The sequence below is a fragment of the Pseudomonas sp. RA_5y_Pfl1_P24 genome, from assembly GCF_963970945.1.
GTDB classification, from domain to species: Bacteria; Pseudomonadota; Gammaproteobacteria; order Pseudomonadales; family Pseudomonadaceae; genus Aquipseudomonas; species Aquipseudomonas tritici.
The window spans coordinates 114,886-171,803 of record NZ_CAXAOJ010000004.1 but is presented as its reverse complement, the minus strand read 5'-3'; the positions used below and the strand labels follow the sequence as shown (position 1 = coordinate 171,803).

The following is a 56,918-nucleotide window of genomic DNA, read 5'->3' as shown; positions in this document are numbered from 1 at the left end:
CGCTTGAGGCGGAAGATATTCAGCGTCTCCACATCACGGTACTGCTCGATCCTGTCGAAGCCCGGATTGGTCATGCCCAACTCTTCGCCCTGGTACACGAACGGCGTGCCCTGGAGGAAGTGCAGCGCGGTGGCGAGCATCTTGGCCGAGACCACGCGGTGCTCGCCGTCATCGCCAAAACGCGAGACCACCCGTGGCTGGTCGTGGTTACACCAGAACAGCGCGTTCCAGCCGCCACCGGCTTGCATGCCCATTTGCCAGTCGGAGAGGATCTGCTTGAGTTGCAGTAAATCGAAGTCAGCTTTCACCCACTTCTGCAGGTTCGGGTAGTCCACTTTCAGGTGATGAAAGTTAAAGGTCATCGACAGCTCTTTCGACTCCGGCCGCGAGTAGCGAATGCAGTGTTCGAGGCTGGTGGATGACATCTCGCCGACATTGATCAGGTCATGCCCTTCGAAGACTTCGCGGTGCATTTCCTGCAGGTATTCGTGCACATTCGGGCCGTCGGTGTAGAAACGGCGGCCGTCGCTGTTGTCTTCGGGAAAGTCGGCGGGCTTGGAGATCAGGTTGATCACGTCCAGGCGGAAACCGCCCACGCCCTTGTCGCGCCAGAAGCGCATCAGCTTGAACACTTCGGCGCGCACCTGGGGGTTGTCCCAATTGAGGTCGGCCTGGGTGTGGTCGAACAGGTGCAGGAAGTACTGGCCGGTTTGCGCCTCGTATTCCCAGGCCGAGCCGCCGAACTTGGATTCCCAGTTGTTCGGCTGGTCGCGCCAGATGTAGAAGTCGCGGTACGGGTTGTCGAGGCTGCTGCGCGCCTGCTGGAACCACTCGTGCTCGATGGAGGTGTGGTTGACCACGATATCCAGCATCAGCTTGATGCCACGTTTGGCCGCTTCGCCGATCAGCAGGTCGCAGTCGGCCATGGTCCCGTAGCTCGGGTCGATGGCGTAGTAGTCGCTGATGTCATAGCCGTTGTCCCGTTGCGGCGAGCGCAAGAACGGGGTAATCCACAGGCAGTCCACGCCCAGCCATTTCAGGTAATCGAGTTTGTCCACGATGCCCAGCAGGTCACCGGTGGCGTTACCCGCGTGGCTGTGGAAGCTTTTGGGGTAGATCTGGTAGATCACCGAGTGTTGCCAGTTTTGCATGGTGGGTTCCTTCAGTAGAGTTGTGTGCTGGCGAAGGCGCCAGATCAGGCGACCCTGTATCCGGGCCGAACAATCTTCATGCTCAATGCACAGGTCAAAACAAACGGCACCACCATCGCGATGACCATGCCGATCACAAACACCGCGATGGATTGCGGCACGATCGAGATAAATCCAGGCAAGCCCCCCACCCCAATGGCCGAGGCCTGCACCTTGTTCAGCGCGAGGAAAATGCTGCCCAGCGCCGAGCCAACAAGGGCCGCATAAAACGGAAACTTGAAGCGCAAATTCACCCCGAACATCGCCGGTTCAGTGATGCCGAAATACGCCGAAATTGCCGAAGTCGAAGCCATGCTTTTGTCCCGCGCATTGCGGCTCATGTAGAACACCGCGAGCGCGGCGCTGCCCTGGGCCAGGTTGGACATGACGATCATCGGCCAGATAAAGGTGCCGCCCTGGGTGGAGATCAGTTGCAGGTCCACGGCAAGGAACATGTGGTGCATGCCGGTGATCACCAGCGGCGCATACAGCAGGCCGAAAATCGCCCCGCCGACCATCGGCGCCAGGTCAAACAGGGTGACCACGCCTTCGGTGATCAGGATGCCGAGGTGACGGGTCACCGGGCCGATAATCGCCAGGGCCAGCACACCGGTAACGACGATGGTGGTGATCGGCACGACGAGCAGTTGAATCGCATTGGGCACCCGCGCCCGCAACCATTTCTCGATCACGCTCATCACATACGCCGCCATCAGGATCGGCAGGATCTGCCCCTGGTAGCCGACTTTTTCGATCTGGAACCAGCCGAAAATATCGAAGTACGGCAGGCTCTGGCCGTCGAGCCCGGCCACGGCTTTGCCGTAGTTCCAAGCGTTGAGCAGGTCCGGGTGCACCAGCATCAGGCCCAGCACGATGCCAAGGATTTCACTGCCGCCGAAGCGCTTGGCCGCCGACCAGCCGACCAGCGCCGGCAGGAACACGAACGAGGTGTTGGCCATCAGGTTGATCAGGCTCCACAGCCCATCCAGGTTTGGATAGGCCTCGAGCAGCGTCTCGCCCTCGATGAACATGCCCTTGGCGCCCATCAGGTTGTTCACGCCCATCAACAGGCCGGCGATGATCAGCGCGGGCAGGATCGGCATGAACACATCGGAAAACACCCGCACCAGGCGCTGCATAGCGTTGGTCTTGTCGGCGCCCTTCTTCTTCACATCGGCGATGGTGGCGGCGGCGAGACCGGTCTGTTCGCGCAGGGCGGCGTAGACCTTTTCCACTTCGCCGGGACCGATCACCACTTGGAACAGGCCGCCGGTGAAGAACGAACCCTTGACCAGATCGACCTGGCTCAGCGCGCTGCCATTGACCAGGCTCGGGTCCTTGAGCGCCAGGCGCAGGCGCGTAACGCAGTGGGCAGCTTGCTCAAGGTTGTCGCGGCCCCCGAGGTTTTCGAGGATCTCGCGGGCAATGTTCGAATAGTCGTGGCTCATGCTTGTTTTCCACTTTGATTTTTTTATTTGAGGGGCAGTCATTGGCAGCACGCCGAGGGCAAAAGTACTCGTCTGTACGAGTTAAAGCAACAGCTCGTCTGTACGAGTTTAATTTTGTTTATTTCCTGTAGGCCGCCGCATCGCTGCAAGCCGCATAAATCCAAGGGCCTAATGGACAAACCCCCTCTCTGCCACTAAGGTTCCTGCCTTGACCGCAACCCCGGCAAAGAGCCATCCCCATGAGCAAATACAACCAGATCTACACGGATCTGCTTGCCAGCATCACCACCGAACGCCTGCAGCGCGGCACGCGCCTTCCCTCCGAAACCGAACTGATGGACAGCTACCAGGCCAGCCGAGGCACCGTGCGTCGCGCCATCGAGCAGTTGCAGGAGCGTGGGTTCGCGCAAAAAATCCATGGCAAGGGCACGTTCGTGTTGTCGCCCAACCCGATTGAGTTCCAACTCGGCGGCATCGTCAGCTTCCACGAAACCCACGCCGACCTGGGCGACGACGTACACACTGAAGTGGTCGAGTTCACCCAATGCCCACTGGAGGGTTCACTGCTGCAGCACATCGAAGCAGAGCCCGGTACGCTGATCACCCGCATCAAGCGGGTAAGGCGCATCGGCGGTAAACGCGTGATCCTCGACATCAACCACTTCGTCGCTGATGTGATCCCGGGTTTGCACCGCGACATCGCCGAACAGTCGATCTACGCGTTCATTGAACAGACCTTGCAACTGCAGATCGCCTACGCCCAACGCACTATCGAAGCCCTGCCACGCGGCAAGGACGACCAGGCACACCTCGACCTCGAAGGGCAGAGCCATGTGATCGTGGTGAGCAACCAGACGTTTTTGCAGGACGGGCGGCAGTTCGAGTACACCGAGTCGCGGCATACGTTGGACAAGTTTTACTTTTCGGATATTGCGCGCAGGTAAGCATCAACCGGGAAGATCATTGCACTGCGATACTTTTTGCCAGCCCCGCCGTCCATGCAGCAGTCATCTTCTCTCCTACCGCCGCGAACTCTGGGTGAATGCTTCACCGGATTACAAACGATCCCTTTGACTAATCATGGAAGCTTACTGATTTAAATTCATCGAGGGTTTTGCGCCGACGTTTTGGTATGGCGGTCAATTCGTACCCCAAGCCCTCGAGGATCGCTGCGACTTTGCGAATTCCCACTTCGGAGATCGTGTTGTTCTCGCCCCCCGACATGGTGGAGCGGCTCATGCCATAAACACAAAACCCCGGCACATGGCCGGGGTTTTGTTGTTCAGCATTCACCTGCTAAAGCAGGATCATTCCCGCTCTATTATCAACTAGAAAATTCCACCCTTTAAATAAAGGCCATAATAAAAAACAGCAAAACCATGGAAAATACTATGATTGATAGATAAACAACCTAAGTTTTCTTTGTTATCGCTGATGCGAATTGCCCCTACTGCCGACTTGGCGTTGCGCCATAAGTACTCAGTCCAAAGTCAGACCGGCTAACGCTTTACGAAGTAGAAGCCTGGGTCAGCGAAATGTGGGCAGCTCTATCAATTCTGCATTGCCGTTGACAGCCACCGGTCGCCTAATCACTCAAAATATCATGTAGCGCCTCAACTACCGGGCTTGGCTGCCGCTATTAACTAAAGCCAACCCTAATTTTGTGGAGTTACAGCATGTCGCTACTTCCCAACCGCATCGCAGGGCGAATGACTCTGGGGATCCTGACGCTGCTGGTTCTCACGGCATTGGCGATTTACTCAGTCATGACCTTGGGCGGCAAGCCTCAGTTAGTGGCAGCAGGAACCGAGGCAGCGGAACAATCGGCCCGTGCGATTACACGCCAGTTAGCCCTGCAAGTGAATCGCATTGAAGGCACCGCTACAGCGATGGCGCACCTGGCTGAAACCCTGCCCCACGACGAAAACCTGCTCAAGGCTAATCTGCCTAATGTAATCGACAGCCAAGGCGATGCAGCCATTGCAGGCGGCGGTCTGTGGCCAGAGCCCAACAGTTTTACTGCCGGTACTGATCGCCGAAGTTTTTTCTGGGCACGCAACGTCAGCAATGGGTTGGATTACTCGGACGAGTACAACGCCGCGCAAACCCCGCCGTATCAGGCTGAGTCCTGGTACACGGGAGCGAAATCCGCGCCATCGGGACGTTGCGTCTGGTCAGATGCTTACCAGGACCCGGTCAGTGGCGTGGCAATGACGACCTGTAGCGTGCCCTACCTCGCAAAGGGCGCGTTTGCCGGTGTCGCCACTATCGACCTCAAGCTTGACGGCCTCGCAGCGTTTCTCAAGGCCAAGGGCAATGTCACCGGCGGCTACGCTTTTGCGGTCGATCCTTCAGGGAACCTGCTGTTTTTCCCCGATGCAAAGAGCACCAAGGGCCTGCCGACCATTGCCGGGTTGAGCCAGGAACAAACGTGGTTGAAGCCGGTCGCCGAAAGCCTGTCGAGCAAGCCGGCCGGCACGACAACGCTGTATCTGGATACACGATGCGCGCTTGGATGGACCGGCTTACATCACATTGGAAACCATGGAAGGCACCGGCTGGCGCATTGGGCTGGTCACGCCAGAGGCCCGCGTGGTCGGACTCGCGAACAAGCTGACCGGGCAGATCTTGCTGTTCTTGCTACCGCTGTTGGGCATCCTGCTGGGGCTGGCATGGCTGGCCGGCAAACGGCTGCTCACTCAGCTTGAGGAAACCACTGCGCAAATCGAACGTCTGGGCCAAGGCGGTCAGGCAGGCGCTCAGCTAGAGATTCTGCGGTCAGATGAACTCGGCGCGTTGCGCATTGCGGTCAACCATTACGCTGGCTCTCTGCAGGCCATGCTGCGACGCATTGCCGATGAGTCGGTGTCACTGGAAACCCAGGCCAACGAACTGGCGCAACTGTCCAATGGCCTGGCTGAACGGGCAGAGACTCAACGCATGGACAACACCCTGCTCGCCACCGCCATTACTGAAATGTCGGCCAGCGCCAACGAGGTCGCACGCAACACCACAGACTGCTCGGACACGGCCCGCAGCTCACTGGTAGAAGCGCAAAAGAGTCAGGACCAAGTCAACCGCAACGGTGAATCCATCGAAAGCCTGGCGACTGACATCTCAGGCGCGGCCACCGCCATGACTCAGTTAGGTGAAGACATCGAGCGAGTTGGCAGCGTGCTGGAGGTAATCAAATCGATCTCTCAGCAGACGAATCTATTGGCGCTCAACGCTGCTATCGAGGCCGCTAGAGCCGGTGAGCAAGGACGTGGCTTTGCGGTGGTGGCAGATGAAGTGCGCACACTCGCAGGCCGCACACAAACGTCTGCCAACGAAATTCAGGAGATGATCACCCAGCTGCGCCAGGCATCAAATTCTGCCGTCACAACCATGCAAAACGGCGCTCAACGCACTCGCGAATCAGTGCAACAGGCAGTCGGCGTGTCCGCCACATTGGGCACTACGGTGGGCAGTTTCGATGACATCGTCCAGCGCGCCCAGCAGATCGCCGTTGCCGCCCAAGAGCAGAGCCACGTGACTCAGGAAATCAACGAGCTGGCGGTACGTATCCATGCGGCCAGCGAAGAAGGCGCGCGAGATGCGAGCACCCTTCGGGAACTGGGCAAAGGCATGCAGTCGATCTCAACCCGTCTGGGTGGGTTGAGCCGCGGCGCCCAATAGCCACGCTGGGGAAAACCGGCATCAGTTTAACGAAGCTGATGCCAGTTAGCCTTTGCGGCTAAGCGTGGACAGACTATCAGTGGTCCAGCGCGCAGCGACGGCAATGCTCCAGATACCCTTGCTCGTAACAACCGACCAGGAGCACAACACCGGACCATAGCCAGGACGGTGTAAACAGCAATGCAGAGTTGACCCAGTTGCCGAAATTTCGCTGACCCACGCATCTAAATGATGCGAAATTAATAGCGTCTGGACGTCATTACAAGTTAAGCGGGCCGAAAAAGGTGGTTGGCGGTAAGGAGTCCTGAATGATGGATGGACTCAAGGAAGTTTTAAATGGGTCGATAGCTAAAGATGAGAACCCTAAAATGATGACATTTCCATGGCCGACCGTTTATTACGTCGCTTCTTGAGACTCCACCAAGCGTGGTTAGACTTCATCGTCGTCGCCTGTTTGGGCACTTGCGTGCTTTGGGCTGGCCTTCACCTTGACCTTTATGAAGCACTTACTCGCTTCAATATCCGGCACGAGAGCTGGCAGGCAGACGAGTTCTTTTTAGGCCTCATCGTCATGGGCTGGTGTGGCTTTGCCTTTGGTATTCGAAGGGTCTACGAGCTTCGCAAGGAAATTGTCGGTCGACGTCTGGCTGAAAAAGCGGCCATCGATATGGCCATCCATGACACCTTGACGCGGTTGCCCAACCGTAGAGGGCTGGACTTGGAGTTCCATTCACGCAGACTGTGTCCTAATGATCCGTTCTTTCTTGTACTGTTTGACTTAGATGGCTTTAAATCAGTAAACGATGTTTATGGTCATAGCTATGGCGATCGGCTGTTGCGGGAATTGGCAAGCCGTATCAGTACAAGCCTACCAGATGGTGATTTCGCCTGCCGTCTGGGCGGAGATGAGTTTGCGCTCATCATTCGGTCTGCAAAAACAGCCGAGTCAGCTCGTCTTTTCCTAGATCAACTCGCCTCTTTGATTTCAAGCCCTATGGTATTTGACTCCGTATGTCTCTGCACAGCGGGCACCTATGGTGTTGCACAGTTTCCACAAGACGGGAGGGACCTTAGCAGCTTGCTGCGGCGGGCCGATCTTGCGCTGTACCAAGGTAAGCATGACGGCAAGAATACAGTTCGGTTTTTCGATCCGAGTCGGGATGTGCATCTGGAAAAGCAATCCCAAGTAGTGCAGTTGCTGCGCGAAGCACTCGATAATGGCTATCTGAGCTTGGCATATCAGCCAATTGTTGCTCTGGAGGATGAGCGTATTGTTGGCTTCGAGGCCTTGGCCCGCCTGAACCATCCCTTGCATGGGCCGATTTCCCCCTTACATTTCATCCCTGCTGCTGAGCGATCCGGCCTGATGCGCGAGCTCACCACGTTATTGCTGGAACGAGCCTGCCGGGAGGCAGCAGTTTGGCCTGAGCACCTATTGCTAGCATTCAACCTGAGCGCATTGGACCTTCGTGACGAAAATCTCGTCAACCGAGTGAAGGGTGCATTACAGCGAACCGGCTTCCCACCGAATAGGCTTGAATTGGAAGTGACCGAAACCTCCGTAGTGAGCGATTTTGGAATGGCAAGCAAGCACATAGAAGCGCTGCATGAAATGGGCATCCGTATCGCCATGGACGATTTTGGGACAGGCTACTCCAGCTTGGCTCAACTGGCTCAGTTCAATTTTGACAAACTTAAAATAGATCGCACTTTCATCAGCACGGTTCTTGAAAACGACAAGAATGCCCGCATCGTCCGAGCCGTCCTTTCTCTAAGTAAAGGACTGAGCCTGACAACTCTTGCGGAGGGGGTTGAAACGCGCTGCCAAGCGCAATGGCTGAGTGAAGCAGGCTGTGCCATGGCACAAGGGTTTCTGTTCAGTGAACCGCTTTCGGAAACGCGCCTAAGGGAAATGCTGGGATCGTTATCAAAATCTGGTAATGAAACGGCATAACTGAACCGCCCGTGGTTTTCTAGTTAGCGTGGCCGCTACTTTTTGGCCGGTAGTCGCAATTAACCGAATGTCAGCTTTTGGCTAATTCTGTTGAAAATGTCGATTTCTCAGGAAACGTGACGCTGAGCTTGGCCTGTTGCCACTGATGCAGAGTTGACCCAACTGCCGAAACTTCGCTGCCCCATGCTTCTACTTCGTAAAGCGTTAGCCGATCTGACTTTGGGCTTAATACTTATGGGGCAACGCCAAGTCGGCAGCAGGGTCAACTCTGCATCAGCGGCAACAACCCGTGGCAGAGGGGCCAGCTCACCGACGCCGAGGGAACGACTGGCGTCGATGAAACTGCGGTTTTGTTAAGTACGAGGGCAGCGGCCCCGCCTTTGAATGGCACCAGCTCGCAACCAACAACAGAAGCTGCTGACCTGCGCCGGTACGCGTCAGACTGTCCTAGGAAGCCATGCACCTGGAAATCAATCTAACGCTTTACGCCAAGTCGTCAGGGCCTAGCGGACCTTGTACAGCACCGCAGCCCCTGGCTTGGCTTCAAAAGCCGGCACGGTACGCTGCTCGAGGCTACCCTCGGCGTCCCACACCAGGGTGTCAGATGGGTAATCGTCCTTACGGGTCATGGCGTCGATCTGATTGACGATCACCGCCGAGCCTGCCGATACTTCGGGGTTCCATTCAAAAACGCCGACTCTGCCGTAGAACACGGCCGGCGCGTCGGCATCGAGGCGCCGATCGGGGCACATGACCAGGCCACGATCGAGCATGACCCGCAACGCGCCGACGGGCACCGCCTTCACGGTGGGCGTGGTGCGCTCGGTACTGTGGCCCGGGCAGACATTGGCCGAGCGGGTCACCATGTCCTCGACCACTTGACGATCGGATTGAGCCTGCGCCGAAAAAGCGGCGGCAGACAGGGCGAGCAGTGCGAAACTTGACTTCCTGAGCACGCAAAACCTCCTACTGGACGAAATACTCAAACATTATGAACCGCCCATACGCAGGAACGGTCCGTTCCCAGGGGCACGCGGATACTAGCATGACAATAATTGGCCAATTGCAGCATCCGGTGCACCGGCTTTGCAGCATTCGACTTACCAGCGCAGCGCAGGTGCCAGGTTACTCCGGGGGATGATCAGTGCCCCCAGTACAGGAGCCGCCCAAGGCGACTTGCAACTGGACGCTGGTCACCAACTGCGTAGACACCCAGACTGAGCAAGGTCTGGCGCTCACTCAGGCTAGTGGACTGGGTAGTGGCAACATCGAGGTAGTCGATGGCCCCGGCTTCATATTGGTCGCGGCTGACCGACGCCGACTCTTCCGCCGATTGCGCAGAATTACGCCGCGCTTCCAATTCCGACTGCAAGGTGCGCAGCTCCACCAGGTAATCCTCGACTGTTGCCGCTCAACATGCTGTAACCACTCGGCTGCCCGGCCTTAGCTCGCAATTCCATGCCTTCGCCCAAGTGATCCCGGGCGTCCGAGCTAGCAATGATCCTGTGGTTGGCGTCGATTATCATCACTCGGCTTCGCGCGCGTTCTTCGTCGCTCAGACGCACGCTGCTGATGACCGACTCGGCGTGATTTTTCCAGTCGAAAAAATTCCGACTACGCCAATTACCGCCGTCTGCTTTTCGGCCTTGGCCCGTACGGCAGCGCTGAATACACAGCCGGCCAAGGCTTCCGGGCGCAGAGTTACTTTAAGTGGAGACTGGCAAACAGTTACTGCTGACATCTGCGCAGCCAAGCGTTCTCGATACCATGTCGGCATTCCTTATCCAGGCCATGGTATCGATGTAGCTCTCTCACATGCGTACGATGCGCGCCATTAAGAACGCCATTGACGTCGTAGCAAACATCGCTTTCTGTTTTTATTTTTTTAGATAAAAATCATATAGTTGCGAATCAACCCTACTCCCACTCGATTATCAATAAGAACGAAAAACCCTTTAAAAACAGATAACTAAAACACAAAAGAAATGGCATGCCATGAAAAGAACCATCCCAAGCGACGTTCTCGATGCTCGGTCCTCTTGCCTCGACCTTAAAGTGTCCATTCAAGTTTTTGACTTGGCTTGGCCAGATAGGCTTCCAAGCCTATTGTCAAACGTCTTGCGCGGCAGCTTTAGGAGCTTGGCGGCTTCCGTTTTGTTGTTCGAAGCTCTCCGCAAGGCAGCTTGATACCAGGCCATTTCATGGACCTCCAGCCTTGCTCGGACATCGACAGGCAACTGTGCCGTTAGGGACGCAAGGTCAATCTCACCTTCACGTGAGCCATGCCGCACTGGCAGCGCCGATCTTGCTTCGCTCAATACCTCATCTTGGTCACATCCGGCGGCTAGGGCTGCCAACAGGTGATAGGCAACACGTTGCAAATCGCGAAAGTTGCCGGGTAGGGTGTGCTCCTGCAACTGCCGCACCAAGGCTGTGTGATTGGAGTAATGACGCCAGCCGTCCACAGAAAGACCAGCCGATTTGACCGCATTTTCTAGAGTTTTAGCCCAGAAGTGAGGAATGTCTTCCACACACTCTCTCAGCGGTGGTACTCGCAATATGAAGGTGCCGATTCGGTCGAAAAAATCCGGGTCCAGCAGTTCGTTTTGCAGTCGACTCAAGCTGCAATTAGTCGCACAAATCAGGCGGAAGTTGGAGTATTGCGTTTGCGGTCCGCCGATGCGTTGAAAGCCTCGTCCCTCCAGAGCAGCCATGAGTATGCGTTGAGTGTCACGATCAAGGTCGGCAATTTCGTCGAAGAAAAGAGAATCGCCGTCAGCCTGTTCAAGAAGCCCCTTGTGCAACTGCTCTGCACCCGTGAAAGCACCTTTTTCGTAGCCGAACAGCTTGGCTTGAGCCAATTGCGGATTGACCCGAAACTGACCGCAGACAACTGAGGGCCAATCTTTGACATCTTCCTTCTGAAACTGGCTCAGGGCTCGCAATAGGTTGGCCAGCGTGGTCTTTCCAGTACCGCGCTCGCCCAGCAGCAACACTGGGACGCGCAAAGGCGCCCAGCGTTTAAGTAATTTCATCGTTTCGCAAAGAGCCGGGCTTTGTGCCTGCAAAGGCTCGATGTTGTGCCCGGCATCATCACTGCCCGCGTGATCGGGCTGCGCCCGGCGGTAGCGCTGAAGCCACGTGTCGAGTTTGAAGGTCGTCACCTGGACCAGCGATTCGTGTTTCTGCGCCTGGTCCTCCCTGCGAGTCTGAATCAACTGCAGAGGGCCTTCTACAGCACCGGTCGATACCAGCGCCAGCCAGACAGCGTGACTGGCAGGGGTACCCGGAGAAAGATGCAGGGTAATCATCGCCTCGGGATGTTCTGTACGGACCTGCCACATTGCTTTCAGCGCGAAATCGTAAATGGCGTCATGGTCGGTAGGCGAAGCTTGGGTGTCCCACTGGATGTCTTTGATGTTGAGGCCCTTGGGGAAAACCTTTTCGATGTCACGCCGGGTTCTCTCAAACGCTTCTTTGCCTGAGCCATCGTCTGGTGCGTTGCGCCAGCACAGGTATACACAGTCGAAGCGTTGAGAGAGAGGCCATAACGAGCGAGGCCACGAGGAGTGCCGTAACGCCGTGACGATCGGCGCTCCACCGTGGTTCATGCTGATCCAACTGAGCAGTACTTGAGGGAGCTTACGTACAGGCCGGCTCATGCGCGCTCCAGTACCAGGCGTGCACCTAGTTTTTGCGCGAGATCACGGACCTGTTCTTGCTCTTGTGTGGGATCCACAACAATGTACTTGGTGCCTTTAAACTGGTAGACCGGGACGGCGACGGGCTGTGTTGTCAGATCCAGTGGCTTCGACTCCCCCTTGTGCTGGGGCAGCTTGATCTCAGTGGCGCCCTGCGGGAGGCGGGGCGCTGTGATGCTCCAGAGCTGGGTTACTTTTTGCGCCAGTTCGCCGGGGGCATCTACAGGTTGAACTTGAGGACCGGGTGTACTTTCCAGGCTGAGAGCATCATGGGCTTCGACGTCTGCCAATTTCTGTTCACAGTACTGTACGACGCGCACAACTCCGTCGCGCAGACCTTTGTCGGCAGGGCAGAAGTCACCGAGGTGTTCTCCACGGGTAGCGTTGGCCCTGTACATCCAAGGGAAGCAATCCATCCACTCACGCAGGCTTTGCTCCACGGCTGCTGCGGGCTCGGGCGCAAGTTTGATCCCGACCTCAAAGCCCTCGTCCAGACCAAAGGCATCGAAGTTGGCGGTCATGACCAAGGCCTCCCCGTCGGCAACTAACGCCTTGGCGTGCAGCTTGTCATGGGCCAGCACTTGGATGCCAGCAGCAGCCAGCTTTGCCACTGCGTTGGCAACAGCTGGACGTGGGCGCGTCAACAAACACACGCGTACACCGCGTTTTGCTGCCAGCATCAGTTCGTTAATCACAGCGTGGTCGGCATCGAGCCCATAGCTACTGGCCAGGATTTCGTAGTGAGCACTGCGAATCATGGCGATAACAGCGTCCCGTAGGTCGTAGCTACCCTGCAGAGTCGCAAGGACCTGATCGTGGTCCGGGCGCCGGGGCGCCACTGGCGGCCCCTTGATTTCCACCAGTCGGTTGGCGCCGTGCAGTTCGCGCCGGGCTTCGCACCAGAATGCCCAGTTGAAGCATTCGGCCAGGGCGCGTGCGTTGTTTTCCTCTAACTGCACGCCCAGTTCGATGCTCTCTTGCAGGGCTTTGTTGAGATTGGCGGTGGACAGCCATGCCCGGGGCGTCTTGTGGGCAAGGGCGTCGATCACTAGGAATTTGGCATGAACATGTTCCGCCGAGCGTAGGCGTACTTTGCCGGCAAGCCGGGCGAGCAGCGCTTTATGTTGCTCGACCATGCGTTTGCCGAAGTCATCTTGGTCATGAATCAGGCTGTCCAGTCGCTGCTCGGAAGCAGTGATGATGTAGACGCGCACACCCCGCTCAGACGATCGGATCAACGCATCTGCCAGCGGTGTGTCAGCAAGCAGGAATGAGCACAGCAGTACGTGTTCGCTCGCCTCGTCGATGGCTTGAACCAGAGTGTCGCGAAACTGCAGGTTTGCACCGGTACGCCAGACATGGGATGACACCTGCTCGCGTTGCTCCGCAAGAGTGGGGGCACGGCGCAGCCAGCCCGGACCAAGAGGTTCATGGGTACGGTCGACGACGGTCTGGCAGGGATGGGTATTGATGATCATGGTTTAGCTCCAGAGTCCGAGGTCATAGGGGGCAAGCAGGTAATGGCTACGAGCATCGCGTTTGCCATGGAGCGCCTTGGCAAGGAGCTCATTGGGCGTGGCTAAGTGCGGGTCGTGGTAGAGGAACTGCGAGCGTATGTCATCCCCCATCTGATCCAGATGCGTAGGGGTGACATCGTCCTGGATCGCATCCCATTGCAGCCATTTTGCCCATTCATTGGCGTCGGTATCGGATGCCGGGACGAGTGGAACAGCACTGAGTACTGTGGAATTGAAGGTGCCGATGTAGCCACGTTTCCACTCAGGTATAGCCAACTCGCGGATGAACTGCTTGCGTTCAATAGGGCTCAAATCTGCCAGCGTTGCCGGAAGGATGAGACTGCCAGTGTACTCATGCCACTGATCCAGCTCTGTGATGTCCACCTGGCTTGCAAATGCCGCCAGTAGCTTCCACAAATGCTCGTAGCTGTCGGCAACTTTCATTGAGGGAGGCAATGAGGCGTCGATCTGCTGTTTGTCTTTCTTGCCTATACCTTTCAATTCCCCTGTCAGCTTGACCAGAGGTGGACCGTTAGGCGTCCATTCGTAAGAGAGCTCAAGTGTGCAGTCACGTACGCTGATCCCAAGAGGGGGCAGTTCCCGGATTTGTTGCAACTGACCGTCGACAATTGAGGGAGATGCTGTGCTGCTTTTGCAGGACTTGAGCAGGTCAGGCAGCGAGGAGGCTCGCTGCGATCCGGGCTTTTCCGCGTTCTTGCGGTTGTCGTCACGTGATCTGTGAGCGCTGTCAGTTTCCAGGCGATGTACGTGCAGCAAGCGATGAGGCAGGAGCCGATCATTTGCTAGGTAAAAACGCCAGACGCCTTCCTCGGGTACCAGCACCTGGCCTACTTGCAGCGCCTGTTCTCCCGCGCTGGAAAGTTGGGCATAGCCCTCCTGTTCCACGCTTTCGAGCAGCCCCAGATCGACGCTACGTTTATGGACCTGACGAACCATAGCTTCTGGGCAATTACGCAGCAGTTCATGGTGAATGTCTTGCGCATTGATCGGCCGCCCGAAGTCGGCCGCCAGTTGTGCGATCGCGAGGAATTCAGGGCGTTGGCGACCCACCGCCACCGTGGCTTGGGATTCGAAGCATTTCACACTGATTGAACGTTTGAGTTGGATCATGGTGTGTCCCATCCGAGATTCTTGGCGTAGCGGGTCGATGCAGCCAGATTGCGCAGCAGTCCAGAACGGCAGCTTTTGGAGTTCATCCAGAAGCGATGGCCGATCAGTACCACTTGGTAACGGGCGCGCGTGAGAGCAACATTCAGGCGATTGGGGCTATTGAGAAAACCGGCGGAGCCGGATTTCACAAAGGAGAGCAGCACCAGATCGGCTTCGTGCCCTTGAAAGCGGTCGACAGTACACAGAGAGACTTCGATCCGACCTTTTCCCAAACTGAACTGTCGGGTATTGGCGCGCTGTTTACTCATGGCTTGCAGGCGCACACGTAACTCGTGTTCCTGCCCTTTGTAGAAAGTGAGGGCAGCCACCTTCCAGGGTTTCCCGGCGTATTTTCCGGTGCGTGGTTCGTGCTCGGCCCACTGGATGAATTGGTGCAGTTCGTTGATGAGATGGTCTGCCTCAGCCGGGTTGCGATTGCCCTGGGCGCGTCCACCTTTTTTCTGCTGGCGGGGCGCGATGTCCAGCCATACGGCACGACGCTTGTAGTGCTTGTAGTTCCAGTCGCGTTCAAGGCTGCTGGAGTCGTTGAGCAAATTGTCCTCCGCATAAAATTGGTCACGTGGGAACGCGGAGATCTCTGGATGCATGCGGTGTTGGAACGTCAGCGATACACTGCGTTGCTCAAGTGCTTGTGACGGTAAGCCATGAGTCAATACTGTCTGCTGATCCCAGTCAGGCATGCAACCGGCGCCTACCTGAAGAATCTCCAGAATCGACGTCATGGCCACACGACGCATCTGTTTGAGGTTCTCACCCAGGTTCGGAGTTCCTTGCTGTGCCGTTGTCCCTTTCGGCAGTAAGGCATCGATTTCGTCGAGCAGATGTTGTTGCTCGTCAGGGTTCTGGCGAAGCTCATAGGCCCGGATCTGGCGCCAGGCGATTTCATCAGCCCAGATGAAGGCTTCTTGCGATTTCTCAGGCACCTGCGAGTAACTACTACGATGGGCTTCCCAGTCAGGCAGCGGCGGCAGTAAGTCGTTGCTTGGGACCAGATCACCAGGCAGCCGATGTTCCCACGCTTGCAGCGTTTTGCCGCTAGCACATACGAGGTGGGCGCCGGCCAGCTCGAAGCATGGCAATGATAGGTCGTGGGTATCAAGATCGACCGCTGGCACGTCGCGCGCATCGGCTTCTTCGACCATCAACTTTCGTTGCTCTGGCGATTCGAGGAGCATCAACGCACTGCCGCTTTTTTTGCTGATTGATGCCGATGCACGAAAGCCATACATCGCAGCATTTGCCACATCCTGAGAAAGCAGGTTGCGCACGTTCACCGCCAAGCCTGTTTCGTCGACGAAGGGGGAGAGTTGACGGCGGTCGCCCACGACCACCCAGCGACGTGCATAGAGCGCAGGCACCAGAAACTCGCTGAAAGTGGTTTTCGACGCCTCATCCAGAATGAGGTAGTCGAAAGGTTCCAGACCAAGCTTCTGCTTGAGGCTTGGATGCTGCAGGATCCCAATGGTGGTCGAGCAGACCAGATTGGAAGATTCCAGCATCATGTTGGCCAGCATTGACTCTTTTTCACTGCGCAGGGCTTGGCCAAGCAGGACGCGGCTGTTTACGCCACGGTGTGAGCCTGCCCCTGGCTCGTCCAGGAAGTCGAGAATCTCTCCCTTACAAGTACGTACCAGCCGATTCAAGGCCCACGGCCGAACAGCTGTCGATGCGATGTTGTCCTCATCGCCAATGCGCAGGGGCATGACCCACTTCTGATCCGCCTCGTCTTGCCATTCAATAAGACTCTCAAGCACATTATCGACGGCGACATGGGTGGATGCGACCAATAGCACCCGCTTGCCTTCACGCGTAAGTTGCAGAATCAGCTCGCAGATAGCCGTGGTCTTCCCTGAGCCCGGTGGGCCTTCTAGTACCGCGTAGTCTGGAGTCGCAAGGGCGCGCTTGACGAAGATGCGTTGTTCCGCAGTGCCGTCGCGCAGAGTGCCATCCTCCTTGGGACGTAGGAAAAACCATTGACCCTCGGCCAGCTCGCGGGGGATAGGACTTTCCCAGTCCGCCCGGGTAGAGGCTAAACGCACAAGAGCCCCCAAGCGCGGGGACGGGTAGCTTTCCAGATGCTCCAGGGCATTCTTCTGACAAACCAAAGGCCATGTATTAGCTTTGAGGTAAATGAGTGCCTGAGCCGGCTCGTCACCATTCTCGAGTGGGCGAGGAAGGCGTTCGACATGAAGGGCCTGTTGCTCATGGATTCGACCCAGCACAGCGATCTTGTTGCGCTTATCCCAGATCAGTTCCCGCCGGCGCCGTTGGGGCTCGCGCTCGTGAATTTCCCGGGCATCGAGAAAGGCGTCATAGGTAGAGTCCGGTTCCTCTTCAAAACCTGGACGAGACTCTAGGATGATCCATTCACCGATGTGACTGTCGCTGTATTCGACACGATCACGGCGCCGCTTGGACTTATTTTGGAAGGCCGGTCGTTTAACGGTGCGTTGCTTGATTGCGTCGAACTCTTCTGCGCTGGGCAAGCGCCAGGCAAGGATGGGCGAGCGTTGTTCGGCGGCATTGATAGCCGTGGCGATGTAGCGACGGTAAGGGGTCCACTGGGCCAGTGTTTGTTTAAGTGCGCTGTCCCATTTTCCTATACCAGAGAGTGACATGTAGCAATGATTGGCCATGAGGCAACTCCTTTAGTGAGGCAAATCTTCCTTAGCGTCTCTCGTGCCAAAAAACGGGATATCTATAACATACTGATTTAATAGTAGTTTTTAATTATAACCAAAAACATGATGGCCAAATATGACCATAAAACGGCCATATTTGGCCATTTATTGATGTAAATTTCGCCTCTAACCAATTGTGAGAGCTCCTCGACTGGGCTGTAAGCGCATTGGAGTAAGTCAGCTTGGCACCCAATGGCTCGGTAACAGAGACTCAGTGCCAGTTCGGTTACGCAGGATAATCATGCATGGCGTGAGGCCACCTAAGGACGCCTTTGTGTTTGCGATTCAAATGAAGACCCAAGAACACTATGAAAAGCGCTGCCTTGCCCGGAATGATGGCCATAAGCTACTCTCTGGATGACAGCATACTCTTCTGGAGGCTGAGGTCGCTTCGAGCCTCTCGTCAACCTGCCCCATCCCAATTACGTCTAAGGATTGACATGGCCACCGCAAAAATCTCCGCCCCTATCTCTGGAAACAAGCTTTATCAGGAGCGGGCGCGAGCAGCACTGCCGATTCTTGCCCGTCAAGCTAAAGCGGGAAGCACCCTTTTCTACTCTGACCTTGCGCAAGAGCTGGGGATGCCGAATCCACGCAACCTTAACTACGTCCTAGGCAGCATCGGCCAGACGCTTGAACATCTTTCAAAGCAATGGAAGACAAAAGTCCCGCCCATCCAAGCGCTGGTAGTCAATAAACACACTGGACTACCTGGTGAGGGTATCGGCTGGTTTTTAGTTAAGGAAGAAGAGTTCGCTACTCTGCCCCGTAATCAGAAACAGGCAATTGTCAAAGCTGAGCTTAACCACGTTTTTACTTTTCCACAGTGGGACAAGGTCCTAGAAGCTTTAGACCTTGAGCCGGCCGAAGCCGATTTCTCGCACACCATTGAGTTGGCTTGTCAAATGTCCGGACGTGGTGAAAGCGAGCACCATAAGACATTGAAGGATTTCGTAGCACGCAACCCCATCTCAATCGGCCTGAGTTTAACTACACCACGCGGGTTAACTGAAAAGCGACTGCCGTCGGGTGACAGCCTCGACGTATCTTTTACTACCAAATCGGCATGGATAGCTGCCGAAGTCAAATCCTCAGTCTCTTCGGTCCCCGATATCACTAGAGGCCTGTTCCAGTGCGTAAAATATCAGGCTGTGATGGAGGCAGTACTACTTGCGCAGTCGCAGACAAAGGACGTCCGCACAGTACTAGTATTGGAGTCTAAATTTCCTGCATCCCTACTGCCGTTAAAAAACCTCCTTGGTGTGGAAGTCATCGACCTCGTCACCCCAGAATAACCACCAATAAACCATGAACATCTCATCGCATGACGAGCGCCTGTAGAGGGGGCTAGAAAACAGCGCACGTTTACAGGGCACATGTGACTACGTCGCGATCAAGCCCTGCAGATAAGCGTTCATGACTCCAGTAACCAGGCACTCACACCGGTTTAGGCGAACCAAAACCAAGCTAACGTTGGGCATATCTCACAATAACGGGAATACTCGTTTCACTACCGGCTTGCAAAAATAAGGCCCGCGATTCGCGGGCCTTATATACATCAGAAAATGATTACGTTCGCATATGCCAACTTTAGGGTCACTCCCACTCAATCGTCGCCGGCGGCTTGCTCGACACGTCATACGTAACGCGCGAAATACCTTCGATCTCATTGATGATACGGCCGCTGACAGTCTCCAGCAGTTCGTACGGCAGGTGCGCCCAACGGGCGGTCATGAAGTCGATGGTTTCTACGGCACGCAGCGCAACTACCCATGCGTAACGACGGCCATCGCCTACCACACCAACCGACTTAACTGGCTGGAACACCACGAAGGCCTGGCTGACTTTGTGGTACCAGTCGGCCTTGCGCAGTTCTTCGATGAAGATGTGGTCGGCGCGACGCAGCAGGTCGGCGTATTCCTTTTTCACTTCACCCAGGATACGCACGCCCAGGCCCGGGCCTGGGAATGGGTGGCGGTAGACCATGTCGTACGGCAGGCCGAGTTCCAGGCCCAGACGGCGGACTTCGTCCTTGAACAGTTCGCGCAGAGGTTCTACGAGCTTGAGGTTCATTTCCTCAGGCAGCCCACCCACGTTGTGGTGGGACTTGATCACGTGGGCCTTGCCGCTCTTGGCGCCGGCCGACTCGATCACGTCGGGGTAGATGGTGCCCTGGGCGAGGTACTTGATGTTGTCCAGGTGTTTGGCCTGGGCATCGAAGACGTCGATGAAGGTGCGACCGATGATCTTGCGCTTTTTCTCTGGATCGGACTCGCCGGCCAGGTTGTTGAGGAACTGCTCCTCGGCGTTGGCACGAATAACTTTGACGCCCATGTTCTCGGCGAACATGGCCATCACTTGCTCGCCCTCGTGCAATCGCAGCAGGCCGTTGTCGACGAAGACGCAGGTCAGTTGGTCGCCGATGGCTTTGTGCAGCAGCGCAGCAACCACAGAGGAGTCAACGCCACCGGACAGGCCGAGCAGCACGTTGTCGGTGCCGACTTGGGCACGCACGTTGGCGATGGCGTCTTCAGCGATCTTCGACGGCGTCCACAGGGCTTCACACTCGCAGATGTCGAGGATGAAACGCGACAGGATGCGGCCGCCTTGTTTGGTGTGGGTCACTTCCGGGTGGAACTGCACGCCGTAGTAACGGCGCTCGTCGCTGAACATGCCGGCGACCGGGCAGCTCGGGGTGCTGGCCAGGATGTGGAAGTCTTCCGGCATCTTGGTGACTTTGTCACCGTGGCTCATCCACACGTCGAGGCCGAACAGGCCGTCGGCGTCGATGTGGTCTTCGATACCGTCCAGCAGGCGGCTCTTGCCGACCACGTCGACACGGGCATAACCGAATTCACGCAACTCGGAACCTTCAACCTTGCCGCCCAGTTGCTCGGCCATGGTCTGCATGCCGTAGCAAATACCGAAGACCGGCACGCCCAGATCGAATACGGCCTGCGGGCAACGCGGGCTGTTGGCTTCGTGCACGGACTCGGGGCCACCGGCGAGGATGACGCCTTTAGGTGCGAATTCGCGGATCGCTTCGTTGTCCATGTCGAACGGATGCAGTTCGCAGTACACGCCGATTTCACGCACGCGGCGGGCGATCAGCTGGGTGTACTGGGAACCGAAGTCGAGGATCAGGATGCGGTGGGCGTGAATGTCGAGGGCCATGAAGTCAGTCTCGTCTAATGAATCAGAAACAACTCGGGGCTGAAAGAACAGCCCCGGTTACTTAACATTTTGCTGGAAGCATCAACCTACGCGGTAGTTTGGCGCTTCCTTGGTGATCTGCACGTCGTGGACATGGGATTCAGCCATGCCGGCGCCGGTGATCCGCACGAACTCTGGTTTGGTGCGCATTTCTTCGATGTCGGCGCTGCCGGTGTAGCCCATCGAAGAACGCAGGCCGCCCATCAGTTGATGGATGATCGCGCTCAGTGTGCCTTTGTACGGCACACGGCCTTCGATGCCTTCCGGGACGAGTTTCTCGGCGCCTGCCGAGGAGTCCTGGAAGTAACGGTCGGAAGAACCTTGCGCCTGGGACATGGCGCCCAGCGAACCCATGCCGCGGTAAGCCTTGTAGGAACGGCCCTGGAACAGTTCGATCTCACCTGGCGCTTCTTCAGTGCCGGCGAACATCGAGCCCATCATCACGCAGGAAGCACCGGCAACGATGGCCTTGGACAGGTCACCGGAGAAACGGATGCCGCCGTCGGCGATCAACGGAACGCCGGTGCCTTCAAGGGCGGCGGCGACGTTGGCGATGGCGCTGATTTGCGGCACGCCCACACCGGCAACGATACGGGTGGTGCAGATCGAGCCAGGGCCGATACCGACCTTGACTGCATCGGCGCCCGCTTCAGCCAGGGCCTTGGCCGCTGCGCCGGTGGCGATGTTGCCGCCGATCACTTGCACATCAGGGAAGTTCTGTTTGACCCAACGCACGCGGTCGATCACGCCTTTGGAGTGACCGTGGGCGGTGTCGACCACCACCACGTCAACGCCGGCAGCGACCAAGGCCGAAACGCGGTCACCGGTGTCTTTACCGGTACCGACGGCGGCGCCAACGCGCAGACGACCTTGATCATCCTTGCTGGCCAGCGGGTAAGCCTTGGCTTTTTCGATGTCGTTGACGGTCATCATGCCCTTAAGGGCGAATTTGTCGTCGACGATCAGCACGCGCTCGATGCGGTTTTTATGCAGCAGTTCGCGCACATCATTCTTGTCGGCACCTTCGCGGACAGTGACCAGGCGCTCTTTAGGCGTCATCACGTCGCGGACGGTGACTTCCATGCGGTTTTCAAAACGCACGTCGCGGGAAGTGACGATGCCGACCAGGTCGCCATCGTGCAACACCGGAACGCCGGAGATGTTGTGCAGGCGGGTCAGTTCGAACAGTTCACGCACGGTAGCGTCGGCTTCGATGGTAATGGGATCTTTCACCACACCGGCTTCGTAACGCTTGACCTTGCGCACTTCGGCAGCTTGCTGCTCGATGGTCATGTTCTTGTGGATGATGCCGATGCCGCCTTCCTGAGCCATGGCGATTGCCAAACGGGCTTCAGTGACGGTGTCCATGGCAGCGGAAACCAGGGGAATATTCAGCTCGATGCCACGGGTTAGGCGGGTCTTGAGACTGACTTCGTTAGGAAGTACCTCGGAATAACCGGGCACTAGGAGAATGTCGTCGAATGTCAGAGCTTCTTGGCTGATACGCAGCATCGCGGGGGCTCCCGAGCGGGAAAATGGAAGCGCGCCATTATATACATGCACCCTGTCGGGCTCAATGTAAAACTCTGACAAACTTGGTAATACTGATAGAAGGGTTAAAGCTCGACTTTGACCCAACTCATCTTCTGGTCCAACCAATCGGCAAATTCGTCGATAAAGCTCTGCTTGAACCCCGCCTCCGCCCAGTTGTTGAAAATGAACCCCAGGTTGGAAAACCCGCATTCCTGTAGGAACAGGAACCCATTGATGTCGTCTTCATGCCCACACAGCGGGCAGGTGAAGTTATCGGTGTGACCGGGCATCCAGTCTTCCAGGCTGTCAAACAATGCTTCGCCGACTTCCTTGCGGCATTCCGGGCAGCCGACTTCTTCGAGAAAGCCCTTGGCCGGCGTGTAGATGCAGCGCTTGTAGATGATTTCCAGGCCGTTGATCGGCTCGTTGAACGGCAGCGCCTGGGGGTGCAGCACCACGGCGCGGGCACCATCGGCCAGGGCGTAGGCCATGCGGTTGCCGGTGCGGCCACAGGTGGTCAGCTCTTCCTTGATAATGTTCTTGCGCACCAGCCAGCGCACGATCGCCCGGGCGCGGGGTTCGTGGACGGGCAAGGTGGAGATTTTGGGGACAAGGATGCTTTGGGAGTTCATGAGACCTGAGAGTCCTGCGGTGTGGCTACTGGCGCCATTGCGGGCAAGCCCGGCTCCCACATTGGAACGCGATCAACTGTGGGAGCCGGGCTTGCCCGCGATGAGGCCCTGAAGGCTGGCAGCTTAATCCCTGCCCCACTCAGGTCAAGTACTCAAGTACCGCCCAATCAACGCCATCCCACTCGCCAGCACCAGCCAGGTGACCAACCGCACAAACGCCTCACGGGACATGCGCATGGTCAGCCTGCGCCCACACCACAGCCCCAGGGCCATCGCTGGCAGCAGGCACACCGCCAACATCAACAACGGCAAATCTGCATACACCCCGGCGACCAGGAACAGGCTCAAGCGCACCACCGTGCTGCAACTGATCAACGCACTTTGCGTGGCGCGCGCCGCGTCTTTGGGCAGGCGGCTGTTCAGATAGATTGCGTAGAGAAAGCCGCCACTGCCGAACAGCGCACCAAATAACCCGCCCACGGTGCCCATCGGAATCGACCACCCTGCCGCCAGTTGAGTCGGACGCGCCCTTACCGCCAGGCTGTAGATCGCGTAGGCGCTGATAAACAGGCCTATCAACAACAGCAATAGGTCGGAATGCAAGTTGAGCAAAAACACCACGCCAAGCGTGCAACCTATCGCCATGCACGGCAGCAACCGCAGCAGTTCCGGCTTGTTCACATCACGCCGCGCTTGCAGCAGGTTGCCAAAGGCCGCGACAAAATCCAGCAGCACCAGCAGCGGAATGATTTTCGACAGTGGCATAAACAGGATCAGCAGTGGCCCCGCCACCAACGCCGTTCCAAAGCCGGCGATGCCAAACACGATATAGGCCACAACGATGCCCAGGCCGATGACCAGCCAATCCACACCAACAAACGACCACTGGTTCATCAGCTCAACCGGGCTCATGGAAAATTCCTTACGAGAGAGAGATCACTTTAGCCATCGGTGAGCAATGCGCCTATCGAACTGGCGCAATTGAAGGACGAAGCGTTTATCTCGATCCCCCATCCCCAACGCGGCGGCCTGAGTTATCTGTCAGCCGAGTTGTGCATGCGTGCGGGATTTTTCCCCAAGGCCGCGCGGGTGATGTCCCGCAAGACCACCCAGTTGCAGCTGATCCAGGCCGGCTTCGGTATTGCCTTGTTACCAAAATCCATGCAGGACATCGCCCCGGCTAACCTGCACTTTCTGCCCCTGACCGACCCGGACTGCCTCAGCACCGTGGCCCTCGCCTGCGCGCAGGCGCCAAGTGCGCTGGTGGAGCAATTCTGTCAAACACTGCGCGAATGCCTATAAACTGACGCCCATGATTAAAGATCCTTTTGCCCGACTGGGCCTGGACCGCGAAGTCCTGACTGTCAGCCAGCTCAACGGCCGCGCGCGGGTGTTGCTGGAAGACGTGTTCACCAATATCTGGGTCGAAGGCGAGATCTCCAACCTCGCCCGCCCGGCCTCCGGCCATGTGTATTTCACCCTCAAGGACAGCGGCGCCCAGGTGCGTTGCGCGCTGTTTCGCAATAACGCCGCGCGGGTTCGCCAGGCGCTGAAGGATGGCCTGGCGGTGAAAGTGCGCGGCAAGGTCTCGCTGTTCGAAGGCCGGGGTGATTACCAACTGATCCTCGATACCGTGGAACCGGCCGGTGATGGCGCGCTGCGCCTGGCGTTCGATGCGCTGAAAGAAAAGCTCAGCGCCGAAGGTCTATTCAGCGCTGAACGTAAAGTGCCGCTGCCGGCGCATCCTCGGCGCATCGGCATTATCAGCTCGCCAACCGGCGCGGTGATCCGCGACATCATCAGCGTGTTCCGCCGCAGGGCTCCGAACGTTGAGCTGACATTGATCCCGACAGCCGTGCAAGGCCGCGAAGCCATCCCGCAGATCGTACGTGCGCTGAAATTAGCCGACGCCCGGGGCTTTGATGCGCTGATCCTGGCGCGTGGTGGCGGTTCGCTGGAAGACCTCTGGTGCTTTAACGAAGAGGCCGTAGCACGCGCGGTAGACGCCTGCGTCACACCAATCGTCAGCGCCGTTGGCCATGAGACCGATGTGTCCATCAGCGATTTCGTCGCCGATGTCCGCGCCCCTACCCCATCCGCTGCGGCGGAATTGCTCGCGCCGGACGCCAGCCACCTGGTACGCCAAGTCGAAAACCTACACCGTCGCCTGGTGATGCTGATGCGCAATCGCCTGAGCCATGACCGCCTGCGCCTGGAAAGCATGGCCCGACGTCTGCGTCACCCTGGCGAGCGTCTGCGCCAACAGGCCCAGCGCCTGGATGACCTGGACATGCGCCTGCGCCGTGCGTTCGAGCGCAGCCTCAATACCCGGCGCGAACGCCTGATCCGCCTGGAAACCCGTCTTGCCGGCCAACACCCCGGCCGGCAACTGGCCCTGCTGCGTCAGCGCGTGGACAGCCTTGCCGAACGCCTGCCCCGCGCCATGCGAGAAGGCCTCAAGGCTCGGCGCATGCAACTGCAAAGCCAGGTGCAGACGCTGCAGGTGGTCAGCCCGCTGGCGACCCTGGGCCGTGGTTACAGCATCCTGCTGGACGAACGCGGCCAGGCCATTCGCGACGCCGCTCAAACCCACACCGGCCAGCGCCTCACCGCGCGTCTCGGTGAAGGCAAATTGCAAGTGCGGGTGGAAGACAACCACCTGACACCCGTCACCCTTTCGTTATTGGATTGATTAATGCCACGTCTCTTTAGCCTGTTGATGCTGCTGTGCCTCGCCGTTAATGCCCATGCCGACAGCTATATAACACGCACCCTGAACAAACCCGTGCCGGGCGGCGTTGCAGTCGTAGAACTCGGCCCCTCGGCGGCAGCACCGAAAGCCACCTACCAAGGGAAACCGGTGCTGGTGGTGAAGGAGGCGGACAACTGGCTGGCGATTGTCGGCATCCCATTGACCGTTAAACCCGGCAACGAGCGCCTCAGCAGCGGCGGGCGCAGCCTGCCGTTTATCGTCGGTTACAAGAAGTACCCAGAACAGCGCATCACCCTGAAAAACAAAAGCCAGGTAAACCCTAAGCCGGCGCAACTCAAGCGCATCGAAGGCGAACTGGCGGTGCAGCTCAAGGCCTACCGCAGTTTCAGCCCGAACCTGCCGAGCAACCTGGTGCTGGATAAACCGGTGAACGGGCCGCTGTCGAGCAAGTTTGGCGTACGCCGCTTCTTCAACGGTGAAGAACGCAATCCGCATTCGGGCCTGGATTTCGCCGTGCCCGCGGGCACGCCGATCAAGACCCCGGCGAACGGCAAGGTGATTCTCATCGGTAACTACTTTTTCAACGGCAACACGGTGTTCGTCGACCACGGCCAGGGCTTTATCAGCATGTTCTGCCACATGTCGAAGATCGACGTAAAAGTGGGCGATCAACTCAAGCGCGGCGCAGTGGTCGGCAAGGTCGGTTCAACGGGCCGTGCGACCGGACCGCACATGCACTGGAATGTCAGCCTTAACGATGCAAGGGTAGACCCGGCGATCTTTATCGGCGCGTTCCAACCCTGAAACGTCCGATTGCGCGCTCGATAATGGGCGCGCAATTAAAACCAGCCTTCATCTTGTAAACAAGCATAAAATCTCGCTTCCTACGCAGATAACAGAACTTATCTCAATTTTTCTCGACTGCTTGCCATCTTTCACCCCGGCGGTTAGGGTTGAGCTTATGAAAACCTCTCACACCCTCATTCAGCTCCGCCAGCACCGCAGTTTGTGCCTCGTCAGCGCACGACTGCCAAGCTGAATCGATCTGCCTCGTCTATACGTTTTATCCCTAAAAACAGTTCTACGGCAGGCCGCCTTTTCTCGGCCCCTACTACAAAGGATTTCCCGATGAGCATGCTCAAAGACCCGTCTTCGAAGTACCGCGCGTTTCCAACCATCGATATCCCGGACCGCACCTGGCCATCGAAGACCATCACCGAAGCGCCGATCTGGTGCAGCTCGGACCTGCGTGATGGCAACCAGTCGCTGATCGAGCCAATGGACGCCGCAAAAAAGCTGCGCTTCTGGAAGACCCTGGTAGCGGTAGGCGTTAAAGAAATCGAAGCCTCGTTCCCGGCTGCGTCGCAAACCGACTTCGACTTCGTACGCACCCTGATCGAAGACAACCACATCCCCGAGGACACCACCATCCAGGTGCTGACCCAGGGCCGTGAAGACTTGATCGCGCGTACGTTCGAATCCCTGCGCGGCGCCAAGAAAGCCATCGTGCACTTGTACAACGCCACGTCGCCGTCGTTCCGCCGCATCGTGTTCAACCAGGACAAGGACGGCATCAAGGCAATCGCGGTCAACGCGGCCAAGCTGTTCGTCAAATACGCCGCGCAGCAGCCGGAGACCCAGTGGACGTTCGAATACTCCCCGGAGACCTTCAGCGCGACTGAGCTGGAGTTCGCCAAGGAAGTGTGTGACGCGGTGATCGAAGTGTGGAACCCGACGCCTGAGCACAAGATGATCCTCAACCTGCCGGCCACCGTGGAATGCGCCACGCCAAACATTTATGCCGACCAGATCGAGTGGTTCGGTCGCCATATCAACCGTCGTGACAGCGTGATCATCAGCCTGCACACCCACAACGACCGTGGCACTGGCGTAGCCGCCACTGAGCTGGGCCTGATGGCCGGCGCCGATCGTGTCGAAGGCTGCCTGTTCGGCAACGGCGAGCGTACCGGTAACGTCGACCTCGTCACCGTGGCACTGAACATGTACACCCAGGGCCTCGACCCGCAGCTGGATTTCTCCGACATCGATGGCGTGCGCAAAGTCGTCGAAGAGTGCAACCAGATCCAGGTGCACCCACGTCACCCGTACGTTGGCGACCTGGTGCACACCGCGTTCTCAGGCTCTCACCAGGATGCGATCCGCAAAGGTTTCTCCCAGCAGAAAGACGATGCGCTGTGGGAAGTGCCGTATTTGCCGATCGACCCAGCGGACATTGGCCGCAGCTACGAAGCGGTGATCCGTGTAAACAGCCAGTCGGGCAAAGGCGGCATCGCCTACTTGCTGGAGCAGGAATACGACATCAGCTTGCCGCGCCGCATGCAGATCGAGTTCAGCCAAGTGGTACAGGCCGAGACCGACCGCGTCGGCCTCGAGATGACTGCACCGCAGATCTACGCGTTGCTGCAGCGTGAATACCTGCAAGCCAACACCCCGTACGCGCTGGTCAGCCATCGCCTGCAGGAAGAGAACGGCAACAGCTATGTCGAGGTGGAAGTCTCGGGCAAGGGCCAGGGTGAAACCAACCTGCACTGGAAAGGCAAGGGCAACGGTGCGCTGGAAGCACTGGTAGCCGGCCTGCCGATTGCCGTGGAAATCATGGACTACAACGAACATGCAATCGGTGCAGGAACCAATGCCAAGGCGGCGGCCTACATCGAGCTGCGTGTGAACGGTGAGCGTCCGGTACATGGTGTGGGTATTGATGAAAACATCACCACTGCGAGCTTCAAGGCGTTGTTCAGTGCGTTGAACCGCTCGTTGAGTCAGATGGAAGCTAAAGCGGCGTAAGTTTTATCGCTGCAATACAAAAGGCCCTTGGATGAGAATCCAGGGGCCTTTTTGTTAGGCTTCAGATTTGTGGTGTCGGTGAGGACCTCTTCGCGAGCAAGCCCGTTCCCACATTGAACCGCGTGTTTCCTGTAGGAATGCGCTCGAAATGTGTGCGGGCTTGCTCGCGAATACAATCTCCCAGGCACGGCAAACCCGTCAGACAAACTGAAAGCTATCGGCATCCAGGTTCGCCGGAAACCGGGTGCGATACGCCGCCAGCTCAGCCGCCTCGAGGCACACCTGAAACACCCCATCCGCCTCCCCCGCACTCAGCAAGGTCTCACCCTGGAAGTCCAACACCTGACTATCACCGGTGTAGGCAAACCCCTTCCCGTCCGTCCCCACCCGATTCACGGCCGCCACATAGCACAGGTTTTCAATCGCCCGCGCCGGCAGCAGCCGATTCCAATGCTGGCGCCGAGCGCCCGGCCAGTTGGCCGTGTACAGCAGCAGGTCGGTGTCCTGAGCATCGCGGCTCCACACCGGAAAGCGCAGGTCGTAGCAAATCAACGGGCGAATACGCCAGCCCTTCAACTCAAATTGCACCTGCCGCTCGCCGGGGGTGTAGTGATCGTGCTCGCCGGCCATGCGGAACAGGTGGCGCTTGTCGTAATGCTGCACCTCGCCATCCGGCCGCGCCCAGAGCAGGCGGTTGCGGTGGCTGCCGTCGGCGGCCCGGATGATCACGCTGCCGGTGATCACCGCGTTGTACTTCGCTGCCTGGGCCTGGAGCCATCGACGGGTCGGGCCGCTCTCCGGTTCGGCCAGGGAGCCTGACTCCATGGAGAAACCGGTGGTGAACATCTCCGGCAGCACGATCAGATCGGCGCCCCTGGCCTGGTCCAGCAGCAGTTCGAAATGTTCCAGGTTGGCCTGGCGGTCATGCCAGGCCAGGGTGGTCTGGACCAGGGCGAGGTTCAGGTTCGGTAACGCAGTCAAATCACGCATAGTTTCTCGGCTGCTTGTTGCAGCGTTTCCTCGCGCTTGGCAAAGCACAGGCGCACCAGGCGCTGGCCTTGGGGTGGGGTCTGGTAGAACACCGAGACCGGGATGGTTGCCACGCCGTGTTCGCGGGTCATCCACAGGGACATGGCGACGTCGTCCAGGTCCGGGCGGATCTGTGAGTAATCGACCAACTGAAAGTAGGTGCCGGTGACGCGGGTAAAGCTGAAACGTGACGGAGCCAGCAGGTCACAGAACAGGTCGCGCTTGGCCTGGTAGAACGCCGGCAGCTCATCGACGTGCTCTGGGTGTTCGGCCATAAAATCGGCCAATGCGAACTGGAGCGGCGTCACGCCGCAAAAATTAACGTACTGGTGCACCTTGCGCAGTTCGGCCGTGAGGGCCGATGGCGCGATGACGTAGCCGGTTTTCCAGCCGGTGACATGGTAGGTCTTGCCGAAGGAACTGACCACGAACGCGCGCTGATACAGTTCTTCGTGGGCCAGCACGCTGACATGGGGCACACCGTCGAATACCAGGTGTTCGTAGACCTCGTCGCTGACCAAGTAGATATCGCGGTCGCGGATCAACTCCGCCAACTGGTCCAACTCGGCGCGGCAGACCAAGGCGCCAGTGGGATTGTGCGGCGTGTTGAGGATGATCATACGCGTGCGCGGCGACAGCGCGGCCTTGATCTTTTCGAAGTCGAGAGCAAAGCCTTGCAGGCTCAGTTGCACATGCACGCAACGGCCACCGGCCAGTTCGACCGAGGGCTCATAGCTGTCATAGCAAGGGTCGAACACAATGACTTCATCGCCACTGCGAATCACCGCCTGGATCGCGCAGAAGATCGCAGCAGTAGCCCCAGGGGTAATGGTCACTTCGCTGTCGGCATCCACCGTGGCGCCATAACTGCGGGCGATCTTGGCCGCCACTTGCTGGCGCAGGGCTGGCAGGCCAGTCATCGGTGAATATTGGTTGTGTCCGCTGGCAACGTGCTTGCCCACGGCATCGAGCAAACCTTGGGGGCCATTGAAGTCCGGGAAGCCCTGGGACAGGTTGAGCGCACCGGTTTCGGCAGCGAGTTGCGACATGGTGGTAAAAATGGTGGTGCCGACATTCGGCAGCTTGCTGGTGATCATCGGAGCCCCCTGCAGGTGAGCCCAAGTTTTAAGCTGCCAATTGCAGCGGGTCAAGGCACAAACCGTCGCGCACAAAAAAGGGCTCGCAATGAGCCCTTTTTTGACACGTCGATATCAGCGTTTGTCGCGACGCTTTTTGTCGGCTTTCTTGTGGTGCGTCATCATCCGGCGTTTTTTATTCACTTGGCGGTCGGTGAGGCTGTTCTTGTTACCTTCGTACGGGTTCTCGCCACCCTTGAACTCGATACGGATCGGCGTACCGACCAGCTTCAAGACGCGGCGGTAAGTGTTTTCCAGGTAACGCACGTAGGACTTCGGCACCTTCTCGATCTGGTTACCGTGAATCACGATAATCGGCGGGTTGGCACCACCCAAGTGGGCGTAACGCAGCTTGATCCGGCGGTTGTTGACCATCGGCGGCGCGTGCTCGCCAACGGCATCTTCCAGGATCTGGGTGAGGCGGTTGGTCGGCCAGCGGGTGACCGCGGACTTGAACGAGTTCTGTACGGAGGCGTAGAGGTTGCCTACGCCGGTGCCGTGCAGTGCCGAGATAAAGTGGATATCGGCGAACTCGACGAAGAACAAGCGACGCTGCAGCTCGATCTTGACGAAGTCGCGCTCGCTCGGCGTCATGCCGTCCCACTTGTTGATCGCGATCACCAGTGCCCGACCGGCTTCCAGGGCAAAGCCCAGCAAGTTCAGGTCGTGGTCGACCACGCCTTCGCGGGCGTCCATCACGAAGATCACCACGTTGGCGTCTTTGATCGCCTGCAGGGTTTTCACCACCGAGAACTTTTCAACTTCCTCGTGAATCTTGCCGCGCTTGCGCACACCGGCGGTGTCAATCAGCGTGTACTTTTCTTCGTTACGTTCGAACGGAATGTAGATACTGTCGCGGGTGGTGCCGGGCTCGTCATAGACGATTACCCGGTCTTCACCGAGCATGCGGTTGACCAGGGTCGACTTGCCGACGTTAGGGCGACCGATGATGGCGATCTTGATACCGTCTTTTTCACTCGGGCCAGGAATGCGCTTGGCTTCCTCACCTTCGGCGACGATCTCTTCTTCACCCTCTTCTTCCTCAGCGTCATCCTTCGGAAAGGTGCTGAGGGCAATTTCCAGCATCTGGGTGATGCCGCGACCGTGGGCACCGGCGACCGGGATCGCGTCGCCCAGGCCCATCGGGCTGAATTCGGCACGGGCCTGCTCAGGATCGATGTTGTCGATCTTGTTGGCGACCAAATAGGAACGCTTGTTACGCTTGCGCAGGTGCTCGCCAATCATTTGGTCGGCAGCGGTATAGCCCGCGCGGGCATCCACCAGGAACAACACAACATCGGCTTCTTCAATGGCCAGCAGCGACTGCTCGGCCATCTTTTCGTCCATGCCATGCTCGTCACCGGAGATACCACCGGTGTCGACAATAATGTAGGAGCGCCCTTGCCACTTTGCCTCACCGTATTGGCGATCACGGGTCAGACCGGACAAGTCGCCGACGATGGCGTCGCGAGTCCTGGTCAGGCGGTTGAACAAGGTGGACTTGCCGACGTTAGGTCGGCCCACCAGGGCGATTACGGGAACCATGCGGCTCTCCACTTCGTTATTTCAGAAAATACAAAAGCCGCTGCAAGGCAGCGGCTGGTGCTCGGGGCAGCATAATAAAATGCCGCATGCCCCGCCGAAGCGGGGCCGCCTGGGTGTTACCCCAAGCATAGTTCTTACTTGATGGTCAGGGCTTCCAGCTTGCCGCTGTTGCCATACACATAAAGCATGTTACCCACCACCAGCGGACGCGCACGCAGGCCGTCGCTGTCGATACGCTCGCGACCCACGAAGCGACCGTCTACCTGGCTCAACAGGTGCAGGTAGCCTTCGAAGTCACCGACCGCGACGTAGCTGGAGAACACTTCCGGTGCCGACAGTTGGCGGCGAGCCAGGGAGTCGTTGCTCCACAGTGAGGTGGTGGAACGCTCGTCGACACTTTCAACGGTGCCGGACGCAAGGCTTACGTAGACGCTGCCAAACCCTTGGGCGACACCTGCGTAGCTGGAAGCATCACGCTGCCAGTTAACGCGGCCGCTCTGCAGGTCCAGTGCGGCAACACGGCCCTGGTAAGTGGCGACATAGAGGGTTTCACCGGACAGCAGTAAACCGCCGTCGATGTCCACTACGCGCTCCAGCTCGGAACGACCTTGCGGAATGGCCACACGGGTTTCCCAGACCGGCACGCCGTTCTGAGTGTTCAGGGCGACCACTTTACCGGTCGACAGGCCCGCAACGGCCAGATTGTTGGTCACAATCGGACCACTGGTACCACGCAACGTCAGCACCGCAGGGGTGCTGTCGTACAACCAGCGCTGTTCGCCAGTGTTGGCGTCGAGGCCGATGAGGCGGTCCTCCTGCGTCTGTACCACGACGATATCGCCGTTGGTAGCAGGCGGTGCGAGTACTTCACTGCTCACGCGAGCGCGCCACTTCTCTTCACCGGTGCTGGAATCCAGCGCCACGACTTCGCCCTTGAGCGTGCCGAGCAACACCATGCCATAACCCACGCCAACGGCGCCGGAGACAGGCAATTCGAGATCCTTGGACCACTTCACGTCGCCGTTCATGCGGTCCATGGAGGTCACAACGCCGGTCACGTCAGCGGCCACAATGTTGTCACCGTCGATTGCCGGTACCAACATGTTGTAGGTGTCGCCCTGACCATCACCAATGGAGCGGCTCCACTGCTTTTGCAGGACCACTTCTTCCTTGAAGCTGGTCAGCTCGGCAGGAGGCAGTTCTTTTTTACTGTTGCTGCTGCAACCCGCGGCCAGAACGGCCAGAGCCAGCAATGCTGCATGTTTCCAACGGATCACGTCACGCATCCCCTTTGGCCAAGTCGTCCAGCTTGATTTGTAAGCCACCGACCGCTGCTTCATCAGACAGCGCCGCCTTGGCTTTTTTGTACGCAGCATTGGCTTCGTCGGTACGACCCAATTGGACCAACAGGTCGCCCTTGAGCTCTTCGCGAGTGGCTACAAATGCCTTGTCAGCATCGCCGTCGAGCAGTTTGAGTGCTTCGTCAGCCTTGTTCTGTGCCGCGAGAACCTGAGCCAGACGCTGACGTGCGATTTCACCCAGGGTCGGGTTGGTCGGCTTGTCAGCGACAGCCTTCAGCTCTGCGGCGGCGTCGTCCAGCTTGCCAGTGTCGACTGCGACTTTCGCGACGAACAGGCTGCCGTATTGGGCGTAGGTGCTACCGCCGAATTCGCTCTTCAGCTTGCCGGCCAAATCGGCGACCTGCGCCGGGTCAGGCTTGCCGTCCGGCGTCAGCGTGGTTTCCAGCAACTGCTGATAGAGGATCGAGGCGCCTTGGGACTGGTTGGCCTGATATTTGGTCCAGGCTTGCCAGCCGAACACCACCACTAAAGCCAGCAGACCGCCAGTAACCAGGGGCTTGCCATTACGCTGCCACCAGTCCTTGAAATCGGCCAGTTGATCATCATCAGAACTCGACACCCCAGTACTCCTTAATCGCTAAATTCGGCTGTTCGACAGCTTCAACCCTGCACGACGCAGGTGGCCAAGTGCGCAGCGAGCGCATCAAAGGCAATGTTCTGTTGCTCACCCTGGCCACGCAGGGGTTTAAAACCTATCACTTGCTGGGCCAACTCGTCATCGCCGAGGATCAATGCATACAGCGCACCGCTCTTGTCGGCCTTCTTGAACTGGCTCTTGAAGCTGCCAGCGCCGGCATTAACCTGCAGGCGCAGGTTCGGCAGTTGGTCGCGCACTTTTTCGCTCAGGGCCAGGGCCGCCAGTTCGGCAGCCTCGCCAAAGGCGCAGAGGTACACGTCCACCTGACGGGAAATCTCTTCAGGGACTTGCTCCAGCGTTTCCAACAGCAGGATCAGCCGCTCAATGCCCATGGCGAAGCCCACACCCGTGGTCGGCTTGCCGCCCATCTGCTCGACCAAGCCGTCGTAGCGGCCACCGGCACACACAGTGCCCTGGGCGCCGAGTTTGTCGGTGACCCACTCGAACACGGTCTTGCTGTAGTAATCGAGGCCACGCACCAGCTTGGTGTTGATCACGAACGGAATACCGGCCGCATCCAGGCGAGCCTTGAGGCCCTCGAAGTGGATACGGGATTCGTCGTCCAGGTAATCGGCCATTTTCGGCGCATTGACCAATACAGCCTGGGTATCGGCGTTCTTGGTGTCCAGCACGCGCAGCGGGTTGGTCTTCAGGCGGCGCTGGCTGTCTTCGTCCAACTTGTCCAGGTGAGCCGACAGGTACTCGACCAAGGCGACCTTGTAGCGGCCGCGGGATTCGCTGGTGCCCAGGCTGTTGAGCTCAAGCTTGACCGCGTCGCGGATGCCCAGCAGGCCCCACAGGCGCCAGGTCAATACGATCAGCTCGGCATCAATGTCTGGGCCATCGATGTTGAACACTTCCAGGCCAATCTGGTGGAACTGGCGATAACGACCTTTTTGCGGACGTTCGTGGCGGAACATCGGGCCGATGTACCACAACTTCTGAGGCTGGCCAGCACCGGTGAGACCATGCTCAAGCACGGCACGCACGCATGCAGCAGTGCCTTCGGGACGCAGGGTCAGGGAGTCGCCGTTGCGGTCTTCAAAGGTGTACATCTCTTTTTCGACGATGTCGGTCACTTCACCGATGGAGCGTTTGAACAGCTCGGTGAACTCGACGATCGGCATGCGGATCTGCTTGTAACCGTAGTTATCCAGCAGGCGCGCGACAGTGCTCTCGAAGTAGCGCCACAGGGGCGTCTGCTCCGGCAGGATGTCGTTCATGCCACGAATGGCTTGCAGAGACTTGCTCACATCAAATCCTTAAATTCGTTCAATCAGCCGCGCGCGATCAGCGCTGCGTCAGCGGCGACCTTTTCGGCCGCTTTCTCGCGGATCAGTCTTTCGAGCTCATCCACCAGATTGTCATTCGTTAACTTCTGCGCTGGCTTGCCGTCGATGTAGATCAGGTTCGGGGTACCGCCAGTCAGGCCCACATGGGCTTCCTTGGCTTCACCCGGCCCGTTGACCACGCAACCGATCACTGCAACATCCAGCGGCACCAGCAGGTCTTCGAGGCGCAATTCCAGATCGTTCATGGTTTTCACCACGTCGAAGTTCTGCCGCGAGCAGCTAGGGCAGGCAATGAAATTGATGCCACGGGAACGCAAACGCAGGGATTTGAGAATGTCGTAACCGACCTTCACTTCCTCTACGGGGTCTGCCGCCAGCGAGATGCGGATAGTATCGCCAATCCCTTCGGCGAGCAGCATACCGAGACCCACCGCAGATTTCACTGTGCCTGAGCGTAAACCACCCGCTTCAGTGATACCCAAGTGCAGCGGCTGTACGATTTCCTTGGCCAGCAGGCGATAGGCTTCGACCGCCATGAAGACGTCGGAGGCCTTTACGCTGACCTTGAAGTCCTGAAAATTCAGGCGTTCAAGGTGCTCAACGTGGCGCAGTGCTGACTCAACCAGCGCCGCCGGGGTCGGCTCGCCGTACTTCTTTTGCAGGTCTTTTTCCAGGGAGCCGGCGTTGACGCCGATGCGGATTGGAATCCCGCGATCACGGGCAGCGTCCACCACGGCGCGCACACGGTCTTCGCGACCAATGTTGCCCGGGTTGATCCGCAGGCAATCCACACCCAGTTCGGCTACGCGCAGGGCGATCTTGTAGTCGAAGTGAATGTCGGCAACCAACGGCACCTTGACCAGTTGCTTGATGCGCCCGAAAGCTTCGGCAGCGTCCATGTCCGGCACGGATACGCGCACGATGTCCACACCGGCAGCTTCCAGACGGTTGATCTGTGCAACGGTGGCGGCCACGTCATTGGTGTCGCTGTTGGTCATGCTTTGTACTGCGATGGGGGCATCGCCACCCACCGGCACCGAGCCGACCCAGATCTTGCGCGATACGCGACGTTTGATTGGAGATTCGCCGTGCATGACTATTGTCCCAACTTCAGGCGAGCTGTCTCGCCACTGGTGAACGGCGCCACGTCTACAGGCTGGCCGTTATAGACCACCTGCGCGCCCCGGGCGAAGCCCAGACGCAGCGTCAAAGGAGGCTTGCCGCCCTGATCAAGCTTATCTCCCTTACGCTTCAGACCGCTGAACAGCACTTTGCCATTGCCATCGGTGAGTTGCGTCCAGCAGTCAGCGACGAAGGTGATCTGCACGCGGCCATCACCTGCGATCAGCGCTGGGGTGGTGGGCGGCGAAATCGCAGGGGCAGCTGGCGTGGTTGTCGCTGGCGCTTGCACTGGGGCGGTCGATGTATGGGGCTGGGCAGCCGGAACAGCCGGAGTGTGAGCCGGCGCAGCTGGCGTCGCAGGTACGGCGGCGGTCGTGGCAGGCGCGGCTTCTGGTACGGGTTGCTCGGCGACGGGTGCTTCAGGCGCGGCCTGGCCCTCGGCAACCGCCTGGTCTTCGGGCTCATCCAACGGATGAATCTGAGTGGTGCCGTCGGCGCTTTCGACTTCGACGTGCTCCATGGCGTTGCTGGTCATGTCCTTGGTGCGCTGGGCGGCCTGGTCTTGCCACCAGACGAAACCGCCGCCAATGACAGCAATCAGCAACAACAGGCTGACAATTCGCAAAATAGTGTGGGAAACCCGCACCGGCTCTTCGATTCGACCCAAGCCATGCACATTGCTGCCTTGGGAGTCGGTACCGGTGAATTGATCGAATTGCTGGACCAATATGGCCTGGTCAATACCCAGCAATTTGGCATAGGCACGGATATAGCCACGGGCAAAGGTATGCCCAGGCAGCTTATCGAAGGCGCCAGCTTCCAGATTGCCCAGGGACGTCGTGGTCAAATTGAGCTTGAGGGCCACTTCCGCCAGCGACCAACCATTGCTTTCGCGGGCCTGACGCAAGGTGTCGCCTGGGTTTACGCGATTAGCTGCTACAACTTCCGGGTGCGACGCTTTCATCATTGCTCCGACAGGTATTGCTGATATTCCGGCGTACCGGGATAGAGTCGTTCGAGTTGCTGGCCAAAACGTGCGGCTGTGTCGCGTTCTTCATGAACCGTCGCCAAGCGCACACCGAGCAATAGACTACGTGCATTTTGCCCGCTGAGCAGGCTAAAACGCTCGTAATAGTCACGTGCCGGCACATAATGCCTGTCTTCGTAGGACAACTCAGCCATTTCGAGCAATGCTCGAGGCTGACGACCATTCAAATGCAGGGCTTTTTCCAGTTGTTGGCGGGCGCTGTCGCGTTGGCCGAGACGCATGGAGGTCACCCCGAGGTTCTCGAACACCCGCGAACGCTCAGGATAAAGGGTATCGGCGCTGGCTTGCTGGAAATAACGAGCGGCCTGGTCATAACGTTTCTGCGCAAACAGGAAGCTGCCGTAATTGTTCAGCAGCCGCGGGCCTGCAGGTTTTGAGGCGAGTGCCTTGAGGAAATACTGCTCAGCCAGTTCAGGCTCGGCCTGGGCCTGGAACACCAGTGCCAACGCGCCATTGGCGTCAGCATCGTCGCTGTCCAGTTCAAGGGCCTTCTTCAAAGGCACCTTGGCCTGCTCGTTCATGCCTTGCTGCAGGTAACCCATGCCCAATTGCACATAGGCAACTCGCGCCTCATCACGGCCTTTACCCGTGTGCATAGGGCTGTCATAACCCGATGAAACACAACCGGCCGCGAGACCGGTAACAAGCAAAAGCAGCGCAAGGCGCAAGGGCATAGAGATCCTCTCTCAGATTCGATTCACAGCAATCAGCGGCAAATCGTCGGCGGCGTTCAGTTCGCGTCCGGCGATATAACGTTCGCTGCGGCGGGTGCGGTCCATCACCTGCCCTACTAATTGGCCACAGGCGGCGTCGATGTCTTCACCACGGGTGGTGCGCACGGTGACGTTGTAACCGGCCTGGTGCAGTTGATCCTGGAAACGGCGGATGGCGTTGTTGCTCGGCCGCTCGTAGCCAGAATGGGGAAACGGGTTAAACGGAATCAGGTTGATCTTGCACGGGGTGTTCTTGAGCAGTTCGATCATCTCGACCGCGTGCTCGACCTTGTCATTGATGTCCTTGAGCATGGTGTACTCAATGGTCAACACGCGCTTCTCGCCCAACGTTGCCATGTAGCGCTGGCAAGATTCGAGCAGCATCTTAAGCGGATACTTCTTGTTGATTGGCACCAATTGGTTACGCAATGCGTCATTCGGTGCGTGCAGCGACAACGCCAGGGAGACGTCGATGTGCTTGGCCAGCTCATCGATCATCGGCACCACGCCAGAGGTCGAAAGGGTCACACGGCGCTTGGAGATGCCGTAGCCCAGGTCGTCCATCATCAGGTGCATGGCCGCGATCACGTTGTCGAAGTTCAGCAGCGGCTCACCCATGCCCATCATCACCACGTTGGTGATGGCACGGTCGACGGTCGCCGGGACGCTGCCAAAGGATTTGTTGGCAATCCACACCTGGCCGATGACTTCAGCGGCGGTGAGGTTGCTATTGAAGCCTTGCTTGCCGGTGGAGCAGAAACTGCAGTCCAGGGCACAGCCTGCCTGGGACGAAACGCACAAAGTGCCACGTTTGCCCTGGGGAATGTACACGGTCTCGACGCAACTGCCGGACGCCACACGCACCACCCATTTACGGGTGCCGTCGGTGGAGATGTCCTCGCTGACAACCTCGGGACCACGGACCTCAGCAATGGCCTTGAGCTTGTCGCGCAGGGCCTTGCTGACGTTCGTCATGGCGTCGAAATCGTCGACGCCAAAGTGGTGAATCCATTTCATTACCTGACCGGCACGGAAGCGCTTCTCCCCGATTGAGTCGAAGAATTTCTCCATTTCCGGCTGAGTCAGACCCAGCAGGTTGGTTTTCACAGTCGATGTAGTCATGGATTCACCCTCACTCTTTAAGCCAATGCTTAGCGAGCGGTTACTTCAGTAGCAGCGAAAAAGTACGAGATTTCGCGAGCAGCAGCGGCTTCGGAGTCCGAACCGTGTACAGCGTTGGCGTCGATGGATTCAGCGAAGTCAGCACGGATAGTGCCGGCAGCTGCTTCTTTAGGGTTGGTAGCGCCCATCAGCTCACGGTTCAGAGCGATAGCATTTTCGCCTTCCAGAACCTGAACAACAACAGGACCGGAGATCATGAAGGCCACCAGGTCGCCGAAGAAGCCACGAGCGCTGTGCTCAGCGTAGAAGCCTTCAGCTTCAGCTTTGGACAGTTGCTTGAGTTTCGAAGCTACAACCTTCAGGCCGGCTTTTTCGAAACGAGTGGTGATCTCGCCGATGACGTTTTTTGCAACAGCGTCAGGCTTGATGATGGAGAAAGTACGTTGAACAGCCATGGTGTAACTCCAGAAACGGTAATTTACGAAAAATTAAACCCGCGAATTATACGCGGGTTATTGGGTATTGCCTAACTGCGTAAAAAGGCGGTTCAGTCTGCTTCTTCGATCCACAGGCCTTGAATCGCCTCCAGGACCTTTTCGCCACCCCGGTCAGGGATATCGTCGAAGTCCGGCAGCGCCATTACCAGATTGCGCAGCTTGACGAAGTTGACCGTAAGAGGATTGACCTCAGGATGAGCTTCAGCAAGTTGTATAGCGATTTCTTGTACATCAACCCATTTCAGGCTCATGACATTTCCTTGAATCAATGCGGCGCTTCGGCTGCATGGTTGAGGGAATATTTCGGAATTTCGACGGTAATGTCTTCCGTCCCGACCTTTGCCTGACAGCTTAGACGCGAAGTCGCTTCCAGGCCCCACGCGCGGTCAAGAAAGTCCTCTTCCAGCTCATCTGCCTCTTCAAGGCTGTTGAAGCCCTCGCGGATCACGCAGTGGCACGTCGTGCAGGCGCACACACCGCCGCAGGCGCTTTCGATCTCGATGTGGTTGTCATGGGCAACTTCGAGGATGGACTTGCCGGTCTCAGCCTCCACGACCATACCGTCCGGGCAGTGCTCGGCGTGTGGCAGAAAAATGACCTGCGGCATTAATTATTCCTCGATTTCATTCAGGTTGCGTCCCGCCAGGGCAGCTTTTACCGACTGGTCCATGCGGCGGGCGGCAAAGGCATCGGTCACTTGTGACAGACGCTTGGTCTGCTGCTCGATGGCGTAACCATCGGTGCCTTTCATCAGTTCGGCCAGCTCCTGCATCTGCAGGTCGATGACCATGCGCTCTTCGGCGTCCAACAGGCGCTCACCGTCAGCATCCAGGGCGCCCTGCACCGCTTCGAGCAGACGCTGGGCGTCGACCTGTTGCTCGCGCAATACGCGGGCGACCTTGTCGTCACCGGCATACTGGAACGAGTCCTTGAGCATCTTGGCGATTTCGCCATCGGTGAGGCCGTAGGACGGCTTTACCTGGATGCTGGCTTCAACGCCTGACGCCAGTTCACGGGCGGCCACGCTGAGCAGGCCGTCGGCATCCACCTGGTACGTCACGCGAATCTTCGCCGCACCAGCCACCATCGCCGGAATACCGCGCAATTCAAAACGCGCCAGGGAGCGGCAATCGCTGATCAGCTCGCGCTCGCCTTGCAACACATGGATCATCATGGCCGTCTGGCCATCTTTGTAAGTAGTAAAGTCTTGGGCGCGGGCGACAGGAATGGTGGTGTTACGTGGAATCACCTTCTCCATCAAACCGCCCATGGTTTCCAGCCCCAGGGACAACGGAATCACGTCAAGCAGCAGCAGCTCGCCGCCATCGCGCTTGTTGCCGGCCAGGGTATCGGCCTGGATCGCGGCACCAATGGCGACCACTTGATCCGGGTCGATTTCAGTCAGCGGCTGGCGACCAAAGGCTTCAGCGACAGCGTCACGAACGCGCGGCACACGGGTGGAACCACCGACCATGACCACGGCACCGACATCTTCCAGCTCGATACCGGAATCACGCACAGCGCGGCGACAGGCTTTCAGGCTACGGGCGACCATCGGCTCGATCAACGCATCGAAAGCTTCGCGCGTCAGCTGGGCCGACCAAGTGCCGTAGGACACTTCAACAAATGCAGCCTCCGTCAGCGCTTCCTTGGCGGCACAGGCGGTTTGCAGCAGGTTGCGCTGCTCGCCCGGGTCCAGGTCGGCAGACAAGCCGGCGCTGGTGATGATCCAGCCCGCGATGGCGTGATCGAAGTCATCTCCGCCCAAGGCAGTATCACCACCGGTGGCCAGGACTTCGAAGACACCGCCAGTCAGGCGCAGGATCGAGATATCAAAGGTGCCGCCGCCCAGGTCGTAAATGGCAACCAGGCCTTCGGCATGCTGGTCCAAACCGTAGGCCACAGCGGCTGCGGTTGGCTCATTGAGGAGGCGCAGCACGTTTAGACCGGCAAGTTTCGCCGCGTCCTTGGTGGCTTGGCGCTGGGCGTCATCGAAATAGGCCGGCACGGTGATCACCGCCCCTACCAGTTCGCCGCCCAAGGTGGTTTCTGCACGCTGGCGCAGCACCTTGAGGATATCGGCCGACACTTCCACCGGGCTTTTCGGGCCCTGGACGGTGTCGATAAACGGCATATGGGATTGGCCACCGATAAAGCGGTACGGCAGTTGGTCGCCCAGCTGCTTGACGTCGGACAGCCCGCGACCCATCAAGCGTTTGACCGACAGTACAGTGTTCAAAGGATCGGTAGACGCTGCCAATTTAGCCGACTCACCGACTTCGGTGCGATCAGCGTGATAGCGCACGGCGGACGGCAAGATAACCTGGCCATCGGCGTCGGGCAGCGGTTCGGACAGGCCGCTGCGCAAGGCAGCAACCAGGGAATTGGTGGTGCCCAGGTCAATCCCGACCGCCAGGCGACGCTGGTGCGGTTGGGGGCTTTGGCCGGGTTCGGCGATTTGCAGTAGGGCCATGGTAATCAGGTCTTATCTGTCTATCAGGCGTGCATCACGGGCAGCACTGGATTAATCGTCGAGGCGCTCTTCTAGCTGGCGCACTTCGTAGGTGAGCTTGTCGAGGAACTGCATGCGCCGCATCAGGCGTTCGGCCTGTTCGCGTTGCGCTGCATCATCCCAACAAGCTGCGAAGCTTTCGTTGAGCTCATCCTGGGCCACTTTCAGACGACGCTTGAAGACCGCGACGCCAGCCACATCGGCTTCGTCCTGCAAGTCTTCGAGTTCTTCGCGCCACTGCAACTGCTGCATCAGGAAGTCGGGGTCGTGCACCGTGACTTCAAGCGGCAACTCGCCACCGTTCATCGCGAGCAGGTAACGCGCGCGCTTGGGTGGGTTTTTCAGCGTCTGATAGGCTTCGTTGAGGCTGGCCGATTGCTCCAGCGCCAGGCGTTGCTCACGCTCGGAAGCGTCAGCGAAGCGGTCCGGATGCACGCTACGCGCCAATTCGCGGTAGCGCGTAGCAAGCTGCTCAAGGTCCAGCCGAAAGCTCGGCTGCAGCTCGAATAAAGCGAAATGACAAGGAGTGCCCACGAATAGCCTCAGATGTTGAAGCTTTCGCCGCAGCCACATTCACCGCGTACGTTGGGGTTGTTGAACTTGAAGCCTTCGTTCAACCCTTCCTTGACGAAATCGAGCTCGGTGCCGTCCAGGTAGGTCAGGCTTTTAGGGTCGATGATCACTTTCTCGCCGTGACTTTCGAACACCTGGTCTTCCGCAACCACCTCGTCGACAAACTCCAGCACGTAGGCAAGGCCGGAACAGCCCGTGGTGCGAACACCCAGACGAATCCCCTCACCTTTACCGCGCCCATTCAGGGAGCGGCGAATGTGCTGCGCAGCCGCTTCTGTCATGCTGATAGCCATCGTTGACTCCTTACCTGTCGCCAAATGCTTAGATCAAGCCTTTCTTCTGCTTGTAGTCGCGAACGGCCGCCTTGATGGCGTCTTCTGCGAGTACCGAGCAGTGGATTTTCACGGGCGGCAACGCCAGTTCTTCGGCCAGCTGGGTGTTGCTGATAGTGACAGCCTCATCCAGGGTCTTGCCTTTCATCCATTCGGTCGCCAGGGAGCTGGAGGCGATGGCCGAACCGCAGCCGTAAGTCTTGAACTTAGCGTCTTCGATAACGCCAGCGTCGTTAACCTTGATCTGCAGGCGCATCACATCGCCGCACGCCGGAGCGCCAACCATGCCGGTGCCGACATCAGGGTCTTGCGCGTTCATCTTGCCGACGTTGCGCGGGTTTTCGTAGTGGTCGATGACCTTTTCGCTGTAAGCCATGGTACTGAATCCTCACTCATCAGGGCCGCTCTGGAACCCTGTAGAAACGCCTGCGTTTTCCGCCACGTTCCTACAGAGCTGGGGTGGCGGCTTCTATAGTTAGTGTGCCGCCCACTCGATCTTGGAAATATCGACACCGTCTTTGTACATGTCCCACAGCGGCGACAGAACGCGCAGCTTGTTGACGGCTTCGCAAACTTTCTGCGCGGCGTAGTCGATTTGCTCTTCGGTGGTGAAGCGGCCGAACGTAAAGCGGATAGAGCTGTGCGCCAGTTCGTCGTTGCGGCCCAGGGCGCGCAAAACATACGAAGGCTCAAGCGAGGCCGAGGTACAGGCCGAACCGGACGAAACCGCCAGGTCCTTGAGCGCCATGATCAGGGACTCGCCTTCGACATAGTTGAAGCTCAAATTCAGGTTGTGCGGTACGCGGGCGGTCATGCTGCCGTTGACGTACAGCTCTTCAAGGTTCTCGACCTGCTTATAGAAGCGATCGCTGAGTGCCTTGATGCGCACGTTTTCGGCAGCCATGTCTTCCTTGGCTACGCGGAAGGCTTCGCCCATGCCAACGATCTGGTGGGTCGCCAAAGTGCCAGAACGCATGCCGCGCTCGTGACCGCCGCCGTGCATGGCGGCTTCGATGCGCACACGTGGCTTACGGCTCACGTACAGGGCGCCGATGCCTTTCGGGCCGTAGGTCTTGTGGGCAGAGAACGACATCAGGTCGACTTTCAGTTTCGACAGATCGATGTCGACCTTGCCGGTGGACTGAGCAGCATCGACGTGCAGTAGGATGCCCTTGGAACGGGTCAACTCGCCAATGGCCGCGATGTCGTTGATGGTGCCGATTTCGTTGTTCACGTGGATCACGGAAACTAGGATGGTGTCTTCACGCATCGCGGCGTCGATCATCGCCGGGGTGACGATACCGTCGGTGGTTGGCTCAAGGTAGGTCACCTCGAAACCTTCACGCTCCAGTTGGCGCATGGTGTCGAGGACAGCCTTGTGCTCAATCTTGGTGGTGATCAGGTGTTTGCCTTTGGTCGCGTAGAAATGCGCCGCACCCTTGATTGCCAGGTTGTCGGACTCGGTGGCACCGGAGGTCCAGACGATTTCACGCGGGTCTGCGCCAACCAGATCGGCGACCTGGCGACGGGCGTTCTCGACCGCTTCCTCAGCTTTCCAGCCGAATACGTGGGAACGGGAGGCAGGGTTGCCGAAGTTTCCGTCAACCAGCAGGCACTCGCTCATCTTTTGCGCGACACGCGGGTCAACCGGGGTGGTCGCTGAGTAATCAAGGTAAATCGGCAATTTCATGGACTTTCTCCTAATCAGGCTGGCTGGCGTGCCGTTAGCTCTTCGGCTGTCACTCGACGGCGGACGCTTCAATCTTGTCCAGACGCGGCGCCTTGGTGTTGCAACGGCGCTGGTCCTGACGCTGGGCTACTTCTTGTACCTCACGGCGAGTCACAAGATCAGCCAAGCTGATACCACTCAAAAACTCATGGATCTGCAGGCTCAGATCGCACCACAAGTGGTGCGTCAGGCAGGTGTCGCCAGCGTGGCAATCACCCTGGCCCTGGCATTTGGTCGCGTCGACGGATTCGTTGACCGCGTCGATCACCTGAGCCACCTGGATGCCCTGCATGTCGCGGGACAGTTGATAGCCGCCACCCGGACCACGCACGCTGGAAACCAGATTGCTACGGCGCAACTTGGCGAACAGCTGCTCGAGGTAGGACAGGGAAATGCCTTGGCGCTCGGAGATATCGGCCAGGGACACAGGCCCAGTTTGCGCGTGCAAGGCCAGGTCAAGCATGGCGGTCACCGCGTATCGGCCTTTTGTAGTCAGTCTCATGGACAAGTACCAAGGTGTTTCAGAATGGGAGCAAGTATGCGATTCCCGAGTATTTAAGTCAACTATAAGACCTAGTACTTTAGTCAGGATTACCCGTAAAAAGGGCGCGCGAATCATAGCAGGATGGGGTGGGGACGAACAGCGGCAACAAGGTCGAACGGAAATTGTAAGGCCAGAGGATATCAAATAGGGGAGCTAGCTTACCTGCGATAGCGGTGGATCAGCACCACACGGGGTAGCTGGCATACCGCTATCGCAGGCAAGCCAGCCCCCACTGGGCAACGCGTTCAGCCAGCCTTGGTGGTGGCGGCTTCGTCCTTGATCTCGGCAAAGTCTTCCTCGCGCAACTCAGGCAGATCCTTCGCGCAGTAAGGGCTACCCAGATCCTTCAACGCACCGCACATACCCTCCAGCTTGCCGTCCACCGCTTGCAGGTGGTCAAGCAACTGGCCAATGGCGCGCGCCACCGGGTCGGGCATGTCTTCGCTGACACCATAGGCATCGAAACCGATCTTCTCGGCCATGGCCTTGCGCTTGGCTTCCTGCTCGTCGCCGACTTCCGGCTTGACGATGATGCGACCAGGAATGCCAACAACGGTCGCGCCAGGCGGCACGGCCTTGGTCACCACGGCATTGGAACCCACCTTGGCACCGGCGCCGACGGTGAACGGGCCGAGCACCTTGGCGCCCGCCCCCACCACCACGCCATCACCCAGTGTCGGGTGACGCTTGCCTTTGTTCCAGCTTGTGCCACCCAAGGTCACGCCCTGATAGAGCGTCACGTCATCGCCGATCTCGGCAGTCTCGCCAATCACGATGCCCATGCCATGATCGATGAAGAAGCGGCGGCCCACTTTGGCACCCGGATGAATCTCAATCCCGGTCAGCCAGCGCCCAAAGTTCGACACCAATCGCGCCAGCCATTTCCAGCCCATGCCCCACAACGCGCCGGACAGGCGGTGAATCCAAATCGCGTGCATGCCGGGGTAGCAGGTCAGCACTTCAAAGGCGTTGCGCGCCGCCGGGTCACGATGGAAAACACTCTGGATATCTTCTCGCAAACGCTCGAACATTTTTTAATCCTTCCGCTTAAGAAGCTCGCCACGGGCCGCTTTCTGGGTTTCCGTGAGGATGCCACGCAATATATTCATTTCGGCTCGGCTCACTGAACTGCGTCCGTACAGGCGACGCAGGCGCGCCATCAAGTGCCGGGGCTTGTCCGGATCGAGGAATTCGATGGCCACCAGGGTTTGCTCCAGGTGCTCATAGAATCGCTCCAACTCGTCCATGGTGGCCAACTCGCCACTTTTGGTCGATGCGACTTCATCCTTTTCCACTTTGCTAGGCTGCCCCTCAGCAGCCAGCCAGGCCATGCGCACTTCGTAAGTTAACACCTGCACCGCTGCCCCGAGATTCAGCGAGCTGAACTCAGGGTCTGATGGAATGTGCACGTGGTAATGACATCGCTGCAGCTCTTCATTGGTCAGGCCGGAATCTTCACGCCCGAATACCAAGGCGATTTCAGCGCCGCCGGCGGCCTCTTCCACCACTTTGGTGCCGCACTCGCGCGGATCCAGCAGCGGCCAAGGGATGCGACGGTCGCGGGCGCTGGTGCCGAGCACCAGGTTGCAGCCGACCAAGGCGTCTTCCAAGGTGGCAACGACCTGGGCTTTTTCCAGGAGATCATTGGCGCCGGACGCGCGAGCATCGGCCTCGTGATGCGGGAACAGGCGCGGCTCGACCAGCACCAGGCGCGTCAGCCCCATGTTTTTCATGGCTCGCGCCACCCCACCGATGTTGCCGGGATGACTGGTATTGACCAAGACGACACGAATGTTTTGCAGCAAGGGAGGCGCTCTCGGACACGGGAAAGGGGAGCAAATCTTACAGAACAGCCTAAGGTTATGCCATGAAAGCTAACGTCGTCCTTCACCTGAAGAAAGTTTCTGCTAAACTGCTCGGCTTTCTTTAACAACCTTAGGTGACCTATCCATGCAGCCCATGCTGAATATCGCGCTGCGCGCCGCCCGCAGCGCCAGTGAATTGATCTTCCGCTCCATCGAGCGCCTGGATACCATCAAGGTCGACGAAAAAGACGCCAAGGATTATGTATCCGAGGTGGATCGCGCCGCCGAACAGAAAATCATCGACGCTCTGCGCAAGGCCTACCCTACCCACGGCATTCTCGGTGAAGAAACCGGCCTGCACAAAGGTAGCGGCGAAGGCGAAGACTACCTGTGGATCATCGACCCACTGGATGGCACCACGAACTTCCTGCGCGGCATCCCGCACTTTGCCGTGAGCATCGCGTGCAAATACCGTGGCCGCCTGGAACACGCTGTTGTGCTGGACCCGGTCCGCCAGGAAGAATTCACCGCCAGCCGTGGCCGTGGCGCCCAACTGAACGGTCGTCGCCTGCGCGTCAGCGGTCGCACCAGCCTCGACGGCGCCCTGCTGGGTACCGGCTTCCCGTTCCGTGACGACCAGATGGACAACCTGGAAAACTACCTGGGCATGTTCCGCGCCCTGGTTGGCCAGACCGCTGGTATCCGTCGCGCTGGCGCAGCTAGCCTGGACTTGGCTTATGTGGCTGCTGGTCGTTTTGATGCGTTCTGGGAGTCGGGCCTGTCCGAATGGGACATGGCGGCAGGCGCCCTGCTGATTCAAGAAGCTGGCGGCCTGGTGAGCGACTTCACCGGTGGTCACGACTTCCTGGAGAAAGGCCACGTGGTTGCCGGCAACACCAAATGCTTCAAGGCAGTGCTGACCGCGATCCAGCCGCACCTGCCGGCTTCGCTGAAGCGTTAAGCGAGCAGGCACAAAAAAGCACCCTTAGGGGTGCTTTTTTTATGCCTGGGATTTGAGGCTTGCCGCAACTACAGCAACAACACAAATCAATTGTGGGAAGGGGTCTGACCCCGATTGCAGTGGGCCAGCACCTAATAAGCTGACTGAACCACCGCAATCGGGGACAAGCCCCTTCCCACATTTTTCAACCCACACACATTTTTGCATCTGTACCAGGCTTGGGATTACTGCTGATTCTGGCCCAGCACCAAACGCCCTTCCTTGTCGACTGGAATCTGGCCGCCTGGATCACGATCCATACGCACCGAGCCTTCCTTGCCATCCAAGGTGTAACGCACATCATAGCCGACAACCTTGTCGCTGATGTCGTTGACGGTGTTACAGCGAGTCTGGGTAGTGGTGTAGGTATCGCGGTTCTGCATGCCTTCCTGAACCTTGTTACCGGCATAACCACCGCCGACCGCACCGGCCACGGTAGCCAGCTTCTTACCATTGCCGCCACCGACCTGATTGCCCAGCAGGCCACCGGCCAGCGCACCGACCACGGTACCGACGATCTGATGCTGATCCTGCACCGGCTTCTGCCGGGTTACCGCGACGTCCTTGCAGACCTCACGCGGGGTTTTGATCTGGGTTTTCACCGGCTGCACCGCCAGCACTTGCGCATACTCAGGGCCGCTTTTTACCAGGCTGTAGGTGGCGACAGCACCCCCGGCAGTCACACCGACAGCACCCAATACCGCACCAACCAGTAACGACTTGTTCACGTTGAACCTCCTGACCATCACAAACGGACCGAACGATCCGCGCTATACCCAGCCTTGGAGCAAAAAAAAAGGCACGAGTTCAATACTCGCGCCTTCTTTGTAACAGCAAGTCAACGACACCCCCTCAAGGGCGGTCGTCGACCTCCTTGCCGGTAGCGGCAGGAGGGATCAAGTCTTCGCTGTTGAGGTTCAGCCAGATCAGCACCACGTTGGCGATGTAGATCGACGAGTAGGTACCCGCCAGCACGCCGATGAACAGCGCCAGGGAGAAGCCCCACAGGTTGTCGCCGCCAAAGATCATCAGCGCGCCAATCGCCAGCAAGGTGGAGATCGACGTCGCCATGGTCCGCAGCAGGGTCTGCGTGGTGGAGATATTGATGTTCTCGATCAACGTCGCTTTGCGCAGTACGCGAAAGTTCTCACGAACCCGGTCGAATACCACGATGGTGTCGTTGAGCGAGTAACCAATGATCGCCAGCACGGCCGCCAGAACGGTCAGATCGAAGGTGATCTGGAAGTACGCCAGGATACCCACGGTCACGATCACGTCGTGGATCAGCGATACGATGGCGCCGACACCGAACTTCCACTGAAAGCGGAACGCCAGGTAAATCATAATACCCGCCAGCGCCATCAGCATGCCGAGGCCGCCCTGGTCACGCAGCTCTTCACCGACTTGTGGGCCGACGAATTCGACGCGCTTAACCGATGCCGGGTTGTCGCCGCCGACCTTCTGCAAGGCTTCAGCTACCTGGTGACCCAGTTGCGGGTCTTCGCCCGGCATACGCACCAGCAGATCGGTGGTGGCACCGAAGCTCTGCACCACGGCTTCGTGATAGCCGGCCTTGACCAGCTCGTTGCGCACCACGGTAACGTCGGCCGGCTTCTCATAGGTCAGCTCAATGAGCGTACCGCCGGTGAAGTCCAGACCGTAGTTGAGGCCCTTATGGAACCAGCTGAACAGCGCCAGAACGGTAAGGAGCACAGTAGCGCCGAACGCAATCTTGCGAACGCCCATGAAGTTGATTGTACGTAACATGGCAGCCCCTTAAATCCACAACTTCTTGAAGTCACGCCCGCCATAGATCAGGTTGACCATTGCGCGGGTCACCATGATGGCCGTGAACATCGAGGTAAAGATACCGAGGGACATGGTCACCGCAAAACCCTTGACCGGGCCGGTGCCCATGGCAAAGAGAATCCCACCTACCAACAATGTGGTCAGGTTGGAGTCGAGAATCGCGGTAAATGCCCGGCCGAAGCCTTCGTTGATTGCACGCTGTACGGTCATGCCATTGGCGATCTCTTCACGAATCCGCGAGAAGATAAGCACGTTGGCGTCTACCGCCATACCCATGGTGAGCACGATACCGGCGATACCTGGCAAGGTCAGCGTAGCACCCAATAGCGACATCAGCGCCAGCAGCATGACCATGTTGCCCGCCAGGGCCACCGTGGCGATGACGCCGAAGAAACGGTAGATGGCGATGATGAACAGCGACACAAACAGCATGCCCCACAAGGCCGCGTCGACACCCTTGGCGATGTTGTCGGCACCCAGGCTCGGGCCGATGGTACGTTCTTCAGCGAAGTACATCGGCGCAGCCAGGCCACCGGCACGCAGCAACAGGGCCAGTTCCGAGGATTCACCCTGACCGTTCAGGCCGGTGATGCGGAATTGAGCACCCAGCGGCGACTGGATGGTCGCCAGGCTGATGATCTTCTTTTCTTCCTTGAAGGTCTGTACCGGCACGTCTTTCTCGACGCCGTTGACCATTTGCTTGGTATAGGTGGTAACCGGGCGTTGCTCGATGAAGATCACCGCCATGCTGCGACCGACGTTGCTGCGCGTGGCGCGGCTCATCAGTTCGCCGCCGTGGCCATCCAGGTGGATGTTCACTTCAGGGGTACCGTGCTCGCCAAAACCCGCCTTGGCGTCGGTCACCTGATCACCGGTGATGATCAAGCCACGCTCGATCAGCGCTGGAGGACGATTGCCTTCGCGGAACTCGAACTCTTCGGAAGTGGCGCGGGTAGCACCCGACTCAGCCGCGAGGCGGAATTCCAGGTTGGCGGTTTTACCCAGGATACGCTTGGCTTCAGCGGTGTCCTGCACGCCGGGCAGCTCAACCACAATGCGGTTGGCACCCTGGCGCTGAACGATCGGCTCGGCCACACCCAGCTCGTTGACGCGGTTACGTACCGTGGTCAAGTTCTGTTTGATGGAGTATTCGCGGATTTCCGCGATCTTGGCCGGGCTCATCGCCAGACGCAGTACAGCCTGGCCATTGAGGTCAGCCGGTACGATATCGAAATCGTTGAAGTTCTTGCGGATCAGCGCACGGGCCTGTTCACGGGAAGCCTCGTCAGAGAAGCCCAGCTGGATGGCACCGTTGAGCTGCGGCAGGCTGCGATAACGCAAGCGCTCTTTACGCAGCAGGCTCTTCACGTCGCCTTCGTAGACTTTCAGACGGGCGTCGAGGGCTTTGTCCATGTCGACTTCCAGCAGGAAGTGCACACCACCGGACAAGTCCAGACCCAGCTTCATCGGGTGCGCGCCAATGCTGCGCAGCCATTGTGGCGTGGTCTGTGCCAGGTTTAGTGCAACGACGTAGTCGTCACCCATGGCCTTGCGCACGACATCTTTAGCCGGCAATTGGTCTTCTTGCTTGGTCAGGCGCAACAAGCCGCCTTTCGAACCAGCCGCCAAAGTTGCCGCTTTAACCTGAATGCCCGCGTCAGTGAGCGCTTTGCTCGCACGGTCCAGATCAGCCTGATTGACCTGCAGCGAAGTGCTGGCGCCAGAGATCTGGATCGCAGGGTCATCAGGATAGAGATTGGGAGCGGAATAAATAAACCCGATCGCCAGCACCGCCAGGATCAGTACGTATTTCCACAGAGGGTATTTGTTCAGCATCACGCCGCCCGCTTATAACGCGGGGCGCCTTGCGCGCCCCGTCGATTGGTAAAGGTTGTTACTCAGATCGCTTTGAGCGTGCCTTTTGGCAGCGTGGCAGCGATGGCGCCCTTCTGGAACTTCATTTCTACGGTGTCGGAGACTTCCAGAACCACGAAAGCATCGGAAACCTTGGTGATCTTGCCAGCGATGCCGCCGGTGGTCACAACTTCGTCACCTTTCTGCAGGCTGCCCAGCAGGTTCTTCTGCTCTTTGGCGCGCTTGGCCTGTGGACGCCAGATCATCAGGTAGAAGATGACCAGGAAGCCGACCAGGAAAATCCACTCGAAACCACCGCCCATAGGGCCGGCAGCAGCAGGCGCAGCGGCGTCAGCCATGGCGTTAGAGATAAAAAAGCTCATTTAGCACTCCAGTTGCAAATAGTGAATCTTAGGGTCGGAAAACTCAGTCCAAGGGCGGCACAGGGAGCCCGCGCTTGGCATAGAAGGTATCGACGAAGGCGGCCAATGTACCCTGTTGAATAGCCTCGCGCAAACCAGCCATCAGGACTTGGTAGTGACGCAAATTGTGGATGGTATTCAACATGCTACCCAGCATTTCCCCGCACTTGTCCAGATGATGCAGATAAGCCCGGGAGAAGTTCTGGCAGGTGTAGCAATCACAGGTGGGATCCAGCGGCGAATCATCATGGCGATGGAACGCGTTACGGATCTTCAGCACGCCTGTATCAATGAACAGATGCCCATTGCGGGCATTACGGGTTGGCATCACGCAATCGAACATGTCCACACCGCGGCGCACACCCTCTACGAGATCTTCCGGTTTGCCAACGCCCATAAGGTAACGAGGTTTTTCAGCGGGCATCAGGCCCGGCAGGTAATCCAGCACCTTGATCATCTCGTGCTTGGGCTCGCCCACCGACAAACCGCCGATGGCCAAGCCGTCAAAGCCGATCTTGTCGAGGCCTTCCAGCGAGCGTTTGCGCAAGCTTTCATGCATACCGCCCTGGACGATACCGAACAGCGCCGCCGTGTTGTCGCCGTGGGCATTCTTCGAACGCTGGGCCCAACGCAGCGACAACTCCATGGAGGTCCGTGCGACGTCTTCGTCAGCCGGGTACGGCGTGCACTCGTCAAAAATCATCACGATGTCGGAGCCCAGGTCGCGCTGCACCTGCATCGACTCTTCCGGGCCCATGAACACCTTGGAACCGTCCACCGGCGAGGCGAAGGTCACACCCTCCTCCTTGATCTTGCGCATGGCGCCCAGGCTGAACACCTGGAAACCACCGGAGTCAGTGAGGATCGGGCCTTGCCACTTCATGAAGTCATGCAGGTCGCCATGCTTCTTGATCACTTCCGTGCCCGGGCGCAACCACAGGTGGAAGGTGTTGCCGAGGATGATCTCGGCGCCGGTGGCGACGATGTCGCGCGGCATCATGCCTTTAACGGTGCCGTAGGTACCAACCGGCATGAAAGCTGGGGTCTCCACGGTGCCACGCGGGAAGGTCAGGCGACCACGACGGGCCTTGCCATCGGTGGCCAACAATTCAAACGACATACGACTCATGATTGTTCCTCTGGGCCGCGCGGCGCCGGATTGCGGGTGATAAACATCGCATCACCGTAGCTGAAAAAACGGTACTCGTTAGCGATGGCGGCTTGATAAGCGGCCATGGCTTCCGGGTAACCGGCAAATGCCGACACCAGCATCAACAGCGTGGATTCCGGCAAGTGAAAGTTGGTCACCAGGCAATCGACCACATGGAACGGCCGGCCTGGGTAAATAAAGATATCGGTGTCGCCACTGAACGGCTTGAGCACGCCATCACGCGCCGCACTCTCCAGCGAACGCACGCTGGTGGTGCCCACGGCCACCACTCGCCCGCCGCGCGCCTTGCACGCGTTAACCGCGTCAACGACGCCCTGGCTGACTTCCAGCCACTCGCTGTGCATATGGTGGTCTTCGATGTTATCCACACGCACCGGCTGAAACGTACCGGCCCCCACGTGCAGAGTCACATAAGCCGTCTCGACGCCCTTGGCGGCAATCGCATCCAGCAGCGGCTGGTCGAAATGCAGCCCGGCCGTCGGCGCAGCCACGGCACCAGGGCGTTGGGAGTAAACCGTCTGATAGCGCTCGCGGTCCGCGTCTTCGTCAGGGCGATCTATATAAGGCGGCAACGGCATATGGCCGACGCGCTCCAGCAATGGCAACACTTCTTCGGCAAACCTGAGCTCGAACAGCGCATCATGACGCGCCACCATCTCGGCTTCGCCACCGCCATCGATCAAGATGATCGAGCCCGGTTTCGGCGACTTGCTGGAGCGCACATGGGCCAGCACACGATGGCTGTCCAGCACCCGCTCCACCAGAATTTCCAGCTTGCCGCCGGAAGCTTTCTGGCCAAACAGCCGCGCCGGAATTACCCGGGTATTGTTGAACACCATCAGATCGCCTGGGCGCAAATGCTCAAGCAAATCAGTGAATTGACGGTGTGCGAGGGCACCGCTCACCCCGTCCAGGGTCAGCAGTCGACTGGCGCGACGCTCGGCCAAAGGGTGGCGAGCGATCAGCGAATCAGGGAGCTCAAAAGTAAAGTCAGCAACGCGCATGATGGGGTTCGTCTAGCAGGGCCGGGAAGTCTAGCGGAAATAGTGAAAATTGACCATGAAACGTGATTGACCAACGGTAATCTCATCTCTATACTTCGCCGCCATTGAGCCCTGATGGCGGAATTGGTAGACGCGGCGGATTCAAAATCCGTTTTCGAAAGAAGTGGGAGTTCGATTCTCCCTCGGGGCACCATCTTAAAAAAAGACCTTGAAATTCAAGGTCTTTTTTTTCGCCTGTAGAAAAGTGGCTTGTCGGCGGAATAACGACTCACCTCCCACCCCACACCTGAAACACGATCCACTGTGGGCGCTGGCTTGCCTGCGATAGCGCCAGCCCCAACATCCTCAAACCACCTGCCTACACACCCGCCACGTCACCCTGCCCCCTCACTTATGCAGGATCGCCAGATAAATATCCTCCAGCGCCATGATGCGCTGAGCGGCGTTGAGTTTGATGGCTTCCTTGGGCATGCCGAACACCACACAACTGGCTTCATCCTGGGCGACCGTGGCGGCCCCGGCCTCGAGCATTTCCTTGAGCCCGCGCGCGCCGTCGTCGCCCATGCCCGTCATGATGATGCCGGTGGCATTCCTGCCGGCGAACCGGGCCACTGAACGAAATAGCACATCCACGGAAGGCCGATGGCGGTTGACCAGCGGTCCATCGATAACCTGAGCGTGATAATAGGCACCGCTGCGGGTGACCATCAGGTGCTTGCCGCCAGGGGCGATCAGGGCCAGGCCAGGCAGGATACGGTCGTTGTTGCGCGCTTCGCGCACCTCGATCTCGCACACGCTGTTGAGACGCTCGGCGAACGAAGCGGTGAACTTCTCGGGCATGTGCTGCACGATCACCATACCCGGGCACACTCGCGGCAGTGCCGTCAGCACGGCTTCCAGCGCTTGAGTGCCGCCGGTGGAGGTGCCGATGGCGACGATACGCTCGGTGGTCTGGGCCATCGCATGGCCATTGGCGGCGGGCAGGATCGCATCGGCACTGAGTTTGCTGGCCGGGGTCATTGGCGGGCTGACGCTGCGCTTTCCCAGGTTCCTGACGTTGGAGTTCGCTGCGGCCCGGATCGCTGCCACCAACTCGGCCGCCGACTCAATCAGGAAACTCTTTAAGCCGGTTGAGGGCTTGGTGATGATTTCCACCGCACCCGCCGACAGCGCCTGCAGTGAGGTTTCCGCGCCTTTCTGGGTCAACGAGGAACAGATCACCACCGGCGTCGGCCGCTCGCTCATGATTTTCTTGAGAAACGTGATGCCGTCCATGCGCGGCATTTCGATGTCCAGCACGATCACATCCGGCCATTCCCGGGCGAGTTTGTCCATGGCGAAAATCGGGTCGGAAGCCGCCCCCATGACGTGGATATCCGGCGTATCGCTGAGAATCGCCAGCAGTACCTGGCGCACCACAGCCGAATCATCGACCAGCAACACACTGATTTTTTTGTTAGGCATCTTCTTTAACTATTCCCATTGGTTGGTGACGAACCCAGACGCTGCCGCTCCACAGGTCGAACATGATCGTGCGGTAACCGGTACTGCCCATGTCCTGGGCGGTCAGGTGCAGGTGATAGCGCTCGGCCAGGGCCAGTGCCGCGCGAATATTCAGGCTGGCCACGTCCTGCGTCGGCAGGCGGCGCTGCAAATCAGGAAACATCTCGCCGCCGCCGAACAACTTGACCTGGTAATCCCGTGCATGCGTGCCATTGACCTTTGCGTGGCGCAGCAGCAGTTCCAGGGCTTCGTCGGCGTACCTGCCATCCAGGGGCTGATGATTGCGCAGGCGCCCCGGCAGCATGAAGTGACACATGCCGCCGATCCGCAGTTGCGGATGCCAAAAGGTGATCGCCACGCAGGAGCCGAGCAAGGTACGCAGGCGCGTCGGCTGCGTCGCAAAGCTGACTTGGCCAGGTGCCAATACCACTTCGGCCGTACCGACAGGCTTTTTCATGGCTTGCGGTAAATCGACGGCGCCACCAGCTTCAAGGTGTCATTGACACCGTGGAGGCTTTCGGAGTGACTGATGATCAAGTAACCACCAGGTTTGAGCAGCGGCAGCAGGCGCGCGACCACCTGGCGCTTGGTCTGCTGATCGAAATAAATCATCACGTTGCGCAGGAAGATCACCTCGAACTCCCCCAGGGCCGGCAGCGCTTCGTTAAGGTTGACCTGGACAAAATTGACGCGGCTGCGCAAGGCCTTGTCGATCAAGACGGTGCCCTCCTGGCGCCCCATGCCCTTGAGGCAGTACTTGACCAGCAGCGGCTGGGGCAAGGTCTCGATGCGTTCCATTGAGTAATGCCCCGTGCGCGCCTTGGCCAGCACCTGGGAGCTGATGTCCGAGCCGATCACTTCCCAGGGCGTGGTGCCGAGACTTTCGGCCAGGGTCATCG

At 58.4% G+C, this 56,918-nt stretch carries 52 protein-coding genes, 1 tRNA gene and 2 pseudogenes (2 of these 55 only partly in view); 11 read left to right on the top strand and 44 right to left on the bottom strand.

The window, feature by feature from the left end; translation table 11 throughout:
• Together treC and treP are read right to left on the bottom strand one after the other, a co-directional pair.
• Positions 1 to 1,151: the 5' portion of an alpha,alpha-phosphotrehalase gene (gene treC / locus AACY30_RS07715; RefSeq protein WP_339540100.1), read on the bottom strand. The gene continues 496 nt to the left of window position 1, outside the view; only the first 1,151 of its 1,647 coding nucleotides appear in the window; its start codon is at positions 1,149 to 1,151; the stop codon falls past the left edge of the window.
• 44 nt (positions 1,152 to 1,195) lie between these two features.
• Positions 1,196 to 2,638, bottom strand: coding sequence for a PTS system trehalose-specific EIIBC component (gene treP, locus AACY30_RS07710; RefSeq protein WP_339436005.1), 1,443 nt, complete (start codon positions 2,636 to 2,638; stop codon positions 1,196 to 1,198).
• A 239-nt stretch (positions 2,639 to 2,877) separates the two neighbouring features.
• On the opposite strand from treP, the gene treR reads away from it, so the two are divergent.
• Positions 2,878 to 3,582: a trehalose operon repressor gene (gene treR / locus AACY30_RS07705; RefSeq protein ID WP_339436004.1), complete on the top strand. Its 705-nt coding sequence runs from the start codon at positions 2,878 to 2,880 to the stop codon at positions 3,580 to 3,582.
• Between the two features lie 130 nt (positions 3,583 to 3,712).
• Here the strand turns inward: treR and AACY30_RS07700 are convergent, their stop codons facing one another.
• Positions 3,713 to 3,931 carry a hypothetical protein gene (locus AACY30_RS07700; protein ID WP_339540185.1) on the bottom strand — a complete coding sequence of 73 codons (219 nt, stop codon included), beginning with the start codon at positions 3,929 to 3,931 and terminating at the stop codon, positions 3,713 to 3,715.
• A gap of 383 nt (positions 3,932 to 4,314) precedes the next feature.
• On the opposite strand from AACY30_RS07700, the gene AACY30_RS07695 reads away from it, so the two are divergent.
• Positions 4,315 to 5,346, top strand: a complete 1,032-nt coding sequence (locus AACY30_RS07695; RefSeq protein WP_339540099.1) for a cache domain-containing protein — start codon at positions 4,315 to 4,317, stop codon at positions 5,344 to 5,346.
• 130 nt (positions 5,347 to 5,476) lie between these two features.
• Complete coding sequence (locus tag AACY30_RS07690; RefSeq protein WP_445261421.1) at positions 5,477 to 6,316, top strand: methyl-accepting chemotaxis protein; 840 nt, start codon at positions 5,477 to 5,479, stop codon at positions 6,314 to 6,316.
• A gap of 76 nt (positions 6,317 to 6,392) precedes the next feature.
• On the opposite strand, the pseudogene AACY30_RS27375 reads toward AACY30_RS07690, so the two are convergent.
• Positions 6,393 to 6,503: pseudogene (locus AACY30_RS27375) on the bottom strand (DUF2252 domain-containing protein); the annotation flags it as partial.
• 195 nt (positions 6,504 to 6,698) lie between these two features.
• On the opposite strand from AACY30_RS27375, the gene AACY30_RS07685 reads away from it, so the two are divergent.
• Complete coding sequence (locus tag AACY30_RS07685; protein ID WP_339420572.1) at positions 6,699 to 8,270, top strand: putative bifunctional diguanylate cyclase/phosphodiesterase; 1,572 nt, start codon at positions 6,699 to 6,701, stop codon at positions 8,268 to 8,270.
• 503 nt (positions 8,271 to 8,773) lie between these two features.
• Here the strand turns inward: AACY30_RS07685 and AACY30_RS07680 are convergent.
• The 6 genes from AACY30_RS07680 to AACY30_RS07655 all read right to left on the bottom strand — a co-directional run bounded on the left by AACY30_RS07680 (position 8,774) and on the right by AACY30_RS07655 (position 17,315).
• Positions 8,774 to 9,226 (bottom strand): hypothetical protein, encoded by a 453-nt coding sequence (locus AACY30_RS07680; RefSeq protein WP_339420571.1) that lies wholly within the window; start codon positions 9,224 to 9,226, stop codon positions 8,774 to 8,776.
• A gap of 185 nt (positions 9,227 to 9,411) precedes the next feature.
• The gene (locus AACY30_RS07675) at positions 9,412 to 9,657 is read right to left on the bottom strand and encodes a TolC family protein (protein ID WP_339470745.1); all 246 of its coding nucleotides are present in this window, start codon (positions 9,655 to 9,657) and stop codon (positions 9,412 to 9,414) included.
• Between the two features lie 676 nt (positions 9,658 to 10,333).
• Positions 10,334 to 11,932: a sigma-54-dependent transcriptional regulator gene (locus tag AACY30_RS07670; protein WP_339540097.1), complete on the bottom strand. Its 1,599-nt coding sequence runs from the start codon at positions 11,930 to 11,932 to the stop codon at positions 10,334 to 10,336.
• Positions 11,929 to 13,449 carry a phospholipase D-like domain-containing protein gene (locus AACY30_RS07665; RefSeq protein WP_339540096.1) on the bottom strand — a complete coding sequence of 507 codons (1,521 nt, stop codon included), beginning with the start codon at positions 13,447 to 13,449 and terminating at the stop codon, positions 11,929 to 11,931. The genes AACY30_RS07670 and AACY30_RS07665 overlap by 4 nt, the downstream gene beginning before the upstream one ends.
• A 3-nt stretch (positions 13,450 to 13,452) precedes the next feature.
• Entirely contained in the window at positions 13,453 to 14,619 is a 1,167-nt protein-coding gene (locus AACY30_RS07660) for a hypothetical protein (RefSeq protein ID WP_339540095.1), read from the bottom strand.
• Positions 14,616 to 17,315 carry an AAA domain-containing protein gene (locus AACY30_RS07655; RefSeq protein ID WP_339540094.1) on the bottom strand — a complete coding sequence of 900 codons (2,700 nt, stop codon included), beginning with the start codon at positions 17,313 to 17,315 and terminating at the stop codon, positions 14,616 to 14,618. Before AACY30_RS07655 ends, AACY30_RS07660 begins: the two co-directional genes overlap by 4 nt.
• Before the next feature lie 485 nt (positions 17,316 to 17,800).
• On the opposite strand from AACY30_RS07655, the gene AACY30_RS07650 reads away from it, so the two are divergent.
• A complete protein-coding gene (locus tag AACY30_RS07650) occupies positions 17,801 to 18,655 on the top strand; it encodes a hypothetical protein (RefSeq protein WP_339540093.1) in 855 nt (284 codons plus the stop codon).
• 301 nt (positions 18,656 to 18,956) lie between these two features.
• Here the strand turns inward: AACY30_RS07650 and guaA are convergent, their stop codons facing one another.
• The 4 genes from guaA to AACY30_RS07630 form a co-directional block, all read right to left on the bottom strand.
• The gene (gene guaA / locus AACY30_RS07645; protein WP_339540092.1) at positions 18,957 to 20,534 is read right to left on the bottom strand and encodes a glutamine-hydrolyzing GMP synthase; all 1,578 of its coding nucleotides are present in this window, start codon (positions 20,532 to 20,534) and stop codon (positions 18,957 to 18,959) included.
• Positions 20,535 to 20,615: 81 nt separating this feature from the next.
• Positions 20,616 to 22,085: an IMP dehydrogenase gene (guaB, locus tag AACY30_RS07640; RefSeq protein WP_339420568.1), complete on the bottom strand. Its 1,470-nt coding sequence runs from the start codon at positions 22,083 to 22,085 to the stop codon at positions 20,616 to 20,618.
• A 104-nt stretch (positions 22,086 to 22,189) separates the two neighbouring features.
• Positions 22,190 to 22,738: a sugar ABC transporter ATPase gene (locus tag AACY30_RS07635; protein WP_339540091.1), complete on the bottom strand. Its 549-nt coding sequence runs from the start codon at positions 22,736 to 22,738 to the stop codon at positions 22,190 to 22,192.
• A 144-nt stretch (positions 22,739 to 22,882) separates the two neighbouring features.
• Complete coding sequence (locus AACY30_RS07630; protein ID WP_339540090.1) at positions 22,883 to 23,650, bottom strand: sulfite exporter TauE/SafE family protein; 768 nt, start codon at positions 23,648 to 23,650, stop codon at positions 22,883 to 22,885.
• Positions 23,651 to 23,692: 42 nt separating this feature from the next.
• Here AACY30_RS07630 and AACY30_RS07625 point away from each other — a divergent pair.
• From AACY30_RS07625 to leuA, 4 genes and pseudogenes are all read left to right on the top strand, one after another.
• A pseudogene (locus AACY30_RS07625) lies at positions 23,693 to 24,040 on the top strand (LysR substrate-binding domain-containing protein); the annotation flags it as partial.
• Between the two features lie 10 nt (positions 24,041 to 24,050).
• On the top strand, positions 24,051 to 25,430 hold the full coding sequence (xseA, locus tag AACY30_RS07620; protein WP_339540089.1) for an exodeoxyribonuclease VII large subunit: 1,380 nt from the start codon (positions 24,051 to 24,053) through the stop codon (positions 25,428 to 25,430).
• 3 nt (positions 25,431 to 25,433) lie between these two features.
• Positions 25,434 to 26,255, top strand: a complete 822-nt coding sequence (locus tag AACY30_RS07615; protein WP_339438135.1) for a peptidoglycan DD-metalloendopeptidase family protein — start codon at positions 25,434 to 25,436, stop codon at positions 26,253 to 26,255.
• A 324-nt stretch (positions 26,256 to 26,579) separates the two neighbouring features.
• Positions 26,580 to 28,259, top strand: a complete 1,680-nt coding sequence (gene leuA, locus AACY30_RS07610) for a 2-isopropylmalate synthase (RefSeq protein ID WP_339470741.1) — start codon at positions 26,580 to 26,582, stop codon at positions 28,257 to 28,259.
• A 198-nt stretch (positions 28,260 to 28,457) separates the two neighbouring features.
• Here the strand turns inward: leuA and AACY30_RS07605 are convergent, their stop codons facing one another.
• The 21 genes from AACY30_RS07605 to trmJ form a co-directional block, all read right to left on the bottom strand.
• Entirely contained in the window at positions 28,458 to 29,249 is a 792-nt protein-coding gene (locus AACY30_RS07605; RefSeq protein WP_339470740.1) for an amidohydrolase, read from the bottom strand.
• Positions 29,237 to 30,385, bottom strand: a complete 1,149-nt coding sequence (locus AACY30_RS07600; protein ID WP_339540088.1) for a pyridoxal phosphate-dependent aminotransferase — start codon at positions 30,383 to 30,385, stop codon at positions 29,237 to 29,239. Before AACY30_RS07600 ends, AACY30_RS07605 begins: the two co-directional genes overlap by 13 nt.
• A gap of 114 nt (positions 30,386 to 30,499) precedes the next feature.
• A complete protein-coding gene (der, locus tag AACY30_RS07595) occupies positions 30,500 to 31,969 on the bottom strand; it encodes a ribosome biogenesis GTPase Der (protein WP_049711641.1) in 1,470 nt (489 codons plus the stop codon).
• Between the two features lie 134 nt (positions 31,970 to 32,103).
• Entirely contained in the window at positions 32,104 to 33,255 is a 1,152-nt protein-coding gene (gene bamB / locus AACY30_RS07590) for an outer membrane protein assembly factor BamB (protein ID WP_339470738.1), read from the bottom strand.
• Positions 33,248 to 33,889, bottom strand: a complete 642-nt coding sequence (locus AACY30_RS07585) for a YfgM family protein (protein WP_339420559.1) — start codon at positions 33,887 to 33,889, stop codon at positions 33,248 to 33,250. Before AACY30_RS07585 ends, bamB begins: the two co-directional genes overlap by 8 nt.
• Positions 33,890 to 33,930: 41 nt before the next feature.
• Complete coding sequence (hisS, locus tag AACY30_RS07580) at positions 33,931 to 35,220, bottom strand: histidine--tRNA ligase (RefSeq protein ID WP_049711638.1); 1,290 nt, start codon at positions 35,218 to 35,220, stop codon at positions 33,931 to 33,933.
• Positions 35,221 to 35,243: 23 nt separating this feature from the next.
• Positions 35,244 to 36,353 carry a flavodoxin-dependent (E)-4-hydroxy-3-methylbut-2-enyl-diphosphate synthase gene (gene ispG, locus AACY30_RS07575; RefSeq protein ID WP_099585613.1) on the bottom strand — a complete coding sequence of 370 codons (1,110 nt, stop codon included), beginning with the start codon at positions 36,351 to 36,353 and terminating at the stop codon, positions 35,244 to 35,246.
• Between the two features lie 2 nt (positions 36,354 to 36,355).
• Entirely contained in the window at positions 36,356 to 37,345 is a 990-nt protein-coding gene (locus AACY30_RS07570; protein ID WP_339540087.1) for a RodZ family helix-turn-helix domain-containing protein, read from the bottom strand.
• The gene (gene pilW, locus AACY30_RS07565; protein ID WP_339470735.1) at positions 37,345 to 38,103 is read right to left on the bottom strand and encodes a type IV pilus biogenesis/stability protein PilW; all 759 of its coding nucleotides are present in this window, start codon (positions 38,101 to 38,103) and stop codon (positions 37,345 to 37,347) included. Before pilW ends, AACY30_RS07570 begins: the two co-directional genes overlap by 1 nt.
• Positions 38,104 to 38,115: 12 nt before the next feature.
• On the bottom strand, positions 38,116 to 39,264 hold the full coding sequence (gene rlmN / locus AACY30_RS07560) for a 23S rRNA (adenine(2503)-C(2))-methyltransferase RlmN (RefSeq protein WP_049711635.1): 1,149 nt from the start codon (positions 39,262 to 39,264) through the stop codon (positions 38,116 to 38,118).
• Positions 39,265 to 39,293: 29 nt separating this feature from the next.
• Positions 39,294 to 39,719: a nucleoside-diphosphate kinase gene (ndk, locus tag AACY30_RS07555; RefSeq protein WP_003175956.1), complete on the bottom strand. Its 426-nt coding sequence runs from the start codon at positions 39,717 to 39,719 to the stop codon at positions 39,294 to 39,296.
• A 92-nt stretch (positions 39,720 to 39,811) separates the two neighbouring features.
• Positions 39,812 to 40,012, bottom strand: a complete 201-nt coding sequence (iscX, locus tag AACY30_RS07550) for a Fe-S cluster assembly protein IscX (RefSeq protein ID WP_032879605.1) — start codon at positions 40,010 to 40,012, stop codon at positions 39,812 to 39,814.
• Between the two features lie 14 nt (positions 40,013 to 40,026).
• Entirely contained in the window at positions 40,027 to 40,368 is a 342-nt protein-coding gene (fdx, locus tag AACY30_RS07545) for an ISC system 2Fe-2S type ferredoxin (protein WP_015885743.1), read from the bottom strand.
• Positions 40,369 to 40,371: 3 nt separating this feature from the next.
• A complete protein-coding gene (gene hscA / locus AACY30_RS07540) occupies positions 40,372 to 42,234 on the bottom strand; it encodes a Fe-S protein assembly chaperone HscA (RefSeq protein ID WP_339540086.1) in 1,863 nt (620 codons plus the stop codon).
• A gap of 51 nt (positions 42,235 to 42,285) precedes the next feature.
• Complete coding sequence (gene hscB, locus AACY30_RS07535; protein ID WP_339470732.1) at positions 42,286 to 42,807, bottom strand: co-chaperone HscB; 522 nt, start codon at positions 42,805 to 42,807, stop codon at positions 42,286 to 42,288.
• Between the two features lie 8 nt (positions 42,808 to 42,815).
• Entirely contained in the window at positions 42,816 to 43,139 is a 324-nt protein-coding gene (gene iscA / locus AACY30_RS07530) for an iron-sulfur cluster assembly protein IscA (RefSeq protein ID WP_003175963.1), read from the bottom strand.
• Positions 43,140 to 43,167: 28 nt separating this feature from the next.
• On the bottom strand, positions 43,168 to 43,554 hold the full coding sequence (iscU, locus tag AACY30_RS07525; RefSeq protein WP_339470730.1) for a Fe-S cluster assembly scaffold IscU: 387 nt from the start codon (positions 43,552 to 43,554) through the stop codon (positions 43,168 to 43,170).
• 99 nt (positions 43,555 to 43,653) lie between these two features.
• A complete protein-coding gene (locus AACY30_RS07520) occupies positions 43,654 to 44,868 on the bottom strand; it encodes an IscS subfamily cysteine desulfurase (RefSeq protein ID WP_339420553.1) in 1,215 nt (404 codons plus the stop codon).
• Positions 44,869 to 44,917: 49 nt separating this feature from the next.
• Positions 44,918 to 45,409: a Fe-S cluster assembly transcriptional regulator IscR gene (iscR, locus tag AACY30_RS07515; protein WP_065874522.1), complete on the bottom strand. Its 492-nt coding sequence runs from the start codon at positions 45,407 to 45,409 to the stop codon at positions 44,918 to 44,920.
• Between the two features lie 287 nt (positions 45,410 to 45,696).
• The gene (gene cysE / locus AACY30_RS07510; protein ID WP_339470728.1) at positions 45,697 to 46,482 is read right to left on the bottom strand and encodes a serine O-acetyltransferase; all 786 of its coding nucleotides are present in this window, start codon (positions 46,480 to 46,482) and stop codon (positions 45,697 to 45,699) included.
• Positions 46,483 to 46,485: 3 nt separating this feature from the next.
• On the bottom strand, positions 46,486 to 47,256 hold the full coding sequence (trmJ, locus tag AACY30_RS07505) for a tRNA (cytosine(32)/uridine(32)-2'-O)-methyltransferase TrmJ (RefSeq protein ID WP_065874520.1): 771 nt from the start codon (positions 47,254 to 47,256) through the stop codon (positions 46,486 to 46,488).
• A gap of 145 nt (positions 47,257 to 47,401) precedes the next feature.
• On the opposite strand from trmJ, the gene suhB reads away from it, so the two are divergent.
• Complete coding sequence (suhB, locus tag AACY30_RS07500; RefSeq protein WP_003175971.1) at positions 47,402 to 48,217, top strand: type III secretion system regulator SuhB; 816 nt, start codon at positions 47,402 to 47,404, stop codon at positions 48,215 to 48,217.
• A gap of 224 nt (positions 48,218 to 48,441) precedes the next feature.
• Here suhB and AACY30_RS07495 read toward each other — a convergent pair whose 3' ends face one another.
• From AACY30_RS07495 to queA, 6 genes are all read right to left on the bottom strand, one after another.
• On the bottom strand, positions 48,442 to 48,984 hold the full coding sequence (locus AACY30_RS07495) for a glycine zipper 2TM domain-containing protein (RefSeq protein ID WP_015885750.1): 543 nt from the start codon (positions 48,982 to 48,984) through the stop codon (positions 48,442 to 48,444).
• 124 nt (positions 48,985 to 49,108) lie between these two features.
• Entirely contained in the window at positions 49,109 to 50,023 is a 915-nt protein-coding gene (secF, locus tag AACY30_RS07490) for a protein translocase subunit SecF (RefSeq protein ID WP_339420643.1), read from the bottom strand.
• 9 nt (positions 50,024 to 50,032) lie between these two features.
• The gene (secD, locus tag AACY30_RS07485; RefSeq protein ID WP_339420644.1) at positions 50,033 to 51,901 is read right to left on the bottom strand and encodes a protein translocase subunit SecD; all 1,869 of its coding nucleotides are present in this window, start codon (positions 51,899 to 51,901) and stop codon (positions 50,033 to 50,035) included.
• Positions 51,902 to 51,963: 62 nt separating this feature from the next.
• On the bottom strand, positions 51,964 to 52,302 hold the full coding sequence (yajC, locus tag AACY30_RS07480) for a preprotein translocase subunit YajC (RefSeq protein ID WP_003175975.1): 339 nt from the start codon (positions 52,300 to 52,302) through the stop codon (positions 51,964 to 51,966).
• A 43-nt stretch (positions 52,303 to 52,345) separates the two neighbouring features.
• Positions 52,346 to 53,461 (bottom strand): tRNA guanosine(34) transglycosylase Tgt, encoded by a 1,116-nt coding sequence (tgt, locus tag AACY30_RS07475; protein WP_339470770.1) that lies wholly within the window; start codon positions 53,459 to 53,461, stop codon positions 52,346 to 52,348.
• Between the two features lie 5 nt (positions 53,462 to 53,466).
• On the bottom strand, positions 53,467 to 54,516 hold the full coding sequence (queA, locus tag AACY30_RS07470) for a tRNA preQ1(34) S-adenosylmethionine ribosyltransferase-isomerase QueA (protein ID WP_339438138.1): 1,050 nt from the start codon (positions 54,514 to 54,516) through the stop codon (positions 53,467 to 53,469).
• A 108-nt stretch (positions 54,517 to 54,624) separates the two neighbouring features.
• Between queA and AACY30_RS07465 the strand changes: the two genes are divergently transcribed.
• Positions 54,625 to 54,709 (top strand) — tRNA-Leu (locus tag AACY30_RS07465).
• A gap of 194 nt (positions 54,710 to 54,903) precedes the next feature.
• Here the strand turns inward: AACY30_RS07465 and AACY30_RS07460 are convergent.
• The 3 genes in view from AACY30_RS07460 to AACY30_RS07450 are tightly spaced (each overlapping or abutting the next) and all read right to left on the bottom strand, a layout consistent with a single transcriptional unit that may run on beyond the window.
• Positions 54,904 to 55,980 (bottom strand): protein-glutamate methylesterase/protein-glutamine glutaminase, encoded by a 1,077-nt coding sequence (locus tag AACY30_RS07460; protein ID WP_339470726.1) that lies wholly within the window; start codon positions 55,978 to 55,980, stop codon positions 54,904 to 54,906.
• Positions 55,973 to 56,476 carry a chemoreceptor glutamine deamidase CheD gene (gene cheD / locus AACY30_RS07455; RefSeq protein WP_339470724.1) on the bottom strand — a complete coding sequence of 168 codons (504 nt, stop codon included), beginning with the start codon at positions 56,474 to 56,476 and terminating at the stop codon, positions 55,973 to 55,975. The genes AACY30_RS07460 and cheD overlap by 8 nt, the downstream gene beginning before the upstream one ends.
• Positions 56,473 to 56,918: the 3' portion of a CheR family methyltransferase gene (locus AACY30_RS07450; protein ID WP_339470722.1), read on the bottom strand. The gene runs 364 nt beyond the window's last position; 446 of the gene's 810 nt are visible here — the last part of the coding sequence; the start codon falls outside the window, past its right edge; its stop codon occupies positions 56,473 to 56,475. The genes cheD and AACY30_RS07450 overlap by 4 nt, the downstream gene beginning before the upstream one ends.

Excerpts from the sequence above, each read along its gene's own strand:
- treP (WP_339436005.1), bottom strand. The coding sequence starts at position 2,638 with ATGAGCCACGACTATTCGAACATTGCCCGCGAGATCCTCGAAAACCTC.
- treR (WP_339436004.1), top strand. The coding sequence starts at position 2,878 with ATGAGCAAATACAACCAGATCTACACGGATCTGCTTGCCAGCATCACC.
- AACY30_RS07695 (WP_339540099.1), top strand. The coding sequence starts at position 4,315 with ATGTCGCTACTTCCCAACCGCATCGCAGGGCGAATGACTCTGGGGATC.
- AACY30_RS07690 (WP_445261421.1), top strand. The coding sequence starts at position 5,477 with ATGCTGCGACGCATTGCCGATGAGTCGGTGTCACTGGAAACCCAGGCC.
- AACY30_RS07685 (WP_339420572.1), top strand. The coding sequence starts at position 6,699 with ATGGCCGACCGTTTATTACGTCGCTTCTTGAGACTCCACCAAGCGTGG.
- AACY30_RS07670 (WP_339540097.1), bottom strand. The coding sequence starts at position 11,932 with ATGAGCCGGCCTGTACGTAAGCTCCCTCAAGTACTGCTCAGTTGGATC.
- AACY30_RS07665 (WP_339540096.1), bottom strand. The coding sequence starts at position 13,449 with ATGATCATCAATACCCATCCCTGCCAGACCGTCGTCGACCGTACCCAT.
- AACY30_RS07660 (WP_339540095.1), bottom strand. The coding sequence starts at position 14,619 with ATGATCCAACTCAAACGTTCAATCAGTGTGAAATGCTTCGAATCCCAA.
- AACY30_RS07655 (WP_339540094.1), bottom strand. The coding sequence starts at position 17,315 with ATGGCCAATCATTGCTACATGTCACTCTCTGGTATAGGAAAATGGGAC.
- AACY30_RS07650 (WP_339540093.1), top strand. The coding sequence starts at position 17,801 with ATGGCCACCGCAAAAATCTCCGCCCCTATCTCTGGAAACAAGCTTTAT.
- guaA (WP_339540092.1), bottom strand. The coding sequence starts at position 20,534 with ATGGCCCTCGACATTCACGCCCACCGCATCCTGATCCTCGACTTCGGT.
- guaB (WP_339420568.1), bottom strand. The coding sequence starts at position 22,085 with ATGCTGCGTATCAGCCAAGAAGCTCTGACATTCGACGACATTCTCCTA.
- AACY30_RS07635 (WP_339540091.1), bottom strand. The coding sequence starts at position 22,738 with ATGAACTCCCAAAGCATCCTTGTCCCCAAAATCTCCACCTTGCCCGTC.
- AACY30_RS07630 (WP_339540090.1), bottom strand. The coding sequence starts at position 23,650 with ATGAGCCCGGTTGAGCTGATGAACCAGTGGTCGTTTGTTGGTGTGGAT.
- xseA (WP_339540089.1), top strand. The coding sequence starts at position 24,051 with ATGATTAAAGATCCTTTTGCCCGACTGGGCCTGGACCGCGAAGTCCTG.
- AACY30_RS07615 (WP_339438135.1), top strand. The coding sequence starts at position 25,434 with ATGCCACGTCTCTTTAGCCTGTTGATGCTGCTGTGCCTCGCCGTTAAT.
- leuA (WP_339470741.1), top strand. The coding sequence starts at position 26,580 with ATGAGCATGCTCAAAGACCCGTCTTCGAAGTACCGCGCGTTTCCAACC.
- AACY30_RS07605 (WP_339470740.1), bottom strand. The coding sequence starts at position 29,249 with ATGCGTGATTTGACTGCGTTACCGAACCTGAACCTCGCCCTGGTCCAG.
- AACY30_RS07600 (WP_339540088.1), bottom strand. The coding sequence starts at position 30,385 with ATGATCACCAGCAAGCTGCCGAATGTCGGCACCACCATTTTTACCACC.
- der (WP_049711641.1), bottom strand. The coding sequence starts at position 31,969 with ATGGTTCCCGTAATCGCCCTGGTGGGCCGACCTAACGTCGGCAAGTCC.
- bamB (WP_339470738.1), bottom strand. The coding sequence starts at position 33,255 with ATGCGTGACGTGATCCGTTGGAAACATGCAGCATTGCTGGCTCTGGCC.
- ispG (WP_099585613.1), bottom strand. The coding sequence starts at position 36,353 with ATGCACGGCGAATCTCCAATCAAACGTCGCGTATCGCGCAAGATCTGG.
- AACY30_RS07570 (WP_339540087.1), bottom strand. The coding sequence starts at position 37,345 with ATGAAAGCGTCGCACCCGGAAGTTGTAGCAGCTAATCGCGTAAACCCA.
- pilW (WP_339470735.1), bottom strand. The coding sequence starts at position 38,103 with ATGCCCTTGCGCCTTGCGCTGCTTTTGCTTGTTACCGGTCTCGCGGCC.
- rlmN (WP_049711635.1), bottom strand. The coding sequence starts at position 39,264 with ATGACTACATCGACTGTGAAAACCAACCTGCTGGGTCTGACTCAGCCG.
- ndk (WP_003175956.1), bottom strand. The coding sequence starts at position 39,719 with ATGGCTGTTCAACGTACTTTCTCCATCATCAAGCCTGACGCTGTTGCA.
- iscX (WP_032879605.1), bottom strand. The coding sequence starts at position 40,012 with ATGAGCCTGAAATGGGTTGATGTACAAGAAATCGCTATACAACTTGCT.
- fdx (WP_015885743.1), bottom strand. The coding sequence starts at position 40,368 with ATGCCGCAGGTCATTTTTCTGCCACACGCCGAGCACTGCCCGGACGGT.
- hscA (WP_339540086.1), bottom strand. The coding sequence starts at position 42,234 with ATGGCCCTACTGCAAATCGCCGAACCCGGCCAAAGCCCCCAACCGCAC.
- iscA (WP_003175963.1), bottom strand. The coding sequence starts at position 43,139 with ATGGCTATCAGCATGACAGAAGCGGCTGCGCAGCACATTCGCCGCTCC.
- iscU (WP_339470730.1), bottom strand. The coding sequence starts at position 43,554 with ATGGCTTACAGCGAAAAGGTCATCGACCACTACGAAAACCCGCGCAAC.
- AACY30_RS07520 (WP_339420553.1), bottom strand. The coding sequence starts at position 44,868 with ATGAAATTGCCGATTTACCTTGATTACTCAGCGACCACCCCGGTTGAC.
- iscR (WP_065874522.1), bottom strand. The coding sequence starts at position 45,409 with ATGAGACTGACTACAAAAGGCCGATACGCGGTGACCGCCATGCTTGAC.
- cysE (WP_339470728.1), bottom strand. The coding sequence starts at position 46,482 with ATGTTCGAGCGTTTGCGAGAAGATATCCAGAGTGTTTTCCATCGTGAC.
- suhB (WP_003175971.1), top strand. The coding sequence starts at position 47,402 with ATGCAGCCCATGCTGAATATCGCGCTGCGCGCCGCCCGCAGCGCCAGT.
- secF (WP_339420643.1), bottom strand. The coding sequence starts at position 50,023 with ATGTTACGTACAATCAACTTCATGGGCGTTCGCAAGATTGCGTTCGGC.
- secD (WP_339420644.1), bottom strand. The coding sequence starts at position 51,901 with ATGCTGAACAAATACCCTCTGTGGAAATACGTACTGATCCTGGCGGTG.
- yajC (WP_003175975.1), bottom strand. The coding sequence starts at position 52,302 with ATGAGCTTTTTTATCTCTAACGCCATGGCTGACGCCGCTGCGCCTGCT.
- tgt (WP_339470770.1), bottom strand. The coding sequence starts at position 53,461 with ATGTCGTTTGAATTGTTGGCCACCGATGGCAAGGCCCGTCGTGGTCGC.
- queA (WP_339438138.1), bottom strand. The coding sequence starts at position 54,516 with ATGCGCGTTGCTGACTTTACTTTTGAGCTCCCTGATTCGCTGATCGCT.
- AACY30_RS07460 (WP_339470726.1), bottom strand. The coding sequence starts at position 55,980 with ATGCCTAACAAAAAAATCAGTGTGTTGCTGGTCGATGATTCGGCTGTG.
- cheD (WP_339470724.1), bottom strand. The coding sequence starts at position 56,476 with ATGAAAAAGCCTGTCGGTACGGCCGAAGTGGTATTGGCACCTGGCCAA.